The sequence below is a fragment of the Stenotrophomonas sp. LARHCG68 genome, from assembly GCF_052871705.1.
Genome location: NZ_JBIXJV010000003.1, coordinates 334,894 through 392,564 on the forward strand (window position 1 = coordinate 334,894; position 57,671 = coordinate 392,564).

At 66.1% G+C, this 57,671-nt stretch carries 45 protein-coding genes and 2 pseudogenes (2 of these 47 only partly in view); 20 read left to right on the forward strand and 27 right to left on the reverse strand.

What is annotated here, in order from left to right:
• From ACIPR8_RS12665 to gpmA, 3 genes are all read right to left on the reverse strand, one after another.
• On the reverse strand, positions 1-518 hold the 5' portion of the coding sequence (locus ACIPR8_RS12665) for an alpha/beta hydrolase (RefSeq protein WP_446541257.1). It extends 169 nt beyond the left edge of the window; only the first 518 of its 687 coding nucleotides appear in the window; it begins with the start codon at positions 516-518; the stop codon falls past the left edge of the window.
• 221 nt (positions 519-739) lie between these two features.
• Positions 740-1,669, reverse strand: coding sequence for an alpha/beta hydrolase (locus tag ACIPR8_RS12670; protein ID WP_446541258.1), 930 nt, complete (start codon positions 1,667-1,669; stop codon positions 740-742).
• A 111-nt stretch (positions 1,670-1,780) separates the two neighbouring features.
• Positions 1,781-2,530 (reverse strand): 2,3-diphosphoglycerate-dependent phosphoglycerate mutase, encoded by a 750-nt coding sequence (gene gpmA / locus ACIPR8_RS12675; RefSeq protein WP_446541259.1) that lies wholly within the window; start codon positions 2,528-2,530, stop codon positions 1,781-1,783.
• A gap of 98 nt (positions 2,531-2,628) precedes the next feature.
• Between gpmA and nfi the strand changes: the two genes are divergently transcribed.
• The 4 genes from nfi to ACIPR8_RS12695 all read left to right on the forward strand — a co-directional run bounded on the left by nfi (position 2,629) and on the right by ACIPR8_RS12695 (position 5,771).
• Positions 2,629-3,285 (forward strand): deoxyribonuclease V, encoded by a 657-nt coding sequence (nfi, locus tag ACIPR8_RS12680; RefSeq protein ID WP_192286420.1) that lies wholly within the window; start codon positions 2,629-2,631, stop codon positions 3,283-3,285.
• Between the two features lie 120 nt (positions 3,286-3,405).
• Entirely contained in the window at positions 3,406-4,269 is an 864-nt protein-coding gene (locus ACIPR8_RS12685) for a pirin family protein (RefSeq protein WP_132864652.1), read from the forward strand.
• A gap of 86 nt (positions 4,270-4,355) precedes the next feature.
• Positions 4,356-5,075 (forward strand): aquaporin Z, encoded by a 720-nt coding sequence (gene aqpZ, locus ACIPR8_RS12690; protein WP_132864653.1) that lies wholly within the window; start codon positions 4,356-4,358, stop codon positions 5,073-5,075.
• A 231-nt stretch (positions 5,076-5,306) separates the two neighbouring features.
• Positions 5,307-5,771 carry a hypothetical protein gene (locus tag ACIPR8_RS12695; protein WP_132864654.1) on the forward strand — a complete coding sequence of 155 codons (465 nt, stop codon included), beginning with the start codon at positions 5,307-5,309 and terminating at the stop codon, positions 5,769-5,771.
• Between the two features lie 61 nt (positions 5,772-5,832).
• Here ACIPR8_RS12695 and ACIPR8_RS12700 read toward each other — a convergent pair whose 3' ends face one another.
• Entirely contained in the window at positions 5,833-6,681 is an 849-nt protein-coding gene (locus ACIPR8_RS12700) for a pirin family protein (RefSeq protein ID WP_446541260.1), read from the reverse strand.
• Positions 6,682-6,917: 236 nt separating this feature from the next.
• On the opposite strand from ACIPR8_RS12700, the gene ACIPR8_RS12705 reads away from it, so the two are divergent.
• Entirely contained in the window at positions 6,918-8,984 is a 2,067-nt protein-coding gene (locus ACIPR8_RS12705) for a carbon starvation CstA family protein (RefSeq protein WP_446541261.1), read from the forward strand.
• Entirely contained in the window at positions 8,984-9,208 is a 225-nt protein-coding gene (locus ACIPR8_RS12710; protein WP_232149943.1) for a YbdD/YjiX family protein, read from the forward strand. Before ACIPR8_RS12705 ends, ACIPR8_RS12710 begins: the two co-directional genes overlap by 1 nt.
• A 170-nt stretch (positions 9,209-9,378) precedes the next feature.
• On the opposite strand, the gene ACIPR8_RS12715 is transcribed toward ACIPR8_RS12710, so the two are convergent.
• The 4 genes from ACIPR8_RS12715 to ACIPR8_RS12730 form a co-directional block, all read right to left on the reverse strand.
• Positions 9,379-10,629, reverse strand: coding sequence for a DUF819 family protein (locus ACIPR8_RS12715; RefSeq protein ID WP_192286423.1), 1,251 nt, complete (start codon positions 10,627-10,629; stop codon positions 9,379-9,381).
• A 206-nt stretch (positions 10,630-10,835) separates the two neighbouring features.
• Entirely contained in the window at positions 10,836-12,089 is a 1,254-nt protein-coding gene (locus tag ACIPR8_RS12720; RefSeq protein WP_132864659.1) for a DUF819 family protein, read from the reverse strand.
• A 355-nt stretch (positions 12,090-12,444) separates the two neighbouring features.
• Positions 12,445-14,511, reverse strand: coding sequence for a prolyl oligopeptidase family serine peptidase (locus ACIPR8_RS12725; RefSeq protein ID WP_446541262.1), 2,067 nt, complete (start codon positions 14,509-14,511; stop codon positions 12,445-12,447).
• A gap of 348 nt (positions 14,512-14,859) precedes the next feature.
• Positions 14,860-16,827, reverse strand: a complete 1,968-nt coding sequence (locus tag ACIPR8_RS12730) for an OPT family oligopeptide transporter (RefSeq protein WP_192286426.1) — start codon at positions 16,825-16,827, stop codon at positions 14,860-14,862.
• 210 nt (positions 16,828-17,037) lie between these two features.
• On the opposite strand from ACIPR8_RS12730, the gene ACIPR8_RS12735 reads away from it, so the two are divergent.
• Entirely contained in the window at positions 17,038-18,804 is a 1,767-nt protein-coding gene (locus ACIPR8_RS12735; RefSeq protein ID WP_446541263.1) for a peptide MFS transporter, read from the forward strand.
• A 328-nt stretch (positions 18,805-19,132) separates the two neighbouring features.
• On the opposite strand, the gene ACIPR8_RS12740 is transcribed toward ACIPR8_RS12735, so the two are convergent.
• The 8 genes and pseudogenes from ACIPR8_RS12740 to ACIPR8_RS12775 form a co-directional block, all read right to left on the reverse strand.
• A complete protein-coding gene (locus ACIPR8_RS12740; protein WP_446541264.1) occupies positions 19,133-20,374 on the reverse strand; it encodes a carbohydrate porin in 1,242 nt (413 codons plus the stop codon).
• 961 nt (positions 20,375-21,335) lie between these two features.
• On the reverse strand, positions 21,336-23,294 hold the full coding sequence (locus ACIPR8_RS12745; protein WP_446541265.1) for an alpha/beta hydrolase family protein: 1,959 nt from the start codon (positions 23,292-23,294) through the stop codon (positions 21,336-21,338).
• A 334-nt stretch (positions 23,295-23,628) separates the two neighbouring features.
• A complete protein-coding gene (locus tag ACIPR8_RS12750) occupies positions 23,629-23,985 on the reverse strand; it encodes a hypothetical protein (RefSeq protein WP_446541266.1) in 357 nt (118 codons plus the stop codon).
• Between the two features lie 38 nt (positions 23,986-24,023).
• Positions 24,024-24,221: pseudogene (locus ACIPR8_RS12755) on the reverse strand (transposase); the annotation flags it as partial.
• A gap of 798 nt (positions 24,222-25,019) precedes the next feature.
• Positions 25,020-25,418, reverse strand: a complete 399-nt coding sequence (locus ACIPR8_RS12760) for a hypothetical protein (RefSeq protein WP_446541267.1) — start codon at positions 25,416-25,418, stop codon at positions 25,020-25,022.
• Positions 25,419-25,426: 8 nt separating this feature from the next.
• Positions 25,427-26,515 (reverse strand): annotated as a pseudogene (locus tag ACIPR8_RS12765) (IS3 family transposase).
• Between the two features lie 274 nt (positions 26,516-26,789).
• Positions 26,790-27,338: a single-stranded DNA-binding protein gene (locus ACIPR8_RS12770; protein ID WP_192286428.1), complete on the reverse strand. Its 549-nt coding sequence runs from the start codon at positions 27,336-27,338 to the stop codon at positions 26,790-26,792.
• 137 nt (positions 27,339-27,475) lie between these two features.
• Positions 27,476-28,072 carry a DUF2239 family protein gene (locus ACIPR8_RS12775; protein WP_446541268.1) on the reverse strand — a complete coding sequence of 199 codons (597 nt, stop codon included), beginning with the start codon at positions 28,070-28,072 and terminating at the stop codon, positions 27,476-27,478.
• Positions 28,073-28,151: 79 nt separating this feature from the next.
• Here ACIPR8_RS12775 and ACIPR8_RS12780 point away from each other — a divergent pair, with 79 nt between their 5' ends.
• Both ACIPR8_RS12780 and ACIPR8_RS12785 read left to right on the forward strand, forming a co-directional pair.
• On the forward strand, positions 28,152-28,496 hold the full coding sequence (locus ACIPR8_RS12780; protein ID WP_446541269.1) for a GIY-YIG nuclease family protein: 345 nt from the start codon (positions 28,152-28,154) through the stop codon (positions 28,494-28,496).
• A gap of 72 nt (positions 28,497-28,568) precedes the next feature.
• A complete protein-coding gene (locus ACIPR8_RS12785; protein WP_192286431.1) occupies positions 28,569-29,606 on the forward strand; it encodes a LacI family DNA-binding transcriptional regulator in 1,038 nt (345 codons plus the stop codon).
• Between the two features lie 125 nt (positions 29,607-29,731).
• Here the strand turns inward: ACIPR8_RS12785 and ACIPR8_RS12790 are convergent, their stop codons facing one another.
• The 3 genes from ACIPR8_RS12790 to ACIPR8_RS12800 form a co-directional block, all read right to left on the reverse strand.
• Positions 29,732-30,112, reverse strand: coding sequence for an SseB family protein (locus ACIPR8_RS12790; RefSeq protein WP_446541270.1), 381 nt, complete (start codon positions 30,110-30,112; stop codon positions 29,732-29,734).
• A gap of 238 nt (positions 30,113-30,350) precedes the next feature.
• On the reverse strand, positions 30,351-32,063 hold the full coding sequence (locus ACIPR8_RS12795) for an alpha-amylase family glycosyl hydrolase (RefSeq protein WP_446541271.1): 1,713 nt from the start codon (positions 32,061-32,063) through the stop codon (positions 30,351-30,353).
• On the reverse strand, positions 32,063-33,544 hold the full coding sequence (locus ACIPR8_RS12800; RefSeq protein ID WP_446541272.1) for an MFS transporter: 1,482 nt from the start codon (positions 33,542-33,544) through the stop codon (positions 32,063-32,065). Before ACIPR8_RS12800 ends, ACIPR8_RS12795 begins: the two co-directional genes overlap by 1 nt.
• Positions 33,545-33,741: 197 nt before the next feature.
• Between ACIPR8_RS12800 and ACIPR8_RS12805 the strand changes: the two genes are divergently transcribed.
• Both ACIPR8_RS12805 and ACIPR8_RS12810 read left to right on the forward strand, forming a co-directional pair.
• Entirely contained in the window at positions 33,742-35,808 is a 2,067-nt protein-coding gene (locus ACIPR8_RS12805) for a glycoside hydrolase family 97 protein (RefSeq protein WP_446541273.1), read from the forward strand.
• A gap of 336 nt (positions 35,809-36,144) precedes the next feature.
• Entirely contained in the window at positions 36,145-38,907 is a 2,763-nt protein-coding gene (locus tag ACIPR8_RS12810) for a TonB-dependent receptor (RefSeq protein WP_446541274.1), read from the forward strand.
• An 82-nt stretch (positions 38,908-38,989) separates the two neighbouring features.
• On the opposite strand, the gene ACIPR8_RS12815 is transcribed toward ACIPR8_RS12810, so the two are convergent.
• Both ACIPR8_RS12815 and ACIPR8_RS12820 read right to left on the reverse strand, forming a co-directional pair.
• Positions 38,990-39,322: a hypothetical protein gene (locus ACIPR8_RS12815; protein WP_446541275.1), complete on the reverse strand. Its 333-nt coding sequence runs from the start codon at positions 39,320-39,322 to the stop codon at positions 38,990-38,992.
• Between the two features lie 222 nt (positions 39,323-39,544).
• Positions 39,545-41,158: an alpha-glucosidase gene (locus ACIPR8_RS12820; protein WP_446541276.1), complete on the reverse strand. Its 1,614-nt coding sequence runs from the start codon at positions 41,156-41,158 to the stop codon at positions 39,545-39,547.
• Positions 41,159-41,338: 180 nt separating this feature from the next.
• On the opposite strand from ACIPR8_RS12820, the gene ACIPR8_RS12825 reads away from it, so the two are divergent.
• Together ACIPR8_RS12825 and ACIPR8_RS12830 are read left to right on the forward strand one after the other, a co-directional pair.
• Complete coding sequence (locus ACIPR8_RS12825) at positions 41,339-42,337, forward strand: polyprenyl synthetase family protein (protein WP_313253788.1); 999 nt, start codon at positions 41,339-41,341, stop codon at positions 42,335-42,337.
• Between the two features lie 3 nt (positions 42,338-42,340).
• Positions 42,341-42,586 (forward strand): helix-hairpin-helix domain-containing protein, encoded by a 246-nt coding sequence (locus tag ACIPR8_RS12830; protein ID WP_446541277.1) that lies wholly within the window; start codon positions 42,341-42,343, stop codon positions 42,584-42,586.
• Between the two features lie 79 nt (positions 42,587-42,665).
• Here ACIPR8_RS12830 and ACIPR8_RS12835 read toward each other — a convergent pair whose 3' ends face one another.
• From ACIPR8_RS12835 to ACIPR8_RS12850, 4 genes are all read right to left on the reverse strand, one after another.
• Positions 42,666-43,463, reverse strand: coding sequence for a dienelactone hydrolase family protein (locus ACIPR8_RS12835; RefSeq protein ID WP_446541278.1), 798 nt, complete (start codon positions 43,461-43,463; stop codon positions 42,666-42,668).
• Positions 43,464-43,651: 188 nt separating this feature from the next.
• Positions 43,652-45,058: a UDP-N-acetylmuramoyl-L-alanine--D-glutamate ligase gene (murD, locus tag ACIPR8_RS12840; RefSeq protein ID WP_446541279.1), complete on the reverse strand. Its 1,407-nt coding sequence runs from the start codon at positions 45,056-45,058 to the stop codon at positions 43,652-43,654.
• A complete protein-coding gene (gene murL, locus ACIPR8_RS12845; RefSeq protein ID WP_446541280.1) occupies positions 45,039-46,427 on the reverse strand; it encodes a UDP-N-acetyl-alpha-D-muramoyl-L-alanyl-L-glutamate epimerase in 1,389 nt (462 codons plus the stop codon). The genes murD and murL overlap by 20 nt, the downstream gene beginning before the upstream one ends.
• A gap of 67 nt (positions 46,428-46,494) precedes the next feature.
• Positions 46,495-49,098: a bifunctional aspartate kinase/diaminopimelate decarboxylase gene (locus ACIPR8_RS12850; RefSeq protein ID WP_446541281.1), complete on the reverse strand. Its 2,604-nt coding sequence runs from the start codon at positions 49,096-49,098 to the stop codon at positions 46,495-46,497.
• A gap of 353 nt (positions 49,099-49,451) precedes the next feature.
• On the opposite strand from ACIPR8_RS12850, the gene ACIPR8_RS12855 reads away from it, so the two are divergent.
• The 6 genes from ACIPR8_RS12855 to ACIPR8_RS12880 all read left to right on the forward strand — a co-directional run bounded on the left by ACIPR8_RS12855 (position 49,452) and on the right by ACIPR8_RS12880 (position 54,120).
• Entirely contained in the window at positions 49,452-50,321 is an 870-nt protein-coding gene (locus ACIPR8_RS12855) for a PhzF family phenazine biosynthesis protein (protein ID WP_446541282.1), read from the forward strand.
• A gap of 34 nt (positions 50,322-50,355) precedes the next feature.
• Entirely contained in the window at positions 50,356-51,216 is an 861-nt protein-coding gene (locus tag ACIPR8_RS12860; RefSeq protein WP_446541283.1) for a PhzF family phenazine biosynthesis protein, read from the forward strand.
• 79 nt (positions 51,217-51,295) lie between these two features.
• Positions 51,296-52,171: a PhzF family phenazine biosynthesis protein gene (locus ACIPR8_RS12865; RefSeq protein ID WP_192286446.1), complete on the forward strand. Its 876-nt coding sequence runs from the start codon at positions 51,296-51,298 to the stop codon at positions 52,169-52,171.
• A 41-nt stretch (positions 52,172-52,212) separates the two neighbouring features.
• The gene (locus tag ACIPR8_RS12870; protein ID WP_446541284.1) at positions 52,213-53,046 is read left to right on the forward strand and encodes a hypothetical protein; all 834 of its coding nucleotides are present in this window, start codon (positions 52,213-52,215) and stop codon (positions 53,044-53,046) included.
• Between the two features lie 60 nt (positions 53,047-53,106).
• Positions 53,107-53,463, forward strand: coding sequence for a 5-carboxymethyl-2-hydroxymuconate Delta-isomerase (locus ACIPR8_RS12875; protein WP_446541285.1), 357 nt, complete (start codon positions 53,107-53,109; stop codon positions 53,461-53,463).
• A gap of 36 nt (positions 53,464-53,499) precedes the next feature.
• The gene (locus tag ACIPR8_RS12880; protein WP_446541286.1) at positions 53,500-54,120 is read left to right on the forward strand and encodes a hypothetical protein; all 621 of its coding nucleotides are present in this window, start codon (positions 53,500-53,502) and stop codon (positions 54,118-54,120) included.
• Positions 54,121-54,160: 40 nt separating this feature from the next.
• Here ACIPR8_RS12880 and ACIPR8_RS12885 read toward each other — a convergent pair whose 3' ends face one another.
• Entirely contained in the window at positions 54,161-54,574 is a 414-nt protein-coding gene (locus ACIPR8_RS12885; RefSeq protein ID WP_446541287.1) for a hypothetical protein, read from the reverse strand.
• Between the two features lie 95 nt (positions 54,575-54,669).
• On the opposite strand from ACIPR8_RS12885, the gene ACIPR8_RS12890 reads away from it, so the two are divergent.
• A complete protein-coding gene (locus ACIPR8_RS12890; RefSeq protein ID WP_192286451.1) occupies positions 54,670-55,032 on the forward strand; it encodes a GFA family protein in 363 nt (120 codons plus the stop codon).
• 610 nt (positions 55,033-55,642) lie between these two features.
• On the opposite strand, the gene ACIPR8_RS12895 is transcribed toward ACIPR8_RS12890, so the two are convergent.
• Positions 55,643-57,671, reverse strand: partial view of a TonB-dependent receptor gene (locus ACIPR8_RS12895; RefSeq protein ID WP_446541288.1) — the 3' portion only. Its footprint extends 317 nt past the window's final position; only the last 2,029 of its 2,346 coding nucleotides appear in the window; its start codon lies off the right edge, out of view; it ends in the stop codon at positions 55,643-55,645.

A 57,671-nucleotide genomic window follows, 5' to 3' on the forward strand; every position in this document is an offset into this window, starting at 1 on the left:
CAGCTCGGCTTGTGCCTCCAGGCCGGGTCGGTGATGGCGTCACCGAAGGTGCTGGCCAACGGTGCCTTCTGGGTCACGCCCATCACGAAGCCCTCCTCCGGCGACAGGTCCTGGCAGAAGCTCTCGTGGAACTTGGCCGGGTTCAACCACAGGTAACCATCGCTGTCCGGCGCAAGGTTCGGCGCGGCCTCGGGCAGGTGCTGCTGAGTGATGCCACCCGGGCTTTCACCGGCATCGGGGGCGAACGCGGCGATGAAGACCAGTGCCTTGACGTTGTCCAGATTGCCCGCCTGGCTGATCACCGCCCCGCCATAGGAGTGCCCCACCAGCACGACCGGGCCCTGCACCTGCGCCACCATCTTGCGGGTGCGCTCGGCGTCGTCGGCCAATGAGGTCAACGGGTTCTCGACCGCACGGATGTCGGTGTAGCCGAGCCGCTTCAACTCCAGGATGACCTTGGCCCAATGGGCGGCACCGCCCCAGAACCCATGGACCAATACCACTGCCGGCTTGTTCATGACGCTGTTTCCTGCGCTGGGGAAAGAGACCCTGGCACCGCTGCGCGCTGCCAAGGCAGGCACGACAGTGACGGAGTGCGCAATCTTTCAGCCCGGCCGTAAATGGCCCGTGAGGAATCGGCGGGGTAAACAAAAACCCGGCTTGCGCCGGGTTGCCGTGGCCATGCGCCCTGCGGCCGTGGCCTGCCCTGCCTGGCCGCCGCCGGTGGCGCCCCCTGCCCTCAGGGGAGGGAGGCCGGCTGCGCCAGCAGGTACTCCAGCCCCTGCATGAATCCGCGCGGCGCAACGGTCAGGTGGTCCTCGTCGTTGAGTACCTCCAGCTGCAACTGCAGCGATGCATAGCGGCGCGATGCCAACACCTTCTGCATCCGTCGTGCATCCTCGACCATGTCGGCGTCGCCACCGTGCGCCCGTGCCTCACGCTCACCGACGTACATGTAGATCCGTGCCGGCAGGTCACGATGCGCTGCAGCGAAGCGGCTCTCCTGACGCTCCATCACGTGCCGGTCGTACCAGTACGACGGGCTGCCGAGGATGTAGCCGGCGAACAGCTGTGGACGCTCGAACAGAATCTGGGTGCCCAGCAAGGCGCCGTAGGAGTGGCCGAGGAACAACCTGCGTTGTTCGTCGGTGCGGTAGTGCTGTGCGATGAACGGCAGTACCTGGCTGTCCAGATAGCCCAGATAGGAAGCACCGCCACCGTGCACGCTATCGGCGGGCGTGCCGCTGGGGGCGTTGGGAGTGGGCGTGTAGTCGCGGCGACGGCTGGGCATGCCGCCCTCGCCCTTCGCGTAGGACAGGCCCACCAGGATGAAGTCCTCGATGCGCGGGCCTTCCACGTTCAAGCGACGCGCCATCTGCCGGATCAACGGGAAGGCGTAATCCGCATCGGTGACGTAGAGCACCGGATAGCGCCGGTCCGGATTCTCGGCGTAACCGGCCGGCAAGGCGACGAACACCTGGTAGACACGGGCCGATACCGGGTCCGGCACATCCCACACTTCACTGCCGATGACTTCGTAGGGCTGGCCGCCACCACGTTGTGCGAGCTGTGCGGTTGCAGGTTGCGCCGGAACCACTGATGCGCTCTGTGCCAGCGCGCTCCCTGTCAGCAACAGGGCAAGACATCCTGCAATCACCTTCCGCTTCACGCTTCACTCCTGTGCATTTTCCGTGCCGGATCATGGCACAGGGCCAAGCACGGCCACAAAGCAGGACACCCGGCACGAGGCCGGGTGTCCAGGAGAAACGGGGGTGCCGGCTTACTTCGCCTTGCCCTGGTTGGCGACCGCTTCGGCCGCCTTCTTCGCCGCTTCCGGATCACCGAGGTAACGGAACGACTGCACGGTCAGGTCATCGTTCAATTCGAACAACAGCGGGATGCCGGTCGGGATGTTGAGCTCGAGGATTTCTTCCTTGCTCACGTTGTTGAGGTACTTGTACAGCGCGCGCAGCGAGTTGCCATGCGCGGTGACCAGCACGATCTTGCCGTCCTTCAACTGCGGGGCGATCGCGTCGTGCCAGTACGGCAGCACGCGGTCCAGCGTGGTGGCCAGCGATTCGGTGGCCGGCAGCGCGTTGCGGTCCAGGCCAGCGTAGCGGCGGTCATGGATCGGATGGCCCGGGTCTTCCAGGTCCATCGGCGGCGGCGGGATGTCGTAGGAACGGCGCCACACCTTGACCTGCTCCTCACCGTGCTTGGCGGCGGTCTCGGCCTTGTCCAGGCCCTGCAGGCCACCGTAGTGACGCTCGTTCAGGCGCCAGGACTTGTTGACCGGCAGCCAGTCCTGGCCCATCTCGGCCAGCGCCCCTTGCAGGGTGTGGATGGCGCGCTTGAGCACCGAGGTGTGGGCGACATCGAACTGCAGGCCCTCTTCCTTCATCAGGCGGCCGGCGGCGGCGGCCTCGCTGCGGCCCTGCTCGGTGAGATCCACGTCCACCCAACCGGTGAAACGATTGTCGAGGTTCCACTGGCTCTGGCCATGGCGCAACAGCACGAGTTTGCGGGTCACTGCGGATATCTCCGGGTTGGGGAAGGAAGGCCGTCGATTGTAGCCCGTCCCCCTGACCCCCGCCCCGTTGCGGGGCGGGAAGTGGCAGGCTTGGGGGCATGGACACGTCAACGCCCGCACCCGACTACGCGCGCCTGCGCCAGCAGCAACGCGAACTGGCGGCACAGGTCGAACTGGTCGATGCCTTCCAGGGCCTGCCTGGTCGCATCGCCGGCGTGGACACCGGCTTCGAGGAAGGCGGCAGCATCACCCGCTCGGCGGCGGTCCTGCTCGACGGCCAATCCCTGCAGCCCCTGCATTCGGCGCTGGCGCGTCGCCCGACCGCCCTGCCCTATATCCCCGGCCTGCTCAGCTTCCGTGAGCTGCCGGCCGCGCTGGAGGCGTTGGCGCAATTGCCCGCGCCGCCGGCACTGGTGATGGTGGACGGGCACGGCATCGCCCACCCGCGCGGGTTGGGCATCGCCGCGCACCTGGGTGTACTCACCGGCCTGCCCAGCATCGGCATCGGCAAGAGCCGCCTGGTCGGCGACTACGAGGAGCCGGGCCCGCAGCGCGGCGACCATTCGCCGCTGTTGTTCAAGGGCCGACAGGTGGGGTGGGTGCTGCGCAGCAAGCCGCGTTGCAAGCCACTGTTCGTCTCGCCCGGCCACCGGGTATCGGTGGCGCAATGCCTGCCGCTGGTAGTGGCCTGCCTGGCCGGCTACCGGTTGCCGGAGCCGACACGGCTGGCGGACCGCTTGGCGTCGCGACGGTAGCGGGCCTGGTCAAGGCGTGCCGCCGCCCCGGTGCAAAACAATCCGTTGCCGCACTGGTCACGACAGCCTCGCGCCGGGCATGCCATCCTCGCCCCCTCGGTCCACAGCCAAGGAGCAGCCATGACCACGATCATCAGCCCGCGCGTCCACGACCTGGGCGGCTTCCAGGTGCGTCGCGCCGTCCCCAGCCTGCAGGCGCGCAGCGTGGGGCCGTTCGTGTTCGTGGACCACATGGGGCCGGCCATCTTCACCCCCGGCGAAGGCATCGACGTCCGCCCGCACCCGCACATCGGCCTGGCCACGGTCACCTTCCTGTGGGCCGGCCAGATCGGGCACCGCGACACCCTGGGATCGGAGCAGGTCATCCGCCCGGGTGACGTCAACTGGATGACCGCCGGGCGTGGCATCGCCCACTCCGAGCGCACCCCGCTGGCCGCGCGCGAACACGAACAGGCCGTGCATGGCATGCAGACCTGGGTGGCGCTGCCCAGGAGCCACGAGGAAACCGACCCGGCCTTCTTCCATTTCGCCGCCGACCAGCTCCCGCAGCAGCGCCGTGACGGCGCCCTGCTGCGTGTCATCGCCGGGCGCGCCTACGGCGAGGAATCGCCGGTGAAGGTGTTCACCGACACCTTGAACGTCGCCATCGACCTGCAGCCCGGCGCCGAGGTGGACCTGGACACCTCGCACGTGCAGCGCGCGCTCTACATCCTGGAAGGCGACGCCCAACTTGACGGCACCGACATCCCCGCCCGGCACCTGGTCATCCCCGAGGCCAACGCGCGTGGCCGGCTGCGCGCCAAGACCCCGGTCAAGGCCATGCTGATGGGCGGCGAGCCGCTCGACGGCCCGCGCCACCTGTGGTGGAACTTCGTCTCCAGCTCCAAGGAACGCATCGAGCAGGCCAAGGACGACTGGAGCAATGGCCGCTTCGGCACCATCCCCGGCGACGACAAGGAGTTCATCCCGCTGCCGGCCCACTAGGCCGGATTAACGAATTCGATACGCAGCAACCAAATTACTTCCGTTATTTTCTGTACGCCCGTTACGGGTCTATCTTGGGGAACATCATGAGCATGGGTAAACGACTGGCAGCCGAATTCCTCGGCACCTTCTGGCTGGTCCTGGGCGGCTGCGGCAGCGCCGTGCTGGCCGCCAATTTCGGCGGTGACGGCAATCCGCTGGGGATCGGCTTCGTCGGCGTCGCACTGGCCTTCGGCCTCACCGTACTGACCGGCGCCTATGCGTTCGGCCATGTTTCCGGCGCGCACTTCAACCCGGCGGTGAGCATCGGCCTGTGGGCCGGCGGGCGCTTCTCCGGCAAGGACCTGCTGCCCTACATCGTGGCCCAGGTGCTCGGCGGCATCGTCGCGGCCTTCATCCTGCTGCAGATCGCCCAGGGCAACCCGAGCTTCGTGATCGATGGCAGCCAGGCCGGCGCGTTCGCCAGCAATGGCTACGGCGCGCTGTCGCCGGGCGGCTACACCGTCGCGGCCGCCTTCCTGTGCGAAGTGGTGCTGACCGCGGTGTTCCTGGTGGTGATCATGGGCGCCACCCATGGCCGTGCGCCGGCGGGCTTCGCCCCGATCGCCATTGGCCTGGCCCTGACCCTGATCCACCTGATCAGCATCCCGGTCACCAACACCTCGGTGAACCCGGCCCGCTCCACCGCGGTGGCGGTGTTTGCCGGCTCCGGCGCGCTTAGCCAGCTGTGGCTGTTCTGGGTCGCCCCGATCCTGGGCGCCCTGATCGGCGGCCTGGCCTACAAGTGGATCGGCAGCGACAAGTAAGCCGCCCTTCCCGCACCAACCGACAAACGGCCCCACATGGGGCCGTTTCTTTTGTAACCATCCATCCTTTGCATGCGGTGGCACTTCTGTAATACCGTCGGTACCAGCCGCCGAACATGAAGGGAACATGAAGGGCGAAGGGGGTCAACGCCCACGGCCGGCAACGCTTTCAACTCTGTCCAAACAACCATCGTCGGCGCCGTCCGGCCGATGTTTCATGGGGAATGTGAAGTGAAGACCGCCTGTTTCGTTTCCGCAGCACTGCTGCTCGCCGCCAGCGCCACCGCCGCCGCGCAAAGCACCGCGCAATGCCCTTCCCTGCCCTCGGACAGTGGCCTGCACTGGGAACAGCAGGCGCAGACCGACTTCATCGTCTGCAAGGCCACCACCGAAGACGGCCGTCCGGTACTCAACATGATGCTGACCCCGCGTGATCCGGACATGCTGCTCAACCGCTCGTTGCGCGCGGAGAAGGGCAGCTTCGCCGGCGAGAGCCTGCATTGGTACAAGCTGGACATGGGCGGCCGCGACCTGCCGGGGCTGGAGTCGCGCCGCATCACCGTGGTCAAGCTGGACAAGAACCGCTACGCGCAGATCTGGATCGATGCGGCCGATACCGGCGAACTGGGCAACCTGCAGGCACTCACGCAGACGTTGAACCTCAACCCGTCGACACTGGCCGGCGGCGACCACTGAGGCCGCCTCCCGGCGATGACCGCGGGCACCGGCAAGGCCGGCGTCCGCGGCGCTGTCCGCTTCAGAACTTGCCGTCCTGGTAATCGGCGAAGGCCTGCATCAGCTCCTCGCGGGTGTTCATCACGAACGGGCCATACCGGGCCACCGGCTCGCGCAGTGGCTTGCCCGCCACCAGGATCAGGCGCGCGCCCTGGCTGCCACCTTCGACGCTGAGCTGGCGGCCGCCGCCCAGCACCGCCAGGGTCTGCGTGGCAACCGGCTGGCGCTGCGCGCCGTCGCCGAACAACGCCTGCCCTTCGAACACGTAGGCGAACACGTTGTGTCCCTCCGGCAACGGGACGGACCAGCGCGCTCCGGCAGCCAGCTCGATGTCCAGATACAGCGGCTCGGTAGCCGGCTGCCGGATCGGCCCGGTCACCTCGCCCACCTGCCCGGCGATGACCTTCAGGATGACGCCTTCGGCCGGCGTGGCCTGCGGAATGCGATCCGGGGCGAACTCCTGATAGGCCGGGGCCACCATCTTCTCGCGCGCCGGAAGGTTCACCCACAACTGGAAGCCACGCATCCGCCCCGATTCCTGCTCGGGCATCTCCGAGTGCACGACACCGCGGCCGGCAGTCATCCACTGCACGCTGCCGGAGGTCAGCAGGCCTTCGTTGCCATGGTTGTCGCGGTGGCGCATGCGGCCATCCAGCATGTAGGTGACCGTCTCGAAGCCACGGTGCGGATGGGAGGGGAAGCCGGCCAGGTAGTCTTCCGCACGGTCCGTGCCGAACTCGTCGAGCATCAGGAACGGGTCCAGGTCCGGCAGGTCCTGCGTGCCGATCACCCGGGTCAGGCGCACGCCCGCACCGTCGGAGGTGGGCATGCCCCGCAGGGTGCGCAGTACACGGGCATTGTCATCGCTCATGGGAAACCTCCTTGCAGAAGATCCGACAATGGCGGCCAGGCCCGCAGCCGCCAACAGCCAGCACTGCAACCGATTGTTCCAGATCGGCGACGGCAGCAGGCAAGCGACCCGCGCAGTCAGTTTCGGGCCGGACATTTCCCTAAGACCAAAGTCGAATCCGCTTCACCTGCCGTACACATTGACCCCCGGCGTGCATGGGTAGACCCTTGGATCCATTACCCCTGCGAGGCGACTCGATGAAAGGTTTCTCCAAAGCCGGATGGGCAGTGCTGTCCCTGATCGGTGCTTTCTGTCTGGGCGTCGTGGCGCTACGCCGCGGCGAACACATCAATGCCCTGTGGATCGTGGTCGCGGCGGTCTCGCTGTATCTGGTCGCCTTCCGCTACTACGGCCTTTTCATCGCCAACAAGGTGCTGGGGGTTGATCCCACCCGCGCCACGCCCGCCATCCTCAACAACGATGGCCTGGACTACGTGCCCACCAACAAGCACGTGCTGTTCGGCCACCACTTCGCCGCCATCGCCGGCGCCGGCCCACTGGTCGGCCCGGTGCTGGCCGCGCAGATGGGCTACCTGCCCGGCACGCTGTGGCTGATCGCCGGCGTGGTGCTGGCCGGCGCGGTGCAGGACTTCATGATCCTGTTCATCTCCAGCCGCCGGAACGGCCGCTCGCTGGGCGACCTGGTGCGCGAGGAAATGGGCCAGGTGCCCGGCACCATCGCGCTGTTCGGCGTCTTCATGATCATGATCATCATCCTGGCGGTGCTGGCGATGATCGTGGTGAAGGCATTGGAGGGCAGCCCATGGGGCATGTTCACCGTCATCGCGACGATGCCCATCGCCATCCTGATGGGCGTGTACATGCGCTACATCCGCCCCGGCAAGATCGGCGAGATCTCGGTGGTCGGCCTGGTGCTGCTGCTGGCCGCGATCTGGTACGGCGGCAAGGTCGCCGCCGACCCGGTGATGGGCCCGATGTTCACCTTCACCGGCGTGCAGATCACCTGGATGCTGATCGGCTACGGCTTCGTCGCCGCGGTGCTGCCGGTGTGGCTGCTGCTGGCCCCGCGCGACTACCTGTCCACCTTCCTCAAGATCGGCACCATCGTCGGCCTGGCGATCGGCATCCTGATCGTCATGCCGGAGCTGAAGATGCCGGCGCTGACCCAGTTCACCGACGGCACTGGCCCGGTGTGGAAGGGCAGCATGTTCCCGTTCCTGTTCATCACCATCGCCTGCGGTGCGGTGTCCGGCTTCCATGCGCTGATCAGCTCGGGCACCACGCCCAAGCTGCTGGCCAATGAAGGCCACGCCGCCTACATCGGTTACGGCGGCATGTTGATGGAATCGTTCGTGGCCATCATGGCCATGGTCGCCGCCTCGATCATCGAGCCGGGCATCTACTTCGCGATGAACAGCCCGGCCGCCATCATCGGCACCGACGTCGTGCACGCCGCGCAGGTGGTGTCCAACTGGGGCTTCACCATCACCCCGGAGCAGCTGACCAGCACCGCCGCGGAAATTGGCGAGCACTCCATCCTGTCGCGCGCCGGCGGCGCACCGACGCTGGCCGTGGGCATCGCGCAGATCCTGCACGCGGTGTTGCCGGGCGACGGCATGATGGCGTTCTGGTACCACTTCGCCATCCTGTTCGAAGCGCTGTTCATCCTGACCGCGGTCGATGCCGGTACCCGTTCGGGCCGCTTCATGCTGCAGGACCTGCTGGGCAACTTCGTGCCGGCCCTGCGCCGCACCGACTCGTGGGTGGCCAGCTTCATCGCCACCGGTGGCTGCGTGGCGCTGTGGGGCTACTTCCTGTACCAGGGCGTGACCGATCCGCTGGGCGGCATCAACATGCTGTGGCCGCTGTTCGGCATCGCCAACCAGATGCTGGCCGGCGTGGCGCTGCTGCTGTGCACCGTGGTGCTGTTCAAGATGAAGAAGGGCAAGTACGCCTGGGTGCCGCTGCTGCCGGCCATCTGGCTGCTGATCTGCACCGTGGCTGCCGGCTTCATCAAGATCTTCTCCAACGAGCCGGCGGTGGGCTTCATGGCCCAGGCACACAAGTACCGTGATGCCATCGCCGCCGGCAACCTGCTGCCGCCGTCGAAGAACTTCGACCAGATGCAGCAGGTGATGGTGAACAACTACATCAATGCCGGCCTGACCGCGCTGTTCCTGTTCGTGGTGTTCGCGGTGCTGGTGTACTCGGTCAAGACCATCCGCCAGGCCCGTCGTTCGCAGGTGCGCACCGACCACGAAACGCCGTACGTGGCACTGAAGCCGCACGAGGTGGACCTGTAATGGGCACCGAGCTGGTCCCCGTCGGCCAGTACCAGACGTTCCGCCGCACCTGGCGGCGTCTGGTACAGACTGCACGCCTGTGCTGCGGGGTACCGGATTACGACAACTACGTCCGGCACATGCAGGAGAAGCATCCCGACCGCGAGGTCATGGATTACAAGACCTTCTTCCGCGAGCGCCAGGAGGCCCGGTTCGGCAACCGGGGCGGTTTCCGCTGCTGTTGAGCCGGATACGTTGAGACAATGAAAAAAGGCGGGGCCAGCGGCCCCGCCTTTTTTGTCTGTTGTAGGAGCGGCCTTGGCCGCGAAGCCGCTATGCAGGAATGCCCCGCAATTTCACGTTCAGTGACTTCGCGGCCAAGGCCGCTCCTACAAAGATGCCGACCTGCGGCCAATCAGGCGCCGGCCATCCACTTGAGCATCAGGCCGGTCATGTAGGCGATGACCGTGCCGGTCGCGTAGCCCACGGTGCCCAGCAGCACGCCCACCGGTGCCAGGGTCGGGTGGAACGCCGCAGCGACCACCGGGGCCGATGCCGCTGCACCGATGTTGCCCTGCGAGCCAATGGCGAAGAAGAACAACGGCGTGCGCAGCAGGCGGCCGACCAGGTACAGCAGACCGATGTGCACGCCCATCCAGATCACGCCCAGCAGGAACAACCACGGGCGGTCGACCAGCGACAACAGGTCCATCTGCATGCCGATGCAGGCGATCAGGAAATACAGGAACAGGGTGCCGATCTTCGAGGCGCCCGCCGCTTCCAGGTTGCGGGCCCGGGTGAAACTCAGGCCCAGGCCGATCAAGGTCGACAGCATCACCACCCAGACGAAGGCCGAGTTCAACGAAGCCTTGCTGGCCCAGCTGACGTTCTCGCCGAACCACGTGGCCAGCGGCGTAGCCAGGGCATGCGCCAGACCGACCACGCCCAGGCCGACACCGACGATCACCATCAGGTCGGTCAGGCTCGGATTGCGCGCGCTCCTGGCTTCGTATTCGGCGATGCGCCGCTTCATGTCATCGATGGCCGAGGTATCGGCACCGGTACGCGCATCGATGGCCTGCGAGCGGCCGGCCAGCCACAACAGGATCGCCATCCACAGGCTGGCGCAGGCCACATCGACCACGGCGAACTGGCCGAAGGTGGTGGCATCGACGTTGAACGTCTCGCGCATGGCGGCCATGTTGGCGCCACCGCCGATCCAGCTGCCGGCCAGTGCGGCCATGCCGGCCCAGGTGTCACCGGCCACGGTTTCCGGGTGGATCAGCTTCATGAGCTGGAACGACACCGCCGCACCGAGCACGATGCCGACGGTGCCGGTGACGAACATGACCAACAGCTTCGGCCCGAGGCGGATGATGCCCTTCAGGTCGATGGACAGGGTCAGCAACACCAGCGCGGCCGGCAGCAGCACGTCACGGGCAATGGGGTTGTAGAGCTTGGTGCCATGGCCGTCGATCAGGCCGACGGTGTTGTAGATGGCCGGGATGAAGTAGCACAGCAGCAGTGCCGGCACCCAGGTGAATACCTTCCGCCAGAAGGCGGTGGGTCCGCTGGCCAACCAGAAGATCAATGCCAGCGTGGCGGCGATCAGGCCAAGGCCGACGATGTCATTGGTGATGATGGCGGTGGAGCTTTCGGTCGGCATATGTCCGGTTCCTGTCGATCGAATGAGAATAAAAACGCCACGTTGGGAACGTGGCGTGGGAGCGTGGAGCCTAGCATGGGGCAACGGCTGAATGCGCACTTCGCAGGAGTGCCCCACGCCGCGAAGCAGCCGTTATCCCGGCTACCGCATGAGTGATATCGGGGAGTCCATCTGCTTCGCGGGCGCGCCCGCTCCTATGAATTTGGTCAGCCTGCGCCGGCCATGGCGCGCAGGGCGATGCCCACCGCATAGGCGGCACCGGTACCGACCGCGTAGCCCAGCGTGCCGAGCAGCACGCCCACCGGCGCCAGTGCCGGGTGGAACGCCGAGGCCAGCACCGGCGCCGAGGCCGGGCCACCGATGTTGCTCTGCGAGGCGATGGCGAAATAGAAGAACGGCACGCGCAGCAGCTTGCCCACCCCCCACAGCAGCACGATGTGCACGCCGATCCAGATCACGCCCAGCGCGAACAGCCAGGGCTTCTCCAGAAGCGCCAGCAGGTCCATCTGCATGCCGATGCAGGCGATCAGGAAGTACAGGAACATCGACCCCCATTTGGACGCGCCCACGCCTTCCAGCTCGCGGGCACGGGTGAAGCTCAAGCCCAGGCCGATGAACGTGGCCAGCAGCACCACCCAGACGAACGGCTTGTCCAGGCTCACCGAGGCCGACCATGCAAAGGTGGCACCGAACCAACCCGACAGCGGGCCGGCCAGGGCATGTGCGATGGCCACCGTGCCGAAGGCCACGCCCGCCATCACCATCAGGTCACCCAGGGCCGGGATGCGCGCGTGCTGGGCCTGGTAGTTGGCCACGCGGTCACGCAGGTCATCCAGGGCGGTCGTATCGGCGCCACTGTGCTTGTCCAGCGCCGGGGCCCGTGCGGCGAAGAAGATCAGCACCGCCATCCACACGTACCCCACGCCGACATCCACCACCGCGAACTGGCCGAAGGTGGTCGCATCGACCTCGAAGATCTCCTTCATCGCCAGCATGTTGGCGCCACCACCGATCCAGCTGCCGGCCAACGCCGCCATGCCGCCCCAGGTGCCACCGGCAACGGTGTCCGGATGCACCCAGGACATCACCTGGAAGGCCACCAGCGCGCCGAGCATGATGCTCAGCACCGCCGCCACGTACATGGCCAGCATCTTCCAGCCCAGGCCGAGAATGCCCTTCAGGTCGATGGACAGGGTCAGCAGCACCAGCGCCGCCGGCAGGAACACATCGCGGGCGATGGGGTTGTAGAGCTTGGTGGTTTCGCCGTCGATCAGCCCGAAGGTGTTGTAGACCCCGGGAATGAAGTAGCACAGCAACAGCGCAGGCACGAAACTGTAGAACTTCCTGAGCAGCCGGTTGCTGCTGCCGGACGTCCAGAAAATCACCCCCAGCGTGGCGGCGATCAGGCCGAACACGATGATGTCGTTGCTGATGAGCGCACCGGTTGCGGCTGCCGTCATCGTCTATCCCCCTGATGCTTGAGTGCTGAAAAGCCTGCCCTCACCCCAACCCCTCTCCCGCAGGCGGGAGAGGGGCTTTTGAGATTGCAGTCATCTTGATTGCTTCATCCCCAGGCGCGCAGGAGAAGGGCTTTTGAGATTACGGCCATCTTGATCACTCCCTTCTCCCGCACGCGGGGTGAGGACTTGTTGCTTACGAGCCATTGGCTCGTACAAGGCCGAACGACCAGCGCGCTGCGCTGGGCAGGGGCGCGGAGCGAGGTGCCCGAAGGGCGGATGAGGGGAGCTTTCGCTCTATCCAGCCACCGCCAACAGACAGAAAAAGAGGGCATGCCAACGCATGCCCTCGCTTCCATTACTGGCCGATGTGCTGCTTGAGCCAGTCATTGACGGTGTCGTGCCACTTGACGCTGTTGTGCGGCTTGAGCACCCAGTGGTTCTCGTCCGGGAAGTACAGGAACTTGGACTCGATTCCCTGACGCTGCAACGCGGTGAACGTGGCCAGGCCCTGCTCGACCGGGATGCGGTAGTCCAGCTGGCCCTGCACCACCAGCATCGGCTTTTTCCAGTTGGCGACGTGGTTGACCGGGTTGAACTTCTCGTAGTTCTGCGGGACGTCGTACGGCGTGCCGCCCTGCTCCCACTCGGTGAACCACAGTTCTTCGGTGGCATAGCCCATGGCACGCTGGTCGAACACGCCGTCGTGGTTGACCAGGCACTTCCACGGCTCGTTCCAGTTGCCGGCGATCCAGTTGACCATGAAGCCGCCGTAGCTGGCGCCCAGTGCGCAGGCCTTGTCGCCGTTGAGGAAGCTGTACTGCTGCTGCGCGGCGGCCCAGCCCTTCTGCAGGTCTTCCAGCGGGCGGTCGCCCCAGTGCTGGCTGATCGCATCGGTGAAGGCCTGGCCGTAGCCGGTGGAACCGTGGAAGTCGATCATCACCACCGCGTAGCCCTGGCCGGCGTAGGTCTGCGGGTTCCAGCGGTTGCTCCAGCCATTACCGAAGCTGCCCTGCGGGCCACCATGGATCAGGAACGCCACCGGGTACTTCTTGCCTTCCTGGTAGTCGTGCGGCTTGACCACGTAGCCGTGCACGGTTTCGTTGTTCCAGCCCTTGAACGAGAACTGCTCGAAGTCACCGAAGTTCACGTCCGGCAGCATCTCACCGGCGCTCTGGGTGATCGCACGCTGCGGCGCGCCGGCAGCGGTGGTGCTGGTGAACACCTGGTCGCCGCTCTTGAGCGAGTTGCGGCTGAAGGCCAGCGTGTCGCCGGCGATGTCGAAGGCCGAGATGCTGCCCTCGCCCACCACCTTGCTGACCACGCCATCGGCCACCTTCACCGCGAACAGCGGGTGTTCGCCCATGTCCTGCGCGGTGGTGTAGACGGTGCCGCCATCGGCCGACAGGGTGATGCCATCAGCCGAACGGTCCCACTGCGGGGCGATCTCGCGGGCCTTGCCACTGGCCAGGTCCAGCGCCATCAGACCGAAGCGGTCGGCTTCGAAGCCCGGGCGCTTCATGGCGCGGTAGAACAGGGTCTTGCCGTCGGCGCTGAACACCGGGCCGGCATCCCACGCCGGGTTGGCGGCGGTCAGGTTGACCGGGGCGGCCTTGCCGGTGGCGTCGAGCTTGTACAGGTCGAAGTTGGTCGACCACGGCTCCTGGTTGCCCTGCACGCGGATGCTGGCCACCACCGAGGTGCCATCCGGCGACCAGACGAAATCGTCGTTGCCACCGAACGGCTTGGACGGCGCATCGCCGGCCAGGGTCGCGCTGATCGCCGAGGCGCCCTTCACCGCAGCAGCACCAGCGGCCGGCAGCGGCGCGACGAACAGCGTGTTGCGACGGCCATCGGCCCAGGTGTCCCAGTGGCGCACGAACATGCTGTCGTAGATCTGCGCGCTGCTCTTGTCGGCCTTGGCCGCATCAAGCCGCTTGCTGGTGCAGGCCAGGTCCGAACCGCAGTCCTGGAACACGCCGGCGCTGAACAGCACGCGGTCGTCCTGCGGCGAGATGCGGTAGCTGTCCACGTCCAGCGCGAAGTCGGTCAGCTGGCGCGGCGTGCCCCCGGCCAGCGGCATCACGTACAACTGCTGGCTGCCGTTCCTGGCACTCAGGAAGTACACGCTCTGGCCGTCGGCGGAGATGGATGCCGAGTTCACGTTCCAGCCTTCCGGCGACAGGCGCTTGGGCGGGGCCAGGTCACGGGTGCGCAGGTCGCGGATCCACAGGCTGCTGCTGCCCTTCAGGTCGGCGTCGACCACGCGCTTGGCGAACACCACCTGGGCCCCGTTGCCGGCAAGCAGCGGCGCCGATACGCGGTCCAGCTTGACCATGTCGCGGACTTCAAAACCGCGCGCACTGGCCAGCGAAGGCAGGGCGGCGAGCAGGCACAGGGGCAGCAAGGCGTGACGAAGCTTCATGGGCATCTCCCGGGAAACGGCAAAACACGGATGGTAGGCGGCGCACGGACCCCGATGCAAAGGCATGAAGTCATGCCCGTGAAACAGCCGCAAACGGCAAAGCCGCCCTTGGGCGGCTTTGCGTTGGCTTGGTCCCGCCAGGCCTCTGCGTGAGCCCCGCTACCGCGTGAGCCCTGGCCTCTGCGTGAGCCCCTCTCCTGCGAAGCGGGAGAGGGATTGGGGTGAGGGCGCCTTGGCTTTGCGCCAGGAGCTACGGCCAGATCAGCCCCCAAGCGCCCCCATCCGCCCTTCGGGCACCTTCCCCCGCAAGCGGGGGAAGGGACAAAGTCACAGCTGGGTTGGTCTGCCTCAGGCCTTCGCCGCCTGCTCGCCCTTCTTGCCGACCCGGTACAGCAGCAGGCCGACCAGGAACAGCACCACCAGGCCCGCCCAGGCCGAAGCCGAGGCCCAGGTATCGGCGAAGCTGCCCAGGTTCACCGCCAGCACGTCGCCACGGCCGCTGACCACGATCGGGATGGCGATGGCGATGCCCATCAGCGCCTCACCGGTGATCAGGCCGGCGGCGAACAACACGCCCGGGCGATGCACGCGGTCACGGCCTTCCTCGTCGTCCGGCTTGATCTTGTGGAAGCGTTCGACCAGGTAGGCCAGCAGGCCGCCCAGGAAGATCGGCACCATCAGCTCCAGCGGCAGGTAGATGCCGATGGCGGCGGCCAACACCGGCACGCGGAAGCGCTTGCCGGTCTTCTTCAGCCACTCGTCGATGGCGATGATCACCGCACCGACGCCGGCGCCCAGCGCGATCATCATCCACGGCAGCTCGCCGCCGAACAGGCCACGCGCCACCGAGGCCATCAGGTTGGCCTGCGGAGCAGCCAGCGAGTTCGGATGTTCGGCAGTCGGAGCACCGATGCCGTAGGCGTGGGCCAGCAGGTTCAGCACCGGGGCCATGATCAGCGCACACGAGAAGGCACCGATGCCCAGCATCAGCTGTTGCTTCCACGGGGTCGCGCCGACCAGGTAACCGGCCTTGAGGTCCTGCAGGTTGTCACCGCCGACCGCGGCCGCGCAGCACACCACCGCGCCGATCATGATCGCCGCCACCGGGCCCAGCGCCGAGTCACGGCCCATCAGCAGCACCAGCACCGCCGAAGCGAACAGGATGGTGGAGATGGTGATGCCCGAGACCGGGTTGTTGGACGAACCGATCAGGCCGGCCAGGTAGGCCGACACCGACACGAACAGGAAGCCGGCCACGATCATGATCAGCGTCATCGGGATCGAGACATGCCACTGGCCGACGATGGCCTGGTACAGGCCCAGCAGCGGCAGGGTGAAGGCCACCAGCGCGATCAGCATCCACTTCATCGGCAGGTCGCGCTCGGTCTCGGCCACCTGCACCGCACCGGCACTCTTGCGGGCCGCGGCGAAACCGCTCTTGATGCCCTTGACCAGCGACTTGCGCAGCGAGAACAGGGTCCACACGCCGCCGATCAGCATCGCGCCGACGCCGAGGTAACGGATCTTGGCGCCCCAGATGGCGAACGCGGCATCGGCCGAGGAGGCCGTGGCGATCTGCCCCGCCAGGCCCGGGTCGGTGTTCATGAAGAACGCCTGGTACAGCGGGATGGCGATGTGCCAGGACAGGATCGAGCCGGACACCACCACGATGCCGACGTTCAGGCCGACGATGTAGCCCACGCCCAGCAGCGCCGGCGACAGGTTGGTGCCGATGAAGGCGGTGATCTTGGAGCTGCCGACGTAGGCAGACTGCGCCCAGGCGTCCGGGAAGATGCGCAGGCCCGAGGCGGCGGCCAGCTTGACCAGGCCACCGATGGCGGCCGACAGGCCAAGGATCTTCATGCCCGGGCCGGGGTTCTCACCGGCCTTGAGCACTTCGGCCGCGGCCTTGCCCTCCGGGAACGGCAGCGGGTCCTCGACGATCATCGAACGGCGCAGCGGCACCGAGAACAGCACGCCCAGCAGGCCGCCCAGGCCGGCGATGCCCAACACCCACCAGTACTTGAAGTCCGGCCAGTAGCCCATGATGACCAGCGCCGGGATGGTGAAGATCACGCCGGCGGCGATCGACGAGCCGGCCGAGGCGCCGGTCTGGACGATGTTGTTTTCAAGGATGGTGCCGCCACCGAGCAGCCGCAGCACGCCCATCGAGACGACGGCGGCGGGGATGGCGGTGGCGATGGTCAGGCCTGCGAACAGACCCAGGTAGGCATTGGCGGCGGACAGGATCACCGCCAGCACGACGGCGAGCAGCACCGCGCGGAAGGTGAGCTGCCGAGGCGCAGCGTTATTCATGGAAAGCCCTTGGATGGCAAAAAACCGCTGCCACGCTAACGCCCGCTTAACGTCAAGTCCAGACGCAACGCGCCATCCGGTGGCAATGGGCAAAGCCTGTCCCCGGATCTGGCCTGCCCGGCCGCCGCATCCGGCAAGGTCCCCGGACAGGCCGGCAACGGCCGCCAAAGCGCGCCTATACTCGCCGGCTTCCTCCTTCCAGCACCGCCAATGTCCACCCGCCAATCCCTGTCCCGGGCCGGCAGCGACGACTTCCTGGGCCACCCCAAGGGCGTCTATGTCTGCTTCTTCACCGAAATGTGGGAGCGCTTTTCCTTCTATGGCATGAAGGCGCTGCTGTTGCTGTACCTGACCAAGTACCACCTGTTCGGCGACAAGGCCGGCCTGGACCTGCTGGGCGCCTACGGCGGTCTGGTCTACTGCATCCCGGTGTTCGGCGGGCTGCTGGCCGACCGCTGGCTGGGCATGCGCAAGGCGGTGGTGTTCGGCGGCATCCTGCTGGTGCTGGGCCATGCCGGCATGGCCTTCGAGGGCCAGCAGGCCCACCACGTCGGCGGCCAGGTGGTGCGCGACGAGGCCGCGCTGGGGGTGACCTACCTGTCGCTGGCGCTGATCATCATGGGAGTGGGCTTCCTGAAGCCGAACATCTCCACCATCGTCGGCAAGCTGTACCCGGACAACGACCCGCGCCGTGACTCGGGCTTCTCGCTGTTCTATGCCGGCATCAACCTGGGGGCACTGTTCGCCTCGCTGGTGTGCGGTTTCCTGGGCGAGGCCTACGGCTGGAAGTACGGTTTTGGTGCGGCCGGCATCGGCATGCTGGTGGGCCTGGCCATGTTCCTGTGGGGCCAGAAGTACCTGCACGGCCACGCCGAACCGCCGCAGCCGGCGACCCTGCGCGAGCGCGTGCTCGGCATCCGTCGCGAGTGGCTGATCTACGTGCTGGCGGTGCTGGCGGTGGTGCCGGTGGCGGCGTTGATGTGGGCCGCGGCCAACGGTGCGTTCGCGCTTGGTGGCGAAATCAGCCTGGCGCTGATGCTGATGATCGTGGTGCTCGGCGGCGTGCTGCTGTGGTTTGCCTGGTTCACCGGCACCCAATGCACGCCGGTGCAACGCCAGCAGATGATCGCGCTGATGGTGCTGATCTTCATGGCGCTGGTGTTCTTCACCCTGTATGAGCAGACCTACGGCTCATGGGTCACCTTCACCGACCGTCTGCTGACCAAGGACCTGGTGCCGGCACTGGTGATCCGCGACGGCACGCCGCTGCCATGGTCGATCGTGTCGCTGCTGCTGGCGCCGCTGGGCTTCGTGGTGGCCGCACGGCTGTCCGACCGCGACCCGGATTCCAATGCGCCACGCGTGCTGTTCGCACTGATCGTCGCGGCGATGCTGGTGATGCTGGTACGCGACTGCCTGGTGCTGCCGCAGACGGCCGGTTCACTGACCTACCTGGGCGCGTTGTTCCTGGTGCTGCTGGCGCCGCTGTTCGCGGCGTTGTGGGCATGGCTGGACAAGCGCCGGCTGGACCCCTCCAAGCCGGTGAAGTCCTCGTTCGGGCTGGTGTTCGGCGCGTTGTCGTTCGTGCCGCTGGCGCTGGCCGCGCAGCAGGTGGGCGCAACCGGGCAGATGGCCAGCGTGTGGTGGCTGGTGCTGGCCTACTTCGTGCTGGAAGTTGGCGAGATGTGCCTGTCGCCGGTGGGCCTGTCGGCGGTCACCCAGTTGGCGATGCCACGGGTGATGAGCCTGATGATGGGGACCTGGTTCCTGGCAACGGCGTTCTCCGAGACGCTGGCGGCCTTGTTCGGCAAGCTGGCGGCCATCGACGTGCCCGAAGGCGAGGTGATGAACATCGCCGAGGCTGCCGCGCGCTACGAACATCTGTTCTGGCTGCTGATGTGGATTGGCCTGGGTTGTGCGGTCGTCGCCCTGCTGGCCTCGCCCCTGCTCAAGCGGATGATGCACGGCGTACGCTGAGCTACGCAGGAGCGGATTCGACTACGAAGCCGATGCCACTCCGGGCAAAGCCAACGGCAACCCCTCCCCAACCCTCCCCTTGCCTGCGGCAAAGGGAGGGAGCGGTCCCTGGCACCTGACACGGCAGGCGCGGCCTCGGCCGCGAAGCCGATACCGCTTCGGGCAGAGCCAACGGCAACTTCCCCCAAACCCTCCCCTTGCCTGCAGCAAAGGGAGGGAGCGGTCCGTGGCACCTGACACGGCAGGCGCGGCCTCGGCCGCGAAGCCGATATCGCTTCGGGCAAAGCCACCTGCCTGCGAAGGAAACACATGGAGCCTGCAACCGTCATCAGAACGACGTCTGCACCTTGATGCCCGCCACGAACGCGCTGTCCACTTCCGTCACACCACCGGGGTGGCGCACGTACTGCAGGTTCGGGCGAATCGTCAGCCACGGTGCGACATGCACGCCGTAATACACCTCGGCGTTGTATTCGGTGTCCTGCAGCGGCTGATACAACGGATCGAGGTAATTCTCGACACCGTTCACTGCGTTCAACAACATCCGCCGGCGACGCACCTCTGCATTGACATGAATCCGTGCCACGCCGATGCCCAGGTCATCCTGCGGACGGGCGTCGAAGGGGCCGGCATAGACCAGGCCGACCTGTTGGTAGTTGTCCACCACATTGGTCGCCTTGTCATGCGCGGTGTAGGTGGCGAACACCCTCAGCCCACGCGTGGCATCGCCGCCACGGGCCGTGAGCTGCTGCTGCACCTCCACCCATGCGCCGTGCTTGCGGTCATGCGACTGGAACGGACTTCCCGTCACCGCCTGGGGCAACCCGTCCACGTCCTTGAAGACGTCATCGGCCCGCGCGGTGCTGAAGTAGTAGCCCAGCCGGTACTCGCCCGGCAGCGCCGCGGTCCCCAGCCGGGGGTGCCAGACCAGCTCGATGGGGACCAGCGTTCCGGCGCGCCCCTCCGTGCTGAAGGTGAAACCGCGTCGGCGGTCGAGGACCGAGGGATTCTGTTCATAGGCGCCCACCTGCACGAACCAATCCGGCGCGAAGCTGTAACGGACACGGGCCGCCCATTGGCTGACCGGCCAGTTGTACCAGATGCTCCCCGCCCAGTTGCCCACCTGCGAGCCGCAGAAGGCCAGATTCTGGAAGTCGCAGGGAAAGCTGTTGAAGTCCTCGCCCGGGCCAAAGCGCCCGAGCTTCACATCCAGGGCACCATCAAAGTAGGCCTGCTGGTACCAGAGCTGGGTAAGCCGCCAGGTCTGCCCTCGCCCCCAGATCTCCTGCACCGAACTGAGCTGCCCGGCACGCGGGTCGGCGATGCGCGCATTGGACAGGTTCTCACCGCTCCGCTCGGTGACGGTCACCTGCAACTGCGCTGCCTTCCAGCCGAATACCTTTTCCAGATCCAGGTGCATGCCCAGCGCGAACTGGTCGCTGTAGCGCCCCACCTGGTCGTCGTTGTAGCCACCGTCAAGGTTGGTCGCCACCTCGCCGACATAGTCGAGGTTGAAGTCGATGCCGCGCGCCTGGAGCTCCGTGCGCTTGCCGCCCCAATCACCCAGCATCCACTTCGAATCAGACGCGAAGGCATCGGCCGCATGCGCCGGGCCGCACAAGGCCATTGAACACAACAAAAACGCGCCGCCCGCTGCAAGCGTTGGCGAACGGAGAGTGGGGACTTTGATCACGTGGCGACCTCCTCGGGTGGTTCTTGCCTCCGCGCATGGCGCGGCCCTCTCCAAGCCCCGCCCTACGAGCATAAGGATGCATGGAGACATGCATTGCTCTGTGAAATACAGCAAGGCAGCGGCCCACGCCGTACCGGCCGCGGCGTTACGCCCGGGGGCGAATCCGCGAAACCCGCGCACCAGGAACCTTTCCGTCCCGGCGGCACGGGTTGGCCGCGCAGCGATGTTAGGTTCGTGCCCATCGCGCACACGCGCGCCCTTGCAGGACGCATCGTTACGCTGGCCGATCGACCACTCGCGACATGCGGCACACACGCGCATGCGCCTCACTTTCCTGCAGAAACACCGTCGCCAAGCCTCGTTGAATCAATGGCATGCGAAATCAGATGCGGACATTCAGTGTCTGCCGGACAGCGGAAATGATCACCGCGCTCTGTTTAGGACATGCAGCGTTTCGCCCTGTTCATTGCGCTGACATATCCGCGGCACACAGCACGCACCACCCACGACCTACAAGGCGGGAGGGCAGGAAGAACGATGCAACGCGCATGGAATCCGGGAACACCGACCTACCAGCGACTGGATGGCAGCGATCAACTGCCCGACCCTCAGCCCACCTTGTGCCCCAGAAGCTACGGACAGTGAGCGATGGCAGACGTTGGAGCCACCGGCGGTCGTCCACCCCGAGAGAACGCGAGCGATCACACACCCAAAATTCCGGACAGTTCCACCGGCCTCAAAAGGGCCAGGTGCACAGCAGATCCAACCGCCGTGCATGCAGGCCCATGGGTGGTTCAGTGCGCCGCGGCACCATCCTGATCTTCAGGCCGCGGCATGGCTATCTAGCGGTCTCTCCGCCAAGATGCGCGGCAAGAAATGCCAGCAGACGCGTGTAGTACTCGCGACGATGCGGCTCGGTGTAGAAACCATGCCCTTCCGTGTTGTAGTAGAGCGCCTCCACCGGCACACCCGCCTTGGTCAGCGCAGACTCCATCATCCGGGTGTGCTCAATCGGCGCGATCTCATCCTCACCGCCTGCCGCCAGAAACACCGGCACCTTGATCCGCTCGGCGACGCGGTTGGGGGATGCAGCAACCAACTGCGCCTGATCGTCTCCCACCCATTCCCGCGACCAATTACCCATGCGTCGCAACTGACGACTGTCGGCACGTTGCATCATCGGCAAGTCGTAGACCCCTACGTAGCCGGCGGCGCAGCGGTACAGCGCAGGCTCCTTCGCCACGCCCATCAGCGCCGCATAGGCTCCGTAGCTGGCGCCATAGATGCATATCCTTCCCGCATCCGCATGCTGCTGCTGGATTGCCCAGCGGGTGGCGTCCGTCAGGTCGTCCTGCATCGCCCCTCCCCATTGGCGTGCGCCAGCGACCTGAAAACGCCGACCAAAATTGCCCGACCCCCGGAAGTTCACCTGCATCACCGTGTACCCCGCTGCGGCCAACATCTGTGTGTCGGCGTTGTACCGCCAACTGTCAAAAATGCCGAACGGTCCACCATGGGGCATCACCACCATCGGCCGCGGGCCTCTGGCGCCGCGTGGCGCGGTCAGGTAGCCATGGATCTCCAAGCCATCACGTGCCTTGAACGAAAACGGCTCGACCGTCGCGGCCTGATCGGGGTCGATCCACCCTCCCCTGCTGACCACATGCTCTACCTTCTTCTGCGCGGGGTCATATAAATAGAAATCGCCCGGGTTGTTGCCGGACCACACCTTGACCATCAGCAACCTGCCATCACTGGTGGCGGAGGTCACCCGCAACGCCTGCCCTGGGAATACCGCCTCCAGGCTCCGGTGCTGTCGCACCTCCGGACGCGAGTCATCGAAGAACAGGTTCTGGTAGCGACCATTCATGACCTGCGCCCCGATGGGTATCCGGGTGCCGTTTTGGTAAATGATCGACACCGGGTCCGAGCCCGCATCCTGCAACAAACGCCTGCGCTCACCCGTGACCGGGTTCCACCCAATGATGACATCCGTTCCAGGACCGTCACCGCTCACGCGCAGGTAGGCCACGCTGTTATCGGCCGAGAATCCGAGGGGCTCCTCGATGCGACCACCATCGCCCTGGTCGTTGACCAGCCGCCAATCGGAGCCACTGCCATCGCGGTAGTAGAGCTTGTTGGCGTTGTCGTGGCTGGAACCGTACGCAAAGCGGACCTCGCCAGTATTGTCCGTCCCGAAACTTGCCCAAGGCACAGGCGCGGAAGCGAGGCTGGTCCGGCGGCCACTCAGCACATCGACCTTCTCCGCACGGGCGTAGGGTTCTGTTGCCCCCAGCGGCCACACCGAAATCACCGCGTAGCGTTCATCCCCGGTCAGTCCATCGGTCAGGAAAGCCGCCACCGCCTCCACTTTCTTGGGCTGGATACGGGTGCCGGGACCATTCCCCTGAACCCGGAACCCCACCAGCAGCTCAGCCCGCCCGCCATCGGCATTCATGGCATACAACTCGCCGGTGGCCTGCGGTTGGTCGAGCGTCCCGAATTTCTCGGAAAGACTGATCACAACACGCTCGTCGCTTACCCACTCGAAGTCGCTGACGTGTGCGTTGCGAGCAGGCACGAACGTCCCTGTACTCCTGTTTCCTTCCCGGGAAAAAATTGCCAGTGCCGTCTTGTCCTCCAATGGAACGGTAGCCGCGTAGTACTTGCCCGTTGGGGACAGTTTGATGTCATTGAAATCGTCACTGCGAATGTACGGCGCAAGATCGATCGCCGCCCACACGTCCCCGCACCCTGCCATCAGTACGAGCGCCAAGCCCAGCTTCACCATTCGCATACATGCCCCCTTGCAGACATCCGGCCTGCGGCTCCGGGATTCTATCCACCCCTCCAACGGCAATGCCAGATATGCCACGACTCCGGCCAGAATGGGTGGCTACCGGAAGCGTAACCACTGCCTCCGTGCGGCTCGGCTTGCCTGAAAGCCACTTTTGCCTCAAACGTTAACCTGCCCGTCCCCGTGCTGAGGCACATCGAAACCGGGGGTCAGAGGCCGACTCTTGCAAAACCCGACTCCGCTCCCTTTTTCCTCCCATTTCTATCAGATCAGCCCGGAAACACCTTGATCTATTGCCGGAAGACACCGAACACCTCGGCACCAGATCCGCCCCTCAAACCCACGCACTCGCGTCATGTAAAAATCGCCAAATGCGCATTTTTCCAAGCTTCGTTTTGACCAGTGAAGAAATGGTATTCACCTCTCGCTCCGCGAAAATCGCCCACCACGGGCGGCCATCCTGCAAACTATCAAAAGGCGTGACGATGGTCTTTAAAGCGCCCTTTCCATACAAGAGCCAGAGCATCTCGGAAATATGTTCATCCTTCAAGGCTGCGAGCACTTCGAAATACTCTCTTTCAAAGTCACGCGACCTCGCCATCCGCCAAGATTCAAGAAACTTCTGATTAATACAATCCATAGATGGATCATCAGCACCAAGAGACTGAGAACGGACATGCGAGCCCAACATCCTTCACCTTTACATAATAAATAGCCATTAGATCAAGACAGCTTTCGGCTTTCCTCTTCCAGCAGCCTTAAACGTTTCAATTCCGAAGGGCCAAGCCCACCGTACTTCTTTCGCCACACGTAGAAGGTCGCCTCGGCAATACCCATTTTCCTGCAGATCTCGCCTACTGCCTTTCCCAGCTCCGCCTGCTTCAGCGCGTAGGCAATCTGCTCCTCGGTGAAACGCGACTTCTTCATGCCTGAATCCTCGTTTGTCACGGGGCCCAATGCTGCCGACGTCTCTACTTTAGCCTGCACCAGTTTCCTGGGGGCGGGTCAGTCACGTTAATAGTCGAAGCAATCACCAACAGCTAAATATAGACCCTGGGAGCGGATCGAAACTCGTCAAACAGGCGCTGAGCATCCTGCTCCGATACCGGAAGATCATGATCTTTTACTGCCTCATAATGCCGCACAAACTCATCCGGCAACTTAACTCTATATTTACAAATCCAATTTATAACTATCCCATCCCAAGCATAAACACCATCTGAAAATATGGCATTCCTAACCATATCACCACCCCCTAAAGGATCGGGCACGGGACTAACAAACTCCAAGAGAACAACCCCTCTCTTCATATAATTCAAAATTCCTTCAGCAAGCTCCTCAGACAAGAAGCACATATTGTCATGAATGCTTGGTAACGACTGATCTAATTGCGAGTAACCTCGCTCCCTGTACAAAAACAATGGCTTTAGCACCGTCGCATGACTCCATATTGCCTCAGTGATGGCGCGACCAAAATACGTGACACAACAATCAACACCGGACAGCGCCCTCAAACCTAGCTCGCAAAAGCGAACTGCCGAACCAAATACCAGCAGCGCTTACAAGAGCCCAAGAACCACCAGGTGCAAGTCCACAAAACCGATCCTGCAGATGCTTCAAATCCCCTGAACGCCTGATACTTAGACAACGCAATAGCACACCACCTGCAATGGAAGAATCGCCAGCAACGAATGCATCCAAATAAGGCCAAACCCAATTCAATGCTTAAGACAATTCACCCAACGCTTTCTTTACGCGAGAAGCATCCGTGATAAAGAGCGACCAGCCATTATTACAGTGATGGGCATAGGACGCTTCGGGAATACAGCGACCAACGGCTTCGCGCACCTCACCAATAAAATCATCATCAACAGATAAATCTCGTAAAAAACCCATATCTAACACCTTACTCGCCAACGCAACCAGCGCCAGCGGAATCTCTTCCGGCAGCTCATCCAACCTCTTAGTCAGTTCTGAGTGAGCAAATCCAATTGCAGCGCCAGCGGAGAAGTCCCATTTCGCTACAGCGTGCTCAAAGCTTCCTTCAACGTATTTCCTGTAGTCCTCATAGCCCCATGAATCCATATATCCCCCGGTAATCCCCCCGCTTTCAGCGGCTGCCAAAAGTGGAGCTATGCGGCCATCGCCAGTTTCATTGCTGGCGTGATGCCGCCGAGCGCCATGTTGGGGCGCTCGTGGTTGTACGTCCATAGCCAGCGCGTGGCCTTGTCCTGCACCTGCTCGATGGTGTCGAACAAGGTCGTGGCCAGCCAGGCATAGCGGACGGTGCGGTTGTAGCGTTCGACGTAAGCATTCTGCTATGGCTTACCTGGTTGGATGTGCTCGATCCGGATGCCTTCGCGTTCGGCCCAGGTCAGTAGCGCACCACTGAGGTATTCGGGGCCGTTGTCCCAGCGAATGACCTTTGGCTTGCCGCGCCATTTGGATGATCTGCTCCAGCGATCGTATGACTCGGGCCGATGGCAGCGACAGATCGACCTCAATCCCGAGTCCCTCGCGGTTGAAGTCATCGAGCACGTTGAATAGCCGGAAGCTGCGGCCATCAGCCAGCTGATCGTGCATGAAGTCCATCGACCAGACCTGGTTGATCGTCTCCGGCACCTCCAAAGGCTCCGGCCGCTCGCGCACCAACCGCTTCTTCGGTTTGATCCGTAGGTTCAACTCCAGCTCCCGATAGATGCGATACACCCGCTTGTGGTTCCAGCCAAAGCCCTTCACGTTGCGCAGGTGCAGGAAGCACAGGCCAAATCCCCAGTCGCGATAGGCCGTGGTCAGCCGGACAAGCCAATCGGCAATCCGCACGTTTTCTTCGCTCGCTTTGGCTTGATAGCGGTAGCAGGTCTGGCTGACCCCAAACGCTTGGCAGGCGTGCCGGATGCTCAGCGCCCTGTTCGCCACTGCCCACCTGGCCATCTCCCGGCGTTGAGATGGCCTCACCATTTTTTTGCCATCGCCTCGCGGAGTACTTCGGCGGTCATCTGCGATTCGGCATACATCTTCTTCAGGCGCCGGTTCTCCTCCTGCAGCTCTTTGAGCTGGGACATCAGCGATGCGTCCATGCCGCCAAACTTGCTGCGCCACTTGTAAAAAGTCGCCGAACTGATTCCGTGCTCGCGACATAGTTCCGGCACGGGCGTGCCGGTCTCGGCCTGCTTGAGTACCGCGATGATCTGGCTATCGGTGAAACGGGATGTCTTCATGGAACCTCCTCGGAAAATGGTAAGAGAAAATTCCACTTTTGGCGTCAGCTAATCTGCGGGGGGATTACCATGCTCATCCAGCAGTACCGGAAAGCGTTCGCCTGAGGCGAACACGACGATCCGAACACGAAATGCCGGCTCCATCGTTTACATCCTCTACTGCTAGAAGATGGGCCTCAGACTAGCAAGAAGCAAAAATCTCCGCGTAAACAGAAAAACCCCAGAAAGTACGATGACTTACTGGGGTACATTTGCATCGCTGCACTACTAAAAATTAGAACGGAATATCGTCGTCGGCAAAATCGTCCATCGGCGGCGCCGACTGCTGGGCCGGTGCCGGGCGCTGCTGCTGGCGCTGGCCGCCGCCGTAACCGCCGCCGCCCTGGTCCTGGTTGCCGTAGCCGCCACCGCCCTGCTGCTGGCGCGGGGCCGACTGGCGCTGCGGGCGATCGCCACCGAAGTTGCCGCCGCCACCGCCGCCGCCTTCACCACGGCCGCCGAGCATCTGCATCTCGTTGGCGACGATGTCGGTGGAGTACTTCTCCACGCCATCCTGGCCGGTGTACTTGTCGTAGCGCAGCTCGCCTTCGACATAGACCTGAGAGCCCTTGCGCAGGTATTCACCGGCGATCTCGCCGAGCTTGCCGAAGAACACCACGCGGTGCCATTCGGTGCGCTCCTGGTTGTTGCCATCGCGGTCCTTGCGGACGCTGGTGGTGGCAAGGCTCACGCGGGTGATGGCCATGCCGGCCTGGGTGTACTTGGTGTCCGGGTCGTTGCCGAGGTTGCCGACCAGGATGACTTTATTGATGCCGCGGGCCATAGGATTGTTTCTTCCGTTGGGAGCCAGGATCCGCGCCGACGGTGTTGCGGCCGGCGCAAAGGGGTCCTGACAAGGGGACTGGGGGATGCGTAACGCGGGATGTTAACACCGCGGCCCGCGTTCACCCGCGCTCGCGATCAATCCTCGGCCTCGGCCGACATGCTGCCGAGGTAATCGCGCAGGTCCTGCGGCCATTGGGCGATGGAGCGGGCAAAACCGGCCTCGTCGCCGGCGAACAGCAGGCGGCTGGCCTCCTCGAAGCCCGGCAAGTCCCCGGCCAGGGTGGACATGGCCTTGTAGCGTGCCTCCGGTGAGGCCGCGAGCCCCTGCTCCTGCTCGCGGCGGCGGGCTTCATCCACCAGCCGGCGCAACGCCTGCGAGGCCCCGCCGCGTTGGCTGGCCAGCCATTCCCAATGCCGCGGCAGCAGGGTCACCTCGCGGGCCACCACGCCCAGCCGGGGACGACCGCGTTCACGTGGGGCGGCAGCCTCCTGCGGCGCGGCCGGCGCAGGTGCCAAGCGGGCTTGCAGGCGCTCCAGCACCTGAGCCAGCCCACCACGCAGGTCCAGGTCAACCGTTTCCCCGGAGCCATCGTTGAGCAGCAGCAGCGGCCGACCATCGGCCCCCACGCCACCGCGCGCCACGGCCTCGGCCACCACCTGCTGCAGCGGCCCCCTGGCCAGCAGCTGGTGCCCCTCGAACAAGGCGTGCGGCGCGTTCAGCGGATCGTTCATAGCACCTCAATTTTAATCCGGGTAATATCTACAACTTAATTACACCCGGGCAATATTGCCACATCTTCGAGAATCCCTCATGGACAAACAAACCCGCCGTCAGCAAAGCGCCGACTACAAGCGGCAGGAAGTACAAAGCGGCATTTACCAGATCCACTGCACCGCCACCGATACGCGCTGGGCAGGCATCGCCCTGAACCTGTCCGCGATCCGCAACCGGCTGTGGTTCGGCCTGCGCCAGGGCAGCCATCCGCACCGGCAACTGCAGCAGGCCTGGGCAGCGCACGGTGCCGACGCATTCCAGTGGGAGCCGATCCTTGCGTTGGAAGAAGACCCGGAGCGGCCGGATTTCGAGCGCGACCGATTGCTGCGCGATGCGCTCGAACAGCACTGCCTGCAGAGCGGCGCAACGCCATTGCGTTGAGCGCCCGCATGGCCGGTGGCGGCAACGCATTTGCATGGCATGATGCCCGGCGGCACCTCCCCTCGGCGCACGATGACCATCAAAGGCAAAGCCACCTCCCTGGATATCGCACACATGGCCGGCGTCTCGCAGCCGACCGTGTCGCGTGCCCTGCGTGGCAGCCCGATGGTGAACGCCGAGACGCGCAAGCGCATCCTGGAGATCGCGCGCCAGCTGAACTACAAGGTCGACAAGAACGCTTCCAGCCTACGCTGCCAGCAATCCGGCACCCTGGCGCTGCTGTTCTTCGAGGACCCCACCCCGGACGATTCGCTGATCAATCCGTTCTTCCACTCGATGCTGGGTTCGATCACCCGTGCCTGCGCGCTGCATGGGCATGACCTGCTGGTGTCCTTCCAGCAGCTGTCCAGCGATTGGCATGCCGACTTCGAGGACAGCAACAAGGCCGACGGCATCATCCTGCTCGGCTACGGTGATTACCACGAGTCGGTGGAACGGCTGGAGCGGCTGGTCGAACAGGGCACGCACTTCGTCCGCTGGGGCGCGGCGCTGCCGGGCCAACCCGGGGTATCGGTGGGCAGTGACAACTTCCAGGGCGGGTTCGACATCACCGCCCACCTGCTCGACCAGGGCTGCCGGCGCATTGCCTTCCTGGGCCATGCCGACAGCCACTACCCGGAGTTCGCCGAGCGTTACCGCGGCCATGCCGAAGCCCTGCGCGCGCGCGGGCTGACGCCGGAGGCCGCGCTGCAGCACGATGCCATCACCACCGAGGATTCCGGCCATAACGCCTGCCTGGCCCTGCTGGACCGCGGCGAGCGTTTCGACGCGGTCTGCGCCGCCAGCGACCTGATCGCCATCGGCGCGCTGCGTGCGCTGCGCGAGCGCGGCCTGCGCGTGCCGGACGACGTGGCGGTGACCGGGTTCGACGATATTCCGCTGGCCGGTTCGGTATCACCGGCGTTGACCACGGTGCAACAGGACACCAAGCAGGCCGGCCAGTTGCTGGTGGAAAAACTGCTGGGGCTGATCGCGCGCGAGCCGGTGGAGGGCATCAACATCCCGGTGAAGCTGGTGGTGCGGGAATCGTCGCGGCGACAAGCGTTGTAGAAGCGGCTTCCGTGGCGATGCCGAGAGCGAAGAAGCCAGTACGCTGGCCGTAGTTGCTGTTTTCCCTTGGGACTGACGACGTGGTCGGCTTCGCGGCCGAAGCCGCTCCTACCCAGGCACGTTGGTCAACTGAAGTCCTTGAGGATCTCCTGCAGGCCCGCCGGCGAGATATCGAAGCCCAGCGAAGTACCCGGATTGACCACCACGCCATAACCGCCCGGTACGCGGCGCAGTACTTCGAACATCAACATGCGGATGTTGTGCGGCGCCTGCTGGGTGTGGAAACCGACGCGCGACATGTCGGTGAATACCGCCACATGCAGGACGCCCTGCTTGTCGAACAGCAACGGGTCGAAGCCACTGCCGTCCGGCGTGACCAGGCTGCCGGTGAGCAGCACGACTTCCGAGGCGACAAACGCCTGCATGAAGGCCTTGATCGGCAGCTTGCCGTCCATCGCGGTCTGCAGCAGCGTTTCGATGGGGGTCTGCGGGGAAAGCTCGTTCATGGGTACTGCGTGGGGATGCGGGGATGTGGATTGTAGCGGGTGGCTAGTTGCAGCGGCCCTCTCCCCAACCCCTCTCCCGCTTGCGGGAGAGGGGCTTCGGTTGTCCGGGGGCTTGGGGCTGCGAGCGCCCGCTTTTGTCCCCGCCCTTTGCGTCAGGTCAAGGAGGGGTTGGCTGTTTGCCGAATCGCTGAACGCCGCCCTCCCCCCTCTCCCGCTTGCGGGAGAGGGACTTGGTTGGTCAGCGCTTCAGGTGTTGGTTGCGGGCCTGCTGGTCGGCCATTGCGGCATCCAGCTGTGCTTTCAACTCGGCCTGCTGTACCTCGCCTTCCAGCACGAACACCTTGATGCCGTGGGCCGGCACGTCGGTCTTCAAGGTGCGCCGCACGGTCAACGTGCCGCCGTCCAACGCGTCGCGCCATTGTCCGGCCTGCAGGTAGCGGCTCACCTCGAACGCCTGCGCCGTGTCCCCCTTGTTGAGCAGCACCAGCGCGGTCTGCGTGGTGTCGCCCTGTTGCAGCACGCGGAAGAACACCGCCTGGTCACCCTGCAGGCGTTCGTTGACCTGCAGGCCGCGCTGCAGCGCCGGGGTGGCCTGGCGCAGCCGCGCGATGCGCTGCAGGGGGCCGAAGATCGGGCTCTGCGGCGCCTGGGCAATGCGCTCCTGGCCGAAGTAGGCGCGGTTGCCGGCGTGCTCGGCGCGGCCACGCATGAAGCCGGTCTCCGAGCCGTAGTACAGCACCGGGATGCCGCGTGCGGTGAACAGCCAGTTGTGCGCGTCGATGAACCCGGCATCGGTCGCGTCCAGGCGCGCCATGTCGTGGTTGTCGTAGAAGCTCATCAGCTCGTACGGATTGGCGTACGGCCCACCGGTCAGGTGTAACGGTTCGGACAGGGCCTCGAAGCCCTTCTGCTCCTTGCCGAATACCGCCGACATCGCGCCGCGTAGCGGGAAATCCAGCACGCTGACATTGGCGTTGCCTGGCCAGGTGTGCTCGGCGATCTTGCTGGCGTCGTAGTCGAAGGCTTCGCCGAACATGAACATGCCCGGGTGTTGCGCGCGGATGCGCTGCACGAACGCATGCCACCACGGGTGCGGCAGCCAGCCGATGGTGTCGATGCGCAGCGCGTCCACGCCCTGCCCCGTCCATTGCAGGTAGGCACCGACCAGGTAGTCCATCACCGCCGGGTTGTGCTCGTTGAAGTCGGACAGCTCGGCCAGGTTGCCATCGAAGATCGAGCCCTTGCTGCCATCGACCGGGCCGATGTTGTTGTAGAACGCATGCAGCCGGTTGTGCGTGGGGTCGAGCTTGTCCGGCGGCAGGTTCTGGTGGTCGGCGATCAACCGGCCATCCTTGTCGAAGATCTGGCCGAACTGCGGCTGGACGGTCGGCATGGTCCAGGCCGGCGAGCCATGGTTGCCGACGATGTCCAGCACCACCTTCAGCCCGGCACCGTGCAGGCCCTGGGTCAGGCCGGCGAAGTCCAGGCCGGCGCTGGGCAGGTGTTCGTCCAGCTTGTAGAAATTCACGCCCCAGTAGCCGTGGTAGCCGGTCTTGCCCCGGTCGGTCAGCGTGCTGGTGCAGCTGATCGGCTTGCTGCCGGTGAAGGCCTGGTCCGGGTTGTCGACGATCGGGGTGATCCACACCGCGCCGAAGCCGAGCCCGCGGATGTAGCCGGCATTGTCGAGCAGGCCCTTGAAGTCACCGCCGAGGTAGCCGATGTTGCCGTCGATCTTGTCCGGGCACGGCACCGGGATGTCGAAGGTGCGGTGCGCGCCGCCCTGGTCACGGTGGTCGTTGGCGGTGTCGCCGTTGACGAAGCGGTCGGTGACCACGAAGTACACCGCATCGCTGGCGAACGGCTCGGACGTACCCACGTAGTCCGGCCGTGCGGCCAGGACGGGAGCGGCGGCCAGCGCCAACGAGACTGCCACCGACAAACGCATGCGCATCACACCACCTCCGGTTGCGACGGAACCCGCAGCACGCACAAGCCGGCGACGAACAGGCTGCAGCCGCCCAGCACCAGCACATGCATCGGCACGCCGCCCAGCCAGCTGCGCAGGGCAAAGCCCAGCGCACTGGCCGCGACCAGCTGCGGGATCACGATGAAGAAATTGAAGATGCCCATGTACACGCCCATCTTGGTAGACGGCACGCTGTCGGACAGCAGGGCGTACGGCAGCGACAGGATCGAGGCCCAGGCAAAACCGACGCCGACCATCGACAGCAGCAGCCACGCCGGGTCGCTGATGAACATCAGCGAGACCAGGCCCAGCCCTCCCAGCCACAGGTTGACCAGGTGGCTCCAGCGCAGGCCCATCACCCGTACCATCAGCGGGATCACCAGCGCGGCCAGCGCGGCGAAGCCGTTGTAGGCACCAAACAGCACGCCCACCCAGTTGGCCCCTTCGTTGTAGGCCGCCGATTGCGGGTCGGTGGAGCCGAAATGGGTGCCGGCGACCGCGGCGGTGGTGTAGATCCACATCGCGAACAGGGCGAACCACGAGAAGAACTGCACCCAGGCCAGCCGACGCATGGTGGTGGGCATGGTGCGCAGGTCGCCGACGATGGTCGCCAGCATGTGCGTGCCCGGCAGCATCCGGGCCACGCCCAGCAGCAGGCCGTAGGCCGCGCACAGGCCGGCCAGCACGTACAACATGCGGTCGCCCTGCCGCCAGGCGATCAATGCCGCCAGCAACACGCCCACCCCCAGCCAGCCGAGAATGTGGCTCCCGCGCGGCGGGCCGATCACCGGCGCGGCCGCATGCAGCGGCGAGGGTTCGGCATCGTCGAAACCGGCCAGCTCGGCCGGCGAGTACTCACGGGTGCTGACCACCGTCCAGGTGATCGCGGCCAGCAGCACGGCGGCACCGAAGTAGAACGCATAGCGCACGGTGTCCGGCACCTGCCCCGGCGCGGCGGTGTTGGCCACGCCGAAGTGGGCCAGCAGGTACGGCAGGAAGCTGGCGACGATGGCCCCCACGCCGATGAAGAAACTCTGCATCGCGTAGCCGCTGGGACGCTGCCGCGGCGAAAGCTGGTCGCCGACGAAGGCGCGGAACGGCTCCATCGACACGTTGATCGAGGCATCCAACACCCACAGCGTGCCGGCCGCGATCCACAGCGTCGGTGAATTGGGCATCACCAGCAGGGCCAGCGTGGTCAGCACCGCGCCGATCATGAAGAACGGGCGGCGGCGGCCCCAGCGCGTCCAGGTGCGGTCGGACAGGTAGCCGATCACCGGCTGTACCAGCAAGCCGGTCAGCGGCGCGGCGATCCAGAGCCCGGGCACTGCCTCCATCGAGGCCCCCAAGGTCTCGAAGATGCGGCTGGCATTGGCGTTCTGCAGTGCAAAGCCGAACTGGATGCCCAGGAAGCCGAAGCACATGTTCCAGATCTGCCAGAACGACAATTGCGGTTTGCTTTTCATCAAGCGGTTCCCCCCTCCGGGAATCACGGATGCGATGTACGGGCGCCGTTGCGCCGGGCCATGGTAGAGGCGTGGTGGCGGATGCGCACCGCCGGTGCATACGTATTCAGTGCCCCTGCCGGCCATGACGCCCTGCACCAACTGGAATAGTGGTGGCACCTGCTTCCCGTTCCTGCACCCCGGAGTTGATACCCGACATGGCACCGCCACGCCCGTCCTCCCGCCTGTTCCGCCTGAAACTCGCCTTCACCCTGCTGCTGGCCGGCCTGCCCGCCGCACACGCGGCCGAACTGGCCCGCGTCAGCTCGCCCGGCGACGTACTCACCGTCACCCTCGAATCGCAGCATGAAGGGCGCCTGGCCTACCGGGTGGAGCGCAACGGGGAGGCGGTGATCGCGCCCTCGCGGCTGGGCTTCCTGCTCGACAGCGGCCGACTGGAGCGCAACCTGGAACTGACCGGGCAGGCGCGCCGCAGCGTCGACGAAACCTGGGAGCAACCCTGGGGCGAACGCCGCCTCACCCGCAACCACTACAACGAACTGCGCGCCAGCTTCACCGAGAAGGCCCCCTCGGGCGTCGCGCACGGGCGCCGCTTCGACGTGGTGTTCCGCGTCTACGACGATGGCGTGGGCTTTCGCTACGAGTTCCCGCAGCAACCGGCGATGCAGCAGGCACGGATCAATGCCGAGCTGACCGAATTCGCCCCGGCGCGACCGGCCACGGCCTGGTGGATCCCCGCCTTCGAGTGGAACCGCGAGGAGTACCTGTACCACCGCACCCCGCTCAACCAGATCGGTACCGCGCAGACCCCGCTCACCCTGCGCAGCGACAACGGCCTGCACCTGTCCATCCACGAAGCCGCGCTGGTCGACTACGCCGGCATGAACCTGGCCCGTGGCGATGGCGACGTGCTGCGCGCTGCGCTGACCCCGTCCAGCAACGGCGCGCCGGTGGTCCGCGCACTGCCGTTCAACACCCCGTGGCGCACCCTCCAGGTCGGCGAGAAGGCCGGTGACCTGGTCGAATCCAGCCTGATCCTCAACCTCAACGAGCCCAATGCCATCGGCGACGTGAGCTGGTTCACGCCGGCCAAGTACGTCGGTGTCTGGTGGTCGCTGCACCTGGAAACCGAAACCTGGGCGACCGGCCCGAAGCACGGCGCCACCACCGCCAACACCCGTCGTTACATCGATTTCGCCGCCGCCAATGGCTTCCGTGGCGTGCTGGTCGAAGGCTGGAACCCGGGCTGGGACGGGGACTGGTTCGCCAACGGTTGGGGCTTCGACTTCACCCGCCCCACCGCCGACTTCGACCTGCCGGGCCTGGCGCGCTACGGTGCGGACAAGGGCGTGCACCTGATCGGCCACCACGAAACCGCCTGCGCGGTCAGCCACTACGAGCGCCAACTGCCGGCCGCGCTGGACCTGTATGCGCGCAACGGCGTGGACGTGGTCAAGACCGGTTACGTCTGCGACGCCGGTGACATCCAGCGCCAGGACACGGCCGGTGGCCCGGTGGTGCGCGAGTGGCACGAAGGCCAGTGGATGAGCAACCACAACCTGCGCGTGCTCAAGCAGGCCGCCGACAGGCACATCGCGATCAACTCGCACGAGCCGATCAAGGACACCGGCCTGCGCCGTACCTGGCCCAACTGGGTCTCGCGCGAGGGCGCGCGCGGCATGGAATTCAATGCCTGGGGCAACCCGCCGAACCCGCCCGGCCACGAGGCCACGCTGGTGTTCACCCGCATGCTCGGCGGGCCGATGGACTACACCCCCGGCATCGTCAGCCTGAAGGGCCGCAACGGCCTGCCGCTGCGTAGCACCCTGGCCAAGCAGCTGGCGCTGTACGTGGTGCTGTACAGCCCGATCCAGATGGTGGCCGACCTGCCCGAGCATTACGCCCAACATCCGGACGCCTTCCAGTTCATCAAGGACGTGGCGGTCGACTGGGAACAGAGCCACGTGCTCAACGGCGAGGTGGGCCAGTACGTGACGCTGGCGCGCAAGGCACGCGGCTCGGAGGAATGGTTCATCGGCAGCGTCGGTGACGAGCAGCCGCATTCCCTGCAGGCCTCGCTGTCGTTCCTGGATCCAAAGCGCCGCTACCGCGCCGAGATCTACCGCGACGGCGACGGTGCCAACTGGGAGACCCGGCCATTTGCCTTCGTCCGCGAAACCCGCGAAGTGCGCAGCAGTGACAGCCTGACCCTGCCGCTGGGCGCCGGCGGTGGTGCGGCGGTGCGGCTGGTGCCGCTGGACTGACCCGCGACGCCCTGCAGGAACGGCCCCGGCCGCGTGGCTGGCCAGACCGATCTGCAAGGACAGAGCGCAACTTCAGATGCCCGGTAGCCGCATTGGCAATGGCTTCGCGGCCCTGGCCGCGCCTGCGGGCATCGCTCGCCTGCCGGAAGCGTTTTCACCGCCATTCCACCACCGCAAAACCCATTGAATACGTATGCAGGGCGATTCCGCGACGTTGCCCGCTGATTACCATGCGAGACATGTCGCAGGCAGCCCCATCGCACCGCCGACACGTGCACGGAGACCACTCCGGCATGCAGAAAAAAACAATCCGACGACATTACCTGGGAGGGGAGAATGTTGAACACCAAGCGCAACCTGTTGAGCGCGGCGCTCGCGTCCGCCATCGCACTGACCGCCACCGGCGTCCAGGCGCAAACCGCCGACGAAACCGCCAAGAAGGCCGACGCCACCGACCTGGACACGGTCACCGTCACCGGCATCCGCCGCGGCATCGAGAGCGCCATCTCGGTCAAGCGTGATTCCACCTCGATCGTGGAAGCCATCTCGGCCGAGGACATCGGCAAGCTGCCGGACGTGAGCATCGCCGAATCAATCGCCCGCCTGCCCGGCCTGGCCGCCCAGCGCGTCGCCGGCCGCGCCCAGGTCATCAGCGTGCGCGGCCTGTCGCCCGACTTCGCCACCACGCTGCTCAACGGGCGCGAGATGGTCAGCACCGGCGACAACCGCAGCGTCGAGTTCGACCAGTACCCGTCGGAACTGATCAGCGGCGTCACCGTCTACAAGACCCCGGACTCGGGCCTGGTCGGCCAGGGCCTGTCCGGCACGCTGGACATGCAGACCGTGCGCCCGCTCAGCTACGGTGACCGCGTGATCGCCATCAGCGGCCGCTACCAGAAGAACTCGCTGGGCGAAGCCGCCGGCGAAGACCCGTATGGCAACCGCATCAATGCCAGCTTCGTCGACAAGTTCGCCGACGACACCATCGGCCTGGCGATCGGTTACTCCCACTCGGAGATGTCCAAGCAGGAGAACCAGGTCGGCCTGTACGAGCCGTGGCAGGCCTTGGGGGGCGATGACTGGCGCCCGGGCGTCGCCGCCGGCACCTACTATTCCGACGGCATCAAGGCACTGCGCCGCACCGGCCACTCCAAGCGCGACGGCGTGATGGCCACCCTGCAGTTCCGTCCCAACAACACCTGGACGAGCACGCTGGACGCCTTCTACACCAAGGCCAAGGAATACGACACCGCCAACCAGATGGAGATCCACCTGGGCGACTACAACGGCGGCTACGGCCCACTGGATGTCACCGACGTGGTGGTCAACGGCAACGGCAGCTTCGTCAGCGGTACCGCGCACAACGTCTACCCGCTGGTGCGCGGCATGTACAACCACCGCGAGGACAGCATCAAGGCATTGGGCTGGAACAACGAGTTCAACTTCGAGCGCGTGCGCGTGGTGGCCGACGTCAGCTGGTCCAAGGCCGAACGCGACGAGATCAACCTGGAGAACAACCTGCAGCTGTTGCCGGCACCGCAGCTGGATTCGGTTACGGTCAATTACGGTGGCGGCGGCTTCCCGCAGTTCACCCCGGGCATGGACTACTCCGACTACAGCAAGCTGTACCTGACCAACACCATCTACGGCTCGGGCTATGGCAAGACCCCGCACGTGGATGACGAACTGAAGGGCTTCAAGCTGATGGCGACCTTCCCGGTGCCGGACGGCTTCAACTGGTTCTCCGACTTCGACGTGGGCGTGAACTACGCCGACCGCAGCAAGAACAAGACCCAGGCCGAAGGCAACATCAACCTCGGCGCGCAGGGCATCACCAGCATCGCCGGCGACCTGCAGTACAAGCCGGTCAACCTGGGCTTTGCCGGTGCCGGCTACATCCCGGCCTGGAACGTGCCCGCCGCCGTGGCCCGCTACATGGTGTTCAACCCGACCACCACCGAGAGCTACCTGATCCCGAAGCAATGGACGGTGGACGAGGAGATCACCACCACCTTCCTGCGTGCCAACATCAGCACCCAGATCGGCTCGATCCCGGTGCGCGGCAACGTCGGCATCCAGGCCCAGCACGTGCGCCAGTCCTCCAGCTCGAACTACTGGGATGGCGGGCAGCCGGTCGGCAGCCAGGTCATCCCGATCAACGAAGGCAAGAGCTACCTCGACTTCCTGCCGAGCCTGAACCTGGCCTTTGAACTGCCGGCCGAGAACACCGTGCGCTTCGCCCTGGCCCGCCAGGTCGCACGCCCGCGCGTGGATGAGCTGCGCGCGTCGATGGAATTCGGTGTGGACACCAACCAGGGCAAGCCCGGCGCCAGCGGTGGCAACCCGAACCTGGACCCGTGGGTGGCCAACGCGATCGACCTGTCCTGGGAAAAGTACTTCGGCAACAAGGCCTACGTGGCTGCCGCGGTGTTCTTCAAGGACCTGAAGACCTATATCTACACCGAGAAGCGCGACGGCTATGACTTCACCCAGCAGGTCGATGCCTGGCTGGAAGCCAACGCCATCACCCTGCCGCCGGGCATCGTGGTCGACAAGACCGGCACCTACACCGCGCCGTTCAACGGCAACGGTGGCAGCCTGCGCGGCGCCGAGCTGACCGCTTCGCTGCCGCTGGACCTGTTCTTCGAAGGCCTGCGCGGCTTCGGCGTGGTCGCCAGCGCCAGCTTCAACGACAGCAACATCACCATCCCGCCGGACCCGGGCACCACCTCCAGCGTCGGCTCCGAGCCGATCATGCTGCCGGGCCTGTCCAAGCGCGTGTACAACTTCACCGCCTACTACGAGAACAGTGGCTTCGAAGTACGCCTGAACCAGCGCAAGCGCTCGGACTTCATCGGTGAGATCGGCAACTTCAACGGCAATCGCACCCTGCGTTACGTCAAGGGCGAGGACGTGCTGGACGCGCAGGTGGGCTACAGCTTCGGCGACGGCACGATGTTCAAGGGCCTGAGCCTGTTCCTGCAGGCCAGCAACCTGACCAACTCCAAGTACGAGACCTACGCAGGCAGCAAGGACCGTCCGCTGGAAGCCGTGGAATGGGGCCGCACCTACCAGGTCGGCGTGAACTACAAGTTCTAAGCCGTTCTGACCGGAGACACAGTAAAGGCCCGCTGCGTGTGCAGCGGGCCTTCTGCGTTGGTGGCAACGATGTCGTGGCGGGTTACCGGGGAAGTGCTTTCAACTTGGCGGGAGTGCTGTCCAGGAACAACCTGCTGGCACTGCACTGGTGCTGGTGCAGCAGCGGCGAACTCTGCCTGGGAAGTTGTGCCCTGATCCCCCCACAGGCGGGAAGCGCTTTGGCTTTGGCTTTGGCTCTTGCTTCGGCTCTTGCTTCGGCTCTTGCTTTGGCTCTTGCTTTTGCTCTGCTCTGCTCTGCTCTGGCCTTGGCCTTGGCCTTGGCCTTGGCTTCGGCTTCGGCTTCGGCTTCGGCTTCGGCTTCGGCTTCGGCTTCGGCTTCGGCTTCGGCTTTCGATTCAGCATTGGCCTTGGTCATTCCCTTCTCCCGCTTGCGGGGGAAGGTGCCCGGAGGGCGGATGGGGGAGCTTTGGCTTGGCTTCAACTTTGGATTGCAGCCAAGAGCACCCTCACCCCAACCCCTCTCCCGTGAACGGGAGAGGGGCTTAAGCCACAGCCACAGCAACAGCAACAGCCAAGCCACAGCCAAAGAAAAGGCGGAGATGCCATCTCCGCCTGCATGAAAGAGAGAAACGGGGACTCAGCTGCGACGTGCGCAGTACACCGCGTTTCCAGCCAGTACCAGTTCGCCAGCTTCCAGCGCACCGGCCACTGGACCCGGCAGCGCCAAGGCCTGCCACTCCCCGGCCGGCAACGCATGCCGCACCGTATCCCCTGACAGATTGAACGCCAGCAGCAAGGTCTCATCACCCGCCTGACGTTCGAACAACAACACCGGCTCAGTGCTGTCCAGGAAACGAATCGTCCCCTCTACCAACGCCGGATGCGCCTTGCGCCAGCGCAGGAAGCTGCGGAAGGCATGCAGTGTCGAATCACCGTCCGCTTCCTGCGCCTGCACTGCCAGCGCGCGGTGCTCTGCCGGAATCGGCAGCCACGGTTTGCCTAGGGTGAAGCCGGCCAGGGCCTGGTCCGTCCACGGCATCGGCGTGCGGCAGCCGTCGCGGCCCTTGAAGTTCGGCCAGAAGGTGATGCCGTACGGGTCCTGCAGCGCCTCGAACGGCACGTCCGCCTCGCCCAGGCCCAGCTCCTCGCCCTGGTAGATACAGACCGAGCCGCGCAGCGAGCACACCAGCGCGACCAGCATCCTGGCCAGCTGCGGATTGGCCGGGTGGCCGCCCCAACGCGTCACTGCGCGCTGCACGTCGTGGTTGGACACCGCCCAGCACGGCCAGCCGTCGCGCATGGTCGCTTCCAGCTTTTCCACGGTGCTGCGGATGTACTCCACGCTGTAGTCGTCCACCAGCAGCTCGAAGCTGTAGCCCATGTGCAGGCGGCCCGGCGCGGTGTACTCGGCGGTGGTGGCCAGCGAATCCTCCGAGGAGATCTCGCCCAGCGTCACCGCGCCCGGGTACTGGTCAAGCAACGCGCGCAGGCGCTCCAGGAAGCCGATGTTCTCCGGGCGGGTGTTGTTGTAGTAGTGGTACTGGAAGGCGTACGGGTTGTCCGGGCTGAAGCCGCGGCCCACGCGCTGGTCTTCCGGCTTGGGCGGGTTGTCGCGCAGCTGCGCGTCGTGGAAGCAGAAGTTGATGGAGTCCAGGCGGAACCCGTCCACGCCCCGGTCCAGCCAGAACTTCACGTAGTCCAGCGTCGCCTGCTGCACCGCCGGGTTATGGAAATCCAGGTCCGGCTGCGAGGACAGGAAGTTGTGCAGGTAGTACTGGCGGCGGCGCGGCTCCCAGCGCCAGGCCACGCCGCCGAAGATCGACAGCCAGTTGTTCGGCGGCGTGCCGTCCTCACGCGCGTCGGCCCACACGTACCAGTCGGCCTTGGGGTTGTCGCGGCTCTCGCGGCTTTCCTTGAACCAGGCATGCTCCACCGAAGTGTGGCTGAACACCTGGTCGATCATCACCTTCAGGCCCAGCGCATGCGCCTTGGCCAGCAGGCGGTCGAAATCGGCCAGGTTGCCGAACAACGGGTCGACGTCGCGCTGGTCGGCGATGTCGTAGCCGAAATCGGCCATTGGCGACTTGAAGAACGGCGAGACCCAGATCGCATCCACGCCCAGCGAGGCGATGTAGTCCAGGCGCTCGATGATGCCCGGCAGGTCGCCCACGCCATCCCCATCGGTATCCAGGTAGCTGCGCGGATAGATCTGGTAGATGACGGCGCCGCGCCACCATGGAGTCTTCGACATCGAGCGCCCCCCTCCGGGCTTCAGGAGCCCCACAGGGGGCTGAAAACAGATGCCGGTCAGCTTAGCGTCGCCACTTTGCCGGTGGTGTCGCTTGCATACGTATTCACTGGGCCGGAAGCGTTTCCGGCCCCCCGGGGCGCACACCGCCTATAATCGGCGGGTACCCCCAGAAGCAACCGTATGAGCCTCGCCGAAGACCTCCGCCCCGCGCTGGGCCTGCCCGCCATCCAGACCCTTGCCGCGCCGGACATGGCCGCGGTCGATGCGCTGATCCGCCGCCGCCTGTCCTCGGACGTGGTGCTGATCAACCAGATCGCCGACCACATCATTTCCGCCGGCGGCAAGCGCCTGCGACCGATGCTGGTGATGCTGGCCGGCCACGCGGTCGGCGGTGCCGGGCCGGAGCACCACCAGCTGGCGGCGATCATCGAGTTCATCCACACCTCGACCCTGCTGCACGATGACGTGGTCGACGAATCGGACCTGCGCCGGGGCCGCAGCACCGCCAACGCGCTGTGGGGCAACGCGCCGAGCGTGCTGGTCGGTGACTTCCTGTACTCGCGCAGCTTCCAGCTGATGGTCGAGCTGGACCGCATGCCGGTGATGCAGATCCTGGCCGACACCACCAACCGCATCGCCGAGGGCGAGGTGCTGCAGCTGCTGCACGTGCACAACCCGGACACCGACGAGGCGGCCTACCTGCGCGTGATCGAGCGCAAGACCGCGGTGCTGTTCGCCGCCGGTACCCGCCTGGGTGCGCTGGCCACCGGTGCCGACGAGGCGGTGCAGCAGAAGCTGTTCGACTACGGCATGCACCTGGGCTATGCGTTCCAGATCGCCGACGACGTGCTGGACTACTCGGCCAACGCCGACGAGCTGGGCAAGAACCTGGGCGACGACCTGGCCGAAGGCAAGGCCACGTTGCCCCTGATCCACGCCATGGCCCATTCGGACGAAACCACCCGCCAGCGCCTGCGCGAGATCGTGCAGAACGGCGATGCCACTGCCATGCCGGAAGTCTTGGCCGCCATCCATGCCACCGGCGGCCTGGACTACAGCCGCAAGCGTGCGATGGAATATGCCGACGCGGCCGAACAGGCGCTGGAAGGCCTGCCGGAAAGCGACGCCGTCGCCGCCCTGCGCGGGCTGGCCCGCTACGCCATCGAGCGTAGCCACTAAGCCATGGCAGCCGAAGGCTTCAGCGCCGAAGAGCGCACCGTGCTGCTGGCGGTAAAGGGCGTGGGTGCCACCGTGGTGGCACGGCTGGAGCAGCTGGGCTTCCACTCGCTGGCACAGCTGGCCGACGCCGAGACGATGGACATCGTGACCCAGGCCTCGGCCATGCTGGGCAGCAGCTGCTGGCGCAACAGTCCCCAGGCCCACGCGGCGATCAGCGGCGCCATCGACGCCGCCCGCCAGGCCCGCTGATCGCACGCGCTTCAGCGGAGCCATGCCCCGCTGAAGCCTTGCCGGGTACCCCCTGCCGGGCGTGGCCCGGCCCCACGGGTCAGTGCTCCAGGCGCTCTTCCAGGAAGTTGTCCATCATCTTCCATGCACGCTTGGCAGCGCGCGGGTCATACAGGCAGCCCGGCGGGCTGTTGGCATCGGATTCGGCGAAGCAATGCACCGCGCCGCTGAAATTGACGAACTGCCAGTCCGTGCCGGCGCCATCCATTTCCGTGCCGAACGCAGCGATGTCCCCGGCACTGACGCCCTGGTCGGCCGCGCCATTGAGCACCAGCATCGGCACCTTGCCACTGCCCGCAGCGGCCGGACTCGGCGTGGACAGGCCGCCGTGCAGGCTCACCACGCCGGCCAGCGGCATCCCCGCGCGCGCCATCTCCAGCACCGTGGTACCGCCGAAGCAGAACCCCACCGCACCGATATGGGCGACATCCAGCGGTGCCTTGCCGGCCTGTGCCTTCAACGCCTCCAGCGCGGCCTGGGCACGCGCACGCAGTTCGGCGCGGTTCTCGCGCAGCGGCTTGGAGGCCGCGGCGGCTTCATCGTTGTCCTTCGGGCGGACCTGCTTGCCGTAGACGTCGGCGACCAGCACCACGTAGTCGTCGCCGGCGATCTGCTCGGCCTTGGCGACGGCCGAGGCATTCACGCCCCGCCAGTTCGGCACCATCACCACGCCCGGGCGGCGCGCATCCCCGTCGTCGTCATAGACCAGCACCCCGCTGTAGGTGGCGCCGCCGTGCTGCCATTCGACCGGGCGCTGCTGCATTTTCGCCAAGGCCGGCATCGCCGCCGAAAGACTCAAAGCCAACGCTGCCAACTGCCACTTTCGTGCTGCTTGCATGGGAGTGCTCCGGGTTGGGTTATGTCGCGGAGTCTACGGGCAAACGCGGCCCTCACCCCAACCCCTCTCCCATGAACGGGAGTGGGGCTCGGATTGCTGCGGCTCGTAGCGCACTGGCCCCTCTCCCGCCTGCGGGAGAGGGGTTGGGGTGAGGGGGAAGCTTCTGGCCCAAGAAGCCAGCGCCCCGCTCAGCCCACGCCCAATCCGGGAATCGCGCTGATCAGGTCCGGGTCAAACCCGGCCAGTTCAGCGAAATGACGACCACGCGCCACGTAGTCCTTGTAGGCACCGAAACTCGGTGCACCCGGCGACAGCAACACCACCCCGCCCTGTGTACCCAGTGCACCACGCGCCAGTTCCACCGCATGCGGCAGGTCGCCGCCGGCATGCAGGCCAAACCGGCCCTCATCGGCCAAGGGCTGCAGCAGGGTGTGGATGCGCGGGCCATTGGCACCCATGGTCACGATCTCCACCGGCGCGTCGTCGCGCATGTGCGCGGCGAAATCGTGCCAGTCCACGCCGCGGTCATGCCCGCCCACCAGCAGCGCGATGCGTTGCCCGCCGAAGCAGTCCAGCGCGGCCAGCGAGGCATGCGGCGTGGTGCTGATCGAATCATTGACCCAACGCAGCCCGTCGCGTGTGCCCAGCGTCTGCAGGCGATTGGGCAGCGGACGGAAGCCCTGCACCGCCGGGGCCAAGGCCACCGCATCCAGGCCCATCGCTTCCAGCGCGGCCAGCACCGCACACAGGTTGCCGCGGTTATGACGCCCCGGCAGTGGCGTGTTCGAGGTATCGAACACTGGCTGCGCACCGCGATGCACCACCTCGCCCACCATGTGCCAACCCTCGGGTTGGTTGAACCACACGATCTGGCTATGCGGCAGCTGCAGCGCGCGCAGGTGTTCGTCGGCGGCGTTGAGCACCGCGACACGCGGATGCCCGCCAGTCACCAGCGACAGCTTGTCGTCGATGTAGCGCTGCTCACTGCCGTGCCAGTCCAGGTGCTCGGGAAAGAGGTTCAGCACGATCGCCACGTCCGGGCGCGCGCCGCTGCGCGCCACTTCGCCGGTCTGGTAACTGGACAGCTCCACCGCCCAGTAGTCCGGCGCCGGCTGCGGGTCCAGCACTTCCAGCAGCGGCAAGCCGATGTTGCCCACCAGGCCGGTGCGATGCCCCGCCGCGCGCAGCAGGTGCGCCAGCAGCGAGGTGGTGGTGCTCTTGCCCTTGGTGCCGGTCACGCACACCGTATTGGGCAGGTTGCCGTCGGCATCAGCGTGTTCGCTGAACCACAGCGAGGTACCGCCGATGAACTGCGTGCCCTGCGCGCTGGCCTGCTGCGCCGCGGGTGTGTACGGACTGATGCCCGGCGACTTGATCACCACCTCGAAGCGCGACAGTGCCGCGCCCGTGATGTCGGTTTCCACCTGCAGCGCGCCACCGGTCTCGGCACGCGCCTGCTCGGCCTCGGCCGGCGGGCAGAACAGCGTCAGCGGCAGCCGTGGCAGGCGCTGGCGCAGTACCGCGAACGCGGCACGGCCCTCGCGCCCCCAGCCCCACAGCGCGACACGCTTGCCTTCAAGCTGCGAAATTCGCACGCAGACGCTCCCACAGTGCTGCCGGGATGCGGTGTTCGCCGTCGATGACCAGCAACGGCTCGATCTTCAATTCTTCCGCCGACAGCGTCGGCTGGATCAGGTTGGCGAAGCGCCTCACCAACACGTCTTCCTTCCATTCCGGACGCGCGGCCAGGGTGGCCATCGCCGCGCGCGATTCCTTGCCCTCGCCCACGCATTCGAACGGCTTGTGGTCCTGGAACTCCAGCAGCGCGTCGTAGCCGCCGGCCTGCTCGCTGTCATCGAGCAGGTTGCGGCCGAAGATGCGCACCAGGCGCGTCTTGGGCATGAACGGGGCCAGCGCCAGGAACACGAAGTGGCACTTGGGGCACACGCCGCACCAGCGGTTCACCGGACGCTCGCCGAGGATGTGGAAGTTGCGGTTGCAGCTGGAGAAATGCGCGTCGTAGAAATCGGTCCTGGCGAACTGGCGGGCCACCGCCAGTTCCGAGAGCGGGCGCAGCAGCGAGTAGTACTGCAGGTCGGCGGCCACGTGCTGCTGCACGTACTCACCGAACGCCTTCTCGAAGGCCCAGCCCTTGGACCACTGGTGGTTGACCTCGCCGGTGCCGGCGATCTGGCTGCCGTAGCTGGCCGAACGCTCGTTGGAGAACACCACCTGGTCCACGCCCTGTACCAGCGCGGCCAGCACCATGATCGCCGAGTTCACCGCGGTGACCGGGATATGCCCGTTCCATGCACCCTGGCGATTGAGCTCGAACAGCTCCGGGGCCAGCGTGCGGCCGATGTTGAGCATCGGCAGGCCGGTGCGTTCGGCACAGGCGCGGATCAGCTGCGAGCCACCGATCCAGGTGACGGTTTCGGCCACGCCGGCATTGCGCAGGGCTTCGATGCTGACCAGCGAATCCTTGCCGCCGCCGATGGCGACCAGGGCATGGTGGGAGAGGTTGAGATTGGGAGCAGAGCCGCCCTCACCCCCTGCCCCTCTCCCGCTGGCGGGAGAGGGGAGCGAAGCCACCGGCAGCTTGAACCTGCCGCGCAGGTTCAAGCCATTGCGGTAGGCGAACTCCCCCAGGCCGTTGAGGTAGATGGTTTCCACCAGGGCGGCGGTGTCGGCATCGATGGCATAGCTGTCGATGCTGACCTGCGCGGGTACGCCAGCCTTGTAGTAACTCACGCCGGCGATCAGGTGCAGCAGCTGCAAGGCACGCTGCACGGCTGCGGCGCGTTCGCCCTCCAGCTGGAACGGCGCACCCGGCACGGTGACGGTCTCGGTCATCTCCGGGCCGTCGTCGAAGGCGTAGACCAGCCGCGCCACGCCGGTGTCCGCAGCGAAATCGCAGCGGACGAAGCGGAAACGGGAAACCTGGTGTTTATCAAAAGCTGTCATGGCGTATCCGAATCAAACGAACCGCTTTCGCGCGGGCGCGCGGCGGGACGACAAAAAAAGGTGGGCGTCAGGCATTGACCACGCCTTCGCGCGGCAGGACGCGCTGGTTGTAGGTACTGGCCATGCTGAAACCGTAGGCACCGGCGTCGGCGATCAGCATCACGTCCCCCGGCGCGGTGGTGCCGGGCAGCTTCACCCGTTGCGCGAACACGTCGCTGGATTCGCAGATCGGGCCGACCACGCTGAAATCAACATCACGCGCATCGTCCAGCCGCGACAGGTTGGCGATGTCGTGCCAGGCGTCGTACAGCGCCGGGCGCAGCAGGGCATTCATGCCGGCATCCAGGCCGACGCGGCGCACGCCGTCCTTCTCCACCACCTGCGAGGCATGGGTGAGCAGCACGCCGGACTCAGCCACCATGAAGCGGCCGGGCTCGACCGCCAGCTGGAACGCCGGGTGCACCGCCTTGATCGCGGCCAGGCCGGCGGCCCAGGCGTCCAGGTCGAACGGCTCGTCGTCGTCGCTGTACGGCACCGGCAGGCCACCGCCGATGTCCAGGATCTCCACGCTGCCGATGCGGCGCGCGAAACCGGCCATTTCATCGACCATCTGCTGCCAGTGGCCGGCGTTCTCGATGCCGCTGCCCAGGTGCGCGTGCACGCCGGTGATGCGGATATCCAGCGCGCGCGCGGCGGCGATGAACTCGTCCACGCGCAGCGCCGACAGGCCGAACTTGGAATCCTTGCCGCCGGTGTTGACCTTCTTGTGGTGGCCGTCGCCATGGCCCAGGTCGATGCGCACCCACAGCTTGCGGCCGCGGAACACCTCCGGCCAGTGCTGCAGCAGCTCGACGTTGTCGATGGTGACGTTGACACCGCGCGCCAGCACCGCGGCGTACTCGCCGATCGGCGCGAAGCTCGGGGTGAACAGCACGCGCTCCGGCGCCAGGTCCGGCACCGCCGCGAACACCAGCTCAACTTCCCCTTGCGACACGCATTCCAGGCCGAACCCTTCGGCGGCCAGGGTGCGCAGGATATCCGGGTGCGAGTTGGCCTTGATCGCGTAAAAACGGCGGTCGATGGCGCTGATGGCGTTCAACTGGCGGGCGCGCTCGCGCACCTTGTCCAGGTCGTAGATGTAGGCCGGCGTGCCCTGTGCGGCCAGCTCCAGCAGCTTCTGGCGCTGCTGCGGCGCCTGCCACCACGGCGTCTGCCGGGGGCGGATGGTGCCGATGATCTCGCGCCAGCGCGGACCGAACACCTGCTCTTCGTAGACCGGCATGGCGCCGCTGCCGATCAGCTCGTCGTGCAGGATCGGCAGCAACCCGTCGGCGTCGGCCTCGTCGATGACGAAGGTCAGGTTCAGGTCGTTGGACGACTGCGAGATCATGTGCACGCGCTCCTTGCCGAACGTGGCCCACACGTCGGAGAGCTTGTACAGCAGCGAGCGCATGCCACGGCCGACCAAGGTGATGGCCGCGCACGGCACGATCACCTTGACCTTGCAGATCTGCGACAGGTCGGCCGACAACGCGGCCAGCACGTCGGTGTTGACCAGGTTCTCGGACGGGTCCAGCGACACGGTCACGTTGGTCTCGGCCGAACCGATCAGGTCCACCGACAGGCCGTGCTTCTTGAACAGGTTGAACACGTCGGACAGGAAGCCGACCTGCTGCCACATGCCGATGCCTTCCATCGACACCAGCACGATGCCGTTGCGGCGGCTGATCGCCTTCACCCCCGGCACCGGCTCGGCGTTGCCGTCGATGCTGGTGCCCGGCATGTGCGGGCGCTCGGTGTCGAGGATGGCCATCGGCACGCCGGCGTCACGGCACGGCTTGATCGAGCGCGGGTGCAGCACCTTGGCACCGGTGGTGGCGATTTCCTGCGCCTCGTAGTAGTCCAGCCGGGTCAGCAGGCGAGCGTCGGGCACGTCCTTCGGGTTGGCGCTGAACATGCCCGGCACGTCGGTCCAGATTTCCACGCGGCTGGCACCGAGCAGCGCGCCGAAGTACGCGGCCGAGGTATCCGAGCCACCACGGCCCAGGATGGCGGTGCCACCGTCGCCGTGGCGCGAGATGAAGCCCTGGGTGATCAGCATGCGCGTGGGCTGCGCGGAGAAGCGCGGCGTGAAGTCGGCATCGCCCTGCCACTGGCAGTTCACCGACAGGCGCTGCGACCAGGCAGTCTGGTTCGGTGCCGGCGGCTGCGCATGCAGCCACTGGCGGGCGTCCATCCAGCCGAAATCCAGGCCGCTGCTGCGCAGGTAGGCGGCACCGATGCTCGAGGACAGCAGTTCGCCCTGCCCCAGCACCTCGGCCTGCCAGTCCAGCGGGCGGCTGGCGGCGCGCGGGTCGTCCAGCAGCGACTGCAGCGCGGCCAGCCGTTCGGCCAGTACCTCGCTGCCGAGCTCCAGCTCGGCGAGGAAGTCGTTGTGGCGCTGGACCAGCGCGGCCACGCGTTCGCGGCTGTCTGCCGCGCCGTCGGCGATGGCGGTCAGTTCATTGGTGACGCCGGACAACGCCGACACCACCACCAGAACACGCCCACCGGTCTCGTCCGCACGTTTTTTCGCCAGTTCCCCGATCGTGTTCCAACGATGCCGATGGGACACCGAGGTGCCACCGAACTTGAGGACGATCCAGCGATCAGCGATTGGGGAAGCGGACATTGGCTTTGGGGGTTCACAGTGGGAGAAAGACCCGGCAATGCGGGCGGAACCCCCGATTCTATGCCAAGGCCCATGGGGCCGGACCGCTGATTTCGGGAGATACCATTCCAGCCCGCCCCCTCCCGGGGCGAAGAAAGTAGCACTTGCAACGATCCGGGTCATCCACCTGAACAGCCACCCCGTAGGAGCGCCCTCGGGCGCGAAGCCGATGGATCCCCCGGTTGCGCGATTCGGGACACCGATGCCTGGCCAGCTTCGCGGCCGAGGCCGCTCCTACCCGTGCTGCGACATTTGGTGGTGCGACATTTGCGTGCGGCTTGCCTAAGCTGGCCTGCCCTGTTCCCCATACCGCAATGACCGCTCGCCGCTATCTGCAGTTGGATGTGTTCTCCGCCCGGCCCGGCGCCGGCAACCCGTTGGGCGTCGTTCTCGACAGCGATGGGCTGGACAGCCAGGACATGCAGGCCATCGCGGCCTGGCTGAACCTGTCCGAGACGGTCTTCCTGCTGCCCTCGGATGACCAGGCCAGTTACCGCGTCCGCATCTTCACCCCATGCTGCGAGCTGCCGTTCGCCGGCCACCCCAGCGTGGGGGCGGCATGGGCAGCGCTGACCTGCGGGCGGGTGCGCCCGCGCAACGGCCTGCTGGTCCAGCAATGCGCGGCCGGTCGGCTGCCGGTACGGGTGTCCGGCCCGCCGCAGGCACCGCTGATCGAACTGGCCAGCCCGCCACCGCGGCGGCTGCCGGATCCCCCCGGGGCGGTCCCCGCGCAACTGCGTGCACTGGCCGCCGCCGGCCAGCCGCCGGAGCTGTGGGACAACGGCCCGCGCTGGTGGCTGCTGCCGGCGCGCGACGCCGCCAGCCTGCGTGCGCTGGTCGCGGACATGGCCGCGCTGCGCGACTGGAGCATCGCCACCGCTGCCACCGGCGTGGCCCTGTTCGCCCCCGAGCCCTGCCCGACGCATGCGCTGGTGGTGCGCGCGTTCTGCCCCGCCGATGCACCTGACGTCCCCGAGGATCCGGTCACCGGAAGCGCCAACGCTCTGATCGCTGCGTGGCTGCGGGAGCGCGCCCAACTGCCGGGCATCGATGGCTGCTATGTCGCCAGCCAGGGCCGCGAAGTGGGCCGCGACGGGCAGGTGCAGCTCCGCGTGGAGGCCCAGGGTGACATCTGGATCGGCGGCCAGGTCCAGCGGGTGATCCAGGCAAACCTGCACTGGTAAGCTGCCCGGCCCCCTTCCTGGAGTGTCCCCCGCGATGGCCGTACGCCGTTATCTGCAGCTGGATGTGTTTTCCGCCCGTCCCGGCGCCGGCAACGCGTTGGGCGTGATCGTCGACAGCGACGGCCTGGACAGCCAGGGCATGCAGGCCATCGCCGCCTGGCTGAACCTCTCCGAGACCATCTTCTTCCTGCCGCCGGACGAGGGCGCCAGTTACCACGTCCGCATCTTCACCCCGAAGGGCGAGTTGCCCTTCGCCGGCCACCCCAGCGTGGGCGCGGCGTGGGCGGCGGTCGAACTGGGCCTGGCCACGCCGGACGAGGACGGCCGGCTGGTGCAGCAGTGCGCCGCCGGGATGCTGCCGGTCCACGTGCAGGGCGGGCGCTGGTTCCGCCAGATCAAGGTCCGCAGCCCGCAGGCCGAGCGCCGCGAGCAGCCCGTCCCGGTCCTGCCCGATGGCCTGGCCACCCTGGCCCATCCTGGCCAGAGCCCGGTGCTGTGGAACAACGGACCGGACTGGTGGCTGCTGCAAGCCTCCAGCGAGGCCGCGTTGCGCCGCTACACCCCCGAGCTGGCGGCCATCGCCGCCCTGCCCGGGCGCGGCAAGCTGGCCGTGTTTGCCCCGGCCGACCGCCCGGACGTGGGCTACCAGTACGTCGTGCGCGCCTTCGCGCCCGGCGTGGGCGTCAATGAAGACCCGGTGACCGGCAGCGCCAACGCGCTGGTCGCCGCGCACCTGCTCGCGCAGGGCCGGATCAAGCCCGGCGACCAATACCTGGCCAGCCAGGGACGCGAACTGGGCCGTAACGGCGAAGTGCGGGTGCAGGTGGATATCGATTCCCAGATCTGGATCGGCGGTGAGGTGCAGCCGGTGATCTCCGGCCAGATCGAGTGGTGACGTCGCCCCCTCTCCCCCACCCCGCTCCCGCTACTCGGGAGAGGGGCTGTCTACCGCATTGCTTCTCCACGGATTGCCCATGACCACCCGCCGCTTCCTGCAACTTGATGTCTTCGCACCCCGTCCCGGCACCGGCAACCCGCTGGCGGTCGTGCTCGACGCCGACGGCCTGGACGATGCCGCCATGCAGGCCATCGCCCGCTGGACCCGTCTGCCCGAAACCACCTTCATCAGTGCGCCGACCGTTCCCGGCGCCAGTTACCGCATCCGCATGTTCGCGCCGCAGAAGGAAGTGCCGTTCGCCGGCCACCCCAGCGTCGGCAGCGCACATGCGGTACTCGAAGCCGGCGTCGCCGCGGCGGTCGATGGCCAGTTGATCCAGGACGGCATCGCCGGCCAGCTGCCGCTGCGCATCCACACGCAGGACGGCGTGCGCACCATCGCCATCCGCACCCCGCGTGCCTCGGTGGCCGAAGTGGCAACCGCCGATGACGCGCGCCTGCAACCGGCAATCCATGGCTGGCCGCTGGGCGAACTGCCGCCGGCGCTGATGGAGGGCGGCCGCCGCTGGTGGGTGGTCGAGGTGGCTGACGAAGCCAGCCTGCGCGGCCTTGCACCGGACTGGGAGGCGATCGCCACGCTGGCCGAGGCCACCGGCGCGATGGGCGTGTTCGCCTACGCCCGCAGCAGCGGCGAGGGCTACCAGCTGGTCGTGCGCGCCTTCGTCGGCAACGGTCGACGTTTCGAGGACGCCGCCTCCGGCGCGGCCAACGCCGTGCTCGCGGCATGGCTGGACGAACGTGGCGCCCTGCCCGGCAGCGGCAAGCGCTACACCGCCAGCCAGGGGCGCGAGGTCGGCCACGACGCGTTGCTGGAGCTGAGCATCGACGACCACGGCGAGGTCTGGTCCGGCGGCCAGGTGCAGACCGTCATCCAGGGAACCATCGACTGGTAAGCCGGGTCACAGCGGCCTGATCTCCTGAAGGGAAGCACGCAATGCGCAGATGGATCCTGTTGGCCGCGCTCTGGTTGTCCGCTGTCACCCCCGCCTGCGCCGTGCAGCCCGCGCCGCCCCAGCGCATCCTGTTCGTGGGCAACAGCCTCACCTACTACGGCAACCTGCCGGCGACCTTCGCCGCGCTGGCCCAGGCCAACGGCCATGCGGTCGAGGCCGAGATGATCCTTGAGGGCGGCGCCACGCTCAGCGAGCGGCTGGCCGATGGCAGCGTGCAGACAGCGCTGGCCGGACGACGACCGCAGGTGCTGGTGCTGCAGGAACGCGGCGGCGACCTGCTCTGCCTGGGCGGGCGGCAACGGTGCGAGCAGTCGCAGCATGCGCTGCAGGTACTGGCCGAGGCCGCCCGCGCCGTGCAGGCGCGCGTGCTGGTGCTGGGCACCTACCAGGCCAATGCGCAGGCCTCGGCCGCGCTGGTGGAAAAGGAAGCCGCGGCCGCGCGCCAGGCCGGTGCGGAATACGTCGAGATCTCGCAGACCCTGGCCGGCCTCTCGCGGCACCTGCCGGACCTGCCCTGGTATGCGGAAGACGGCATGCACCCCGGGCCGGCGTTGACCCTGCTTGATGCAATCAAGCTCCATCACGCCCTGTACGGCATGCCGGAGGCACGCATGCTGGAGATCGACGCCCCCCGCTATGGGGCCAACAGCGGGCTGCAGGCAGTGCTGCGCCGCGCCGATGCCGCCGCGCCCAACGCCGGCACGCCGCCGCATATCCACTACGAACATGCCCAGGTCGAGCGTCTTGTCCGTGCACTGGATCGCGCGACGCGCGCCACCGGCCCTGCACCGGCAACGTCGTCATCGGCGCATTGATCCGGCCGCCGCAGGCGATACTGCGGGCCTTCCTTCCACGCCGCCCCGTCCAGGTCCTGAATGCCACATCTCACCCTTGAATACAGCGACAACCTCGGTACCGCGATCAGCCCGGCCGTGCTGCGCGGCTTGAACCACGCCCTGGTCGGCACCGGCCATTTCGACGAGGCCGACATCAAGACCCGTGCGCTGGCGTTCGACTGCGTGGCCATTGGCACCGACAACGCGCCCCGCGCCTTCCTGGCGGCGACGCTGTCCCTGCTCTCGGGGCGCTCACTGCAGGTTCGCCAGGAGATCGCCCAGGCCTTGCTGACAGCGCTGGAAGCGGCCGTGCCGGCCAATGGCAATGCCCTGCAGACCAGCGTGCAACTGGTCGAGATCGAACGCGACAGCTACGCCAAGTCCCATCGCGCCTGAGCCACCGGCGCCCTATCCACACCGCCAAGGACAGCCATGACCACCCACCAGGCGCTGCACCATGCCATCGACGCGCACAACGGTACGTTCCTGTGTGAAGCACTGGACGATGCCAACATCACCCGCACCATCGACTTCCGCCATCGGCTGGCCCCGGCGCAAGGCATCGAAGGCGTCCCTGACCTGGCGGGCCTGCGTGACTTCTACCGGCAATTCGGCGAAGTGTTGTTCTACGGCGACGAGGACAGCGGTGAAGCCGCCGTGCGGCTCGCCGCGCCGTCGGAGTGGGCGCTGCTGCGTTCCGGGTTCGATGGCTGGACCGAGGACATGGCTGAGGACGAACGCGAGGAGTACTTGCCGGAATGGGCCGATGATGCGCTGGTGGTCGGCGAGGAACCCCGCACCGGCAACTACCTGCTGATACCCACCCACGGCGCCGATGCCGGGAAGGTCTTCCTGTTCGACCATGACGGGTTCGAGTTCACCGAACAGGCCCCGGACCTGCTGGGCTACGCCTGGAAGCAGCTCGACCCGGATGACAGCGCCCTGCTGGCGATGGCCACCCACCTGCGTTTCATCAGCGATGCCACGCCGCACCAGTGGTGGATACGCGAGCTGCGCGACAACCGCGGCAACCTCGCGCGCACCCACGCGTGAGCCGTGTAGTGGAGGCGCGGCTTCGGCCGCGCCTGATCGACTAGGCCGGTCGTCGTCCCAAGCGATAGCCCAGCCATGCGAATGGCAGGTAGGCCAGCACCACGTCCAGCGCCTCGAACCAGCGTGGCGCCGGCAGCATGAAGCAACTGGCGATGCCACCGGCCAGGAACAGCACGCCGATCACGGCCGCCGGCACCCGGCTCACGCGGCCGACGATCCAGGTGGCCAGCAGCGCGCCGGCGAACGTGCCCAGTGCGTGGGCCAGGAAGGGAAAGACGAAATGGGCCGGCCCCAGCAGCGGCATCGCCGCCGCCAGGCCTTCGCTGGTGGTGGTATCCACGCCCGCCGGCGCTGGTACCACCCGTGCGCCCAGCAGGATCAGCCCCATGTTCACCGCGCTGCCGACGACCAAGCCCACCACCACGGCCAGCAGCCCTTTCAGGAATGCGCGCATCGCCCCTCTCCCATGACGCCCGATGATGCGCCAGTATGATCCGCCCCGCGCGGCCAGGCACGTCGGCGCGCAGCATGACCCAAACGGAGCCCCGCATGCCCCACCGCCCCCTGCAGACCTACCGCGGCAGCTGCCACTGCGGCGCGGTCAGCTTCCGTATCCAGACCGACTTCCCCGAGCTGACCACCTGCGACTGCTCCATCTGCCGGCGCCGGAACGCGCTGATGGTCAAGGTGCACGAATCCGCGTTCGAACTGCTGTCCGGGCAGGAGCAGCTGGTCGAGTACCAGTTCCATACCCGCACCGCGCACCATTACTTCTGCGCCACCTGCGGCATCTACCCGTTCCACCGCAAGCGGGTGACGCCGGATTTCTACGGTATCAACGTGTTCTGCCTGGAGGACTTCGACCCGACCGGCATCCCGGTACGTGCCACGGTCGGAGCCGGCATGGCGTAAACCAACCGGCGTTCGCAGGGCTTGGTTTGCTTTTGGCTTTGGCGGTTTCCTTCTCCCGCTGGCGGGAGAAGGTGCCTGCAAGGCGGATGAGGAGGCTGCACGCAGCGTGCTTCCCGCACCGTCCAGATGCGATACCTCCGCGAAGTGCCCTCACCCCAACCCCTCTCCCGCACGCGGGAGAGGGGCTCACGCAGACAACGGCGCCTGCAAGGCGGATGAGGGAGCTGCGCGCAGCGTGCTTCCCGCACCGTCCAGGTGCGATACCTCCGCAGAGCGCCCTCACCCCAACCCCTCTCCCGCACGCGGGAGAGGGGCTCACGCAGACAACGGCGCCTGCAAGGCGGATGCGGAGGCTGCGCGCAGCGTGCTTCCAGCACCGTCCAGGGGCGATACCTCCGCAGAGCGCCCTCACCCCAACCCCTCTCCCGCACGCGGGAGAGGGGCTCACGCAGACAACGGTGCCTGCATGGCGGATGAGGGAGCTGCGCTCAGCGTGCTCCCAGCACCGTCCAGGGGCGATACCTCCGCACAGGGCCCTCACCCCAACCCCTCTCCCGCACGCGGGAGAGGGGCTAAAAAACGCGAGTCGCCATCAGGCCCCGTTGAACACTTATCGCCAGTTGTAGTTGAACGAGACGCCGATGATGCGCGGTTCGTTGTACACCGCGGCCATGTAGTTCTCGATCACGCCCTTGAGGTTCTTCTCGTTGGTGATGTTGCGCGCGAACGCCGCCACTTCCCAGGCACCGTAGCCGCCTGTGTAACCCACGCGCAGGCCGCCTTCGAAGTTGCCCTTGGAATGGAACTCGTCGCTGCTGTACAGCACGAACTGGGTCTGCCCCTGCTTGTTCCAGTCGGTGGCGAAGAACAATGCACCGTCATCCCCCATCGGGACGTCGTAACGGGCGGCCAGATTGATGTTGTACCTGGGGGCGTTCGGCAGCGGGTTGCCGTCGATCTGCGCGTAGACATTGCTGCCGATCTTGATGGTCGGGTCGTTGACCGTGCACACCACCACGCCGTTGAGCGCACAGACCTGCGCATACACGCGCTTGTCCTGGATCTTGCTGTGCAGCAGGCTCAGGCCGGCGGTCAGCGACAGGTTCGGGATCGGGCGCCAGTCCAGGTCGGCCTCCAGGCCGTAGGCCCGGGCCTTGTCGGCGTTGAACAACACGCCGTTGCCGTTGGAGTCGTTGCCGTTGAGCTGGATGTCATCCACCGCATAGGTGAAGCCGCTGACGTTCAGGCGCAGGCGGTTGTCGAACAGGCTGCTCTTGATGCCGGCTTCCCAGGACAGGATGGTTTCCGAATCGGCGGTGGTGAAATCGGCGTTGAACACCGCCGAGCGGCCCTGGATGGTCGGGCCACGGAAGCCACGTGCCACGCGGGCGTATACGCTCAGTTCGGGGCTGACCTCGTACATCGCGCTCAGGTCCCAGCTGGGCTGGGTATCGGACATCGCCACATCGCGACGCCCCTTGTAGGTCACGGCCCCGGCGGTGGTGTCGGCGGTCTTGAGCAGGCGCGTGCGCTTCTCGTCCTTGGTGGCGCGGATGCCGGCGGTCAGGGTCAGCGCGTCGGTCGCCTTCCAGCTCACCTGGCCAAAACCAGCCCAGGAGGTGTTGGTGTTGCGCAGGCGCACCCAGTTGTTCGGGTTGTGCGCGGCCGTCTGCAGGAACCAGGCGCGCTGGTAGAAATCGGTGGTGTCGCGGCCATCGAAGTAGAACCCGCCCACCTGCCATGACCACGGGTCGGTGCGGTTGGAAGCCAGGCGCACTTCCTGGGTGAACTGGTCCAGGTCGCGCACCTGTCCCATCGACTGGCCGTACCCGTTGGGCACGCCACCGACCGGGTAGTCCGCCGCGGCGCCGCCGTCGGTATCACCGCGGCTGTAGCCGGAGGTGGTTTCGTAGGCGCTGATCGACGTCAGCGTGGTGGTACCGAAGTCATAGGTCGCCTTGATCGATCCGCCGTGGGTCTTGTAGGCCTGCGGGTTGTTGCCGGCTTCGTCGTAGGCCACCTTGTCACGCGCCACGTCCACGCGGTTGCTGCCCTTGGTCAGCGCATTGCGCAGGAACAGGGTCGAGGTGCCTTCATAGTCGCGGGTGTGCGCCGAGGCCAGCAGCGAGAACTGCTCGTTGGGCTGCAACAGCAGCTGCAGGCGCAGGTTGCGGTCGTCGTAGCCGCCCATCGCGTCCTTCTTCGGCGTCACAGTGCCGTCGGCACTGGGGCCGCTGTAGGTGTTGTCCACCCAATCGTCGCGGTGCTGGTACAGGGTGGAGATGCGGTAGGACAGCACGTCGTTGATCGCACCGCCCATGCCGCCGTCGATGGACACGGTGTTGTAGCTGCCGTAGCTGACGTTGACCCGGCCGCTGCCCTCCTGGCTCGGCTTGACCGTGTCGAACTTGACGATGCCGGCGGTGGTATTGCGCCCGAACAGCGACCCCTGCGGGCCGCGCAGCACTTCCACCTGGTCCACGTCATAGACGGGGTTGGACTTGAGCACCACGTGCTCCAGCACCACGTCGTCCTGGATGATCGACACCGGCTGCGAGGCGCCCAGGTAGAAGTCGATGTTGCCCAGGCCGCGGATGTAGAAACGCGGGAAGATGCGCCCGGTGGTGGTCTCGGCATAG

Coding starts and splice junctions, on each gene's coding strand:
- nfi (WP_192286420.1), top strand. CDS start 2,629: ATGGACACGTCAACGCCCGCACCCGACTACGCGCGCCTGCGCCAGCAG.
- ACIPR8_RS12685 (WP_132864652.1), top strand. CDS start 3,406: ATGACCACGATCATCAGCCCGCGCGTCCACGACCTGGGCGGCTTCCAG.
- aqpZ (WP_132864653.1), top strand. CDS start 4,356: ATGAGCATGGGTAAACGACTGGCAGCCGAATTCCTCGGCACCTTCTGG.
- ACIPR8_RS12700 (WP_446541260.1), bottom strand. CDS start 6,681: ATGAGCGATGACAATGCCCGTGTACTGCGCACCCTGCGGGGCATGCCC.
- ACIPR8_RS12705 (WP_446541261.1), top strand. CDS start 6,918: ATGAAAGGTTTCTCCAAAGCCGGATGGGCAGTGCTGTCCCTGATCGGT.
- ACIPR8_RS12710 (WP_232149943.1), top strand. CDS start 8,984: ATGGGCACCGAGCTGGTCCCCGTCGGCCAGTACCAGACGTTCCGCCGC.
- ACIPR8_RS12715 (WP_192286423.1), bottom strand. CDS start 10,629: ATGCCGACCGAAAGCTCCACCGCCATCATCACCAATGACATCGTCGGC.
- ACIPR8_RS12720 (WP_132864659.1), bottom strand. CDS start 12,089: ATGACGGCAGCCGCAACCGGTGCGCTCATCAGCAACGACATCATCGTG.
- ACIPR8_RS12725 (WP_446541262.1), bottom strand. CDS start 14,511: ATGAAGCTTCGTCACGCCTTGCTGCCCCTGTGCCTGCTCGCCGCCCTG.
- ACIPR8_RS12730 (WP_192286426.1), bottom strand. CDS start 16,827: ATGAATAACGCTGCGCCTCGGCAGCTCACCTTCCGCGCGGTGCTGCTC.
- ACIPR8_RS12735 (WP_446541263.1), top strand. CDS start 17,038: ATGTCCACCCGCCAATCCCTGTCCCGGGCCGGCAGCGACGACTTCCTG.
- ACIPR8_RS12740 (WP_446541264.1), bottom strand. CDS start 20,374: ATGCTGGGTGATTGGGGCGGCAAGCGCACGGAGCTCCAGGCGCGCGGC.
- ACIPR8_RS12745 (WP_446541265.1), bottom strand. CDS start 23,294: ATGCGAATGGTGAAGCTGGGCTTGGCGCTCGTACTGATGGCAGGGTGC.
- ACIPR8_RS12750 (WP_446541266.1), bottom strand. CDS start 23,985: ATGTTGGGCTCGCATGTCCGTTCTCAGTCTCTTGGTGCTGATGATCCA.
- ACIPR8_RS12770 (WP_192286428.1), bottom strand. CDS start 27,338: ATGGCCCGCGGCATCAATAAAGTCATCCTGGTCGGCAACCTCGGCAAC.
- ACIPR8_RS12775 (WP_446541268.1), bottom strand. CDS start 28,072: ATGAACGATCCGCTGAACGCGCCGCACGCCTTGTTCGAGGGGCACCAG.
- ACIPR8_RS12780 (WP_446541269.1), top strand. CDS start 28,152: ATGGACAAACAAACCCGCCGTCAGCAAAGCGCCGACTACAAGCGGCAG.
- ACIPR8_RS12785 (WP_192286431.1), top strand. CDS start 28,569: ATGACCATCAAAGGCAAAGCCACCTCCCTGGATATCGCACACATGGCC.
- ACIPR8_RS12790 (WP_446541270.1), bottom strand. CDS start 30,112: ATGAACGAGCTTTCCCCGCAGACCCCCATCGAAACGCTGCTGCAGACC.
- ACIPR8_RS12795 (WP_446541271.1), bottom strand. CDS start 32,063: ATGCGCATGCGTTTGTCGGTGGCAGTCTCGTTGGCGCTGGCCGCCGCT.
- ACIPR8_RS12800 (WP_446541272.1), bottom strand. CDS start 33,544: ATGAAAAGCAAACCGCAATTGTCGTTCTGGCAGATCTGGAACATGTGC.
- ACIPR8_RS12805 (WP_446541273.1), top strand. CDS start 33,742: ATGGCACCGCCACGCCCGTCCTCCCGCCTGTTCCGCCTGAAACTCGCC.
- ACIPR8_RS12810 (WP_446541274.1), top strand. CDS start 36,145: ATGTTGAACACCAAGCGCAACCTGTTGAGCGCGGCGCTCGCGTCCGCC.
- ACIPR8_RS12815 (WP_446541275.1), bottom strand. CDS start 39,322: ATGACCAAGGCCAATGCTGAATCGAAAGCCGAAGCCGAAGCCGAAGCC.
- ACIPR8_RS12820 (WP_446541276.1), bottom strand. CDS start 41,158: ATGTCGAAGACTCCATGGTGGCGCGGCGCCGTCATCTACCAGATCTAT.
- ACIPR8_RS12825 (WP_313253788.1), top strand. CDS start 41,339: ATGAGCCTCGCCGAAGACCTCCGCCCCGCGCTGGGCCTGCCCGCCATC.
- ACIPR8_RS12830 (WP_446541277.1), top strand. CDS start 42,341: ATGGCAGCCGAAGGCTTCAGCGCCGAAGAGCGCACCGTGCTGCTGGCG.
- ACIPR8_RS12835 (WP_446541278.1), bottom strand. CDS start 43,463: ATGCAAGCAGCACGAAAGTGGCAGTTGGCAGCGTTGGCTTTGAGTCTT.
- murL (WP_446541280.1), bottom strand. CDS start 46,427: ATGACAGCTTTTGATAAACACCAGGTTTCCCGTTTCCGCTTCGTCCGC.
- ACIPR8_RS12850 (WP_446541281.1), bottom strand. CDS start 49,098: ATGTCCGCTTCCCCAATCGCTGATCGCTGGATCGTCCTCAAGTTCGGT.
- ACIPR8_RS12855 (WP_446541282.1), top strand. CDS start 49,452: ATGACCGCTCGCCGCTATCTGCAGTTGGATGTGTTCTCCGCCCGGCCC.
- ACIPR8_RS12860 (WP_446541283.1), top strand. CDS start 50,356: ATGGCCGTACGCCGTTATCTGCAGCTGGATGTGTTTTCCGCCCGTCCC.
- ACIPR8_RS12865 (WP_192286446.1), top strand. CDS start 51,296: ATGACCACCCGCCGCTTCCTGCAACTTGATGTCTTCGCACCCCGTCCC.
- ACIPR8_RS12870 (WP_446541284.1), top strand. CDS start 52,213: ATGCGCAGATGGATCCTGTTGGCCGCGCTCTGGTTGTCCGCTGTCACC.
- ACIPR8_RS12875 (WP_446541285.1), top strand. CDS start 53,107: ATGCCACATCTCACCCTTGAATACAGCGACAACCTCGGTACCGCGATC.
- ACIPR8_RS12880 (WP_446541286.1), top strand. CDS start 53,500: ATGACCACCCACCAGGCGCTGCACCATGCCATCGACGCGCACAACGGT.
- ACIPR8_RS12885 (WP_446541287.1), bottom strand. CDS start 54,574: ATGCGCGCATTCCTGAAAGGGCTGCTGGCCGTGGTGGTGGGCTTGGTC.
- ACIPR8_RS12890 (WP_192286451.1), top strand. CDS start 54,670: ATGCCCCACCGCCCCCTGCAGACCTACCGCGGCAGCTGCCACTGCGGC.